Annotated in this window: 70 protein-coding genes; 10 read left to right on the top strand and 60 right to left on the bottom strand. The window is 48.0% G+C overall.

Features of this window, described 5'->3' with window-relative positions:
- Nucleotides 1-245 precede the first annotated feature (245 nt).
- Complete coding sequence (locus A372_RS0107475; RefSeq protein ID WP_019420212.1) at nucleotides 246-500, bottom strand: YolD-like family protein; 255 nt, start codon at nucleotides 498-500, stop codon at nucleotides 246-248.
- Nucleotides 501-776: 276 nt separating this feature from the next.
- Nucleotides 777-1109, bottom strand: a complete 333-nt coding sequence (locus tag A372_RS0107465; RefSeq protein ID WP_019420210.1) for a YolD-like family protein — start codon at nucleotides 1107-1109, stop codon at nucleotides 777-779.
- 474 nt (nucleotides 1110-1583) lie between these two features.
- Here A372_RS0107465 and A372_RS0107455 point away from each other — a divergent pair, with 474 nt between their 5' ends.
- From A372_RS0107455 to A372_RS0107445, 3 genes are all read left to right on the top strand, one after another.
- Complete coding sequence (locus tag A372_RS0107455) at nucleotides 1584-2447, top strand: discoidin domain-containing protein (RefSeq protein ID WP_019420208.1); 864 nt, start codon at nucleotides 1584-1586, stop codon at nucleotides 2445-2447.
- 158 nt (nucleotides 2448-2605) lie between these two features.
- Entirely contained in the window at nucleotides 2606-2713 is a 108-nt protein-coding gene (locus tag A372_RS36250) for a putative holin-like toxin (protein WP_019420207.1), read from the top strand.
- 319 nt (nucleotides 2714-3032) lie between these two features.
- Entirely contained in the window at nucleotides 3033-3398 is a 366-nt protein-coding gene (locus A372_RS0107445; protein ID WP_019420206.1) for a hypothetical protein, read from the top strand.
- Between the two features lie 80 nt (nucleotides 3399-3478).
- Here A372_RS0107445 and A372_RS0107440 read toward each other — a convergent pair whose 3' ends face one another.
- The 28 genes from A372_RS0107440 to terS form a co-directional block, all read right to left on the bottom strand.
- Entirely contained in the window at nucleotides 3479-4141 is a 663-nt protein-coding gene (locus A372_RS0107440) for an N-acetylmuramoyl-L-alanine amidase (protein ID WP_026010947.1), read from the bottom strand.
- A complete protein-coding gene (locus A372_RS0107435; RefSeq protein WP_019420204.1) occupies nucleotides 4125-4538 on the bottom strand; it encodes a phage holin family protein in 414 nt (137 codons plus the stop codon). Before A372_RS0107435 ends, A372_RS0107440 begins: the two co-directional genes overlap by 17 nt.
- Before the next feature lie 80 nt (nucleotides 4539-4618).
- Entirely contained in the window at nucleotides 4619-4765 is a 147-nt protein-coding gene (locus A372_RS36245; protein ID WP_019420203.1) for an XkdX family protein, read from the bottom strand.
- Nucleotides 4758-5357 carry a hypothetical protein gene (locus A372_RS0107425; RefSeq protein WP_019420202.1) on the bottom strand — a complete coding sequence of 200 codons (600 nt, stop codon included), beginning with the start codon at nucleotides 5355-5357 and terminating at the stop codon, nucleotides 4758-4760. Before A372_RS0107425 ends, A372_RS36245 begins: the two co-directional genes overlap by 8 nt.
- Nucleotides 5354-8113 (bottom strand): hypothetical protein, encoded by a 2760-nt coding sequence (locus A372_RS0107420; RefSeq protein WP_019420201.1) that lies wholly within the window; start codon nucleotides 8111-8113, stop codon nucleotides 5354-5356. The genes A372_RS0107425 and A372_RS0107420 overlap by 4 nt, the downstream gene beginning before the upstream one ends.
- Before the next feature lie 2 nt (nucleotides 8114-8115).
- Nucleotides 8116-8691 carry a YmfQ family protein gene (locus tag A372_RS0107415; RefSeq protein ID WP_019420200.1) on the bottom strand — a complete coding sequence of 192 codons (576 nt, stop codon included), beginning with the start codon at nucleotides 8689-8691 and terminating at the stop codon, nucleotides 8116-8118.
- Nucleotides 8684-9802: a baseplate J/gp47 family protein gene (locus A372_RS0107410; protein WP_019420199.1), complete on the bottom strand. Its 1119-nt coding sequence runs from the start codon at nucleotides 9800-9802 to the stop codon at nucleotides 8684-8686. Before A372_RS0107410 ends, A372_RS0107415 begins: the two co-directional genes overlap by 8 nt.
- Nucleotides 9802-10257, bottom strand: a complete 456-nt coding sequence (locus tag A372_RS0107405) for a DUF2634 domain-containing protein (RefSeq protein WP_019420198.1) — start codon at nucleotides 10255-10257, stop codon at nucleotides 9802-9804. Before A372_RS0107405 ends, A372_RS0107410 begins: the two co-directional genes overlap by 1 nt.
- Nucleotides 10250-10666, bottom strand: coding sequence for a hypothetical protein (locus A372_RS0107400; protein WP_019420197.1), 417 nt, complete (start codon nucleotides 10664-10666; stop codon nucleotides 10250-10252). Before A372_RS0107400 ends, A372_RS0107405 begins: the two co-directional genes overlap by 8 nt.
- On the bottom strand, nucleotides 10656-11774 hold the full coding sequence (locus A372_RS0107395; RefSeq protein WP_019420196.1) for an XkdQ/YqbQ family protein: 1119 nt from the start codon (nucleotides 11772-11774) through the stop codon (nucleotides 10656-10658). Before A372_RS0107395 ends, A372_RS0107400 begins: the two co-directional genes overlap by 11 nt.
- Entirely contained in the window at nucleotides 11771-12430 is a 660-nt protein-coding gene (locus A372_RS0107390; RefSeq protein WP_019420195.1) for a LysM peptidoglycan-binding domain-containing protein, read from the bottom strand. Before A372_RS0107390 ends, A372_RS0107395 begins: the two co-directional genes overlap by 4 nt.
- Nucleotides 12431-12440: 10 nt before the next feature.
- Nucleotides 12441-14969 (bottom strand): hypothetical protein, encoded by a 2529-nt coding sequence (locus tag A372_RS33510; protein WP_019420194.1) that lies wholly within the window; start codon nucleotides 14967-14969, stop codon nucleotides 12441-12443.
- A 165-nt stretch (nucleotides 14970-15134) separates the two neighbouring features.
- Entirely contained in the window at nucleotides 15135-15569 is a 435-nt protein-coding gene (locus tag A372_RS0107375; protein ID WP_019420192.1) for a phage tail assembly chaperone, read from the bottom strand.
- 16 nt (nucleotides 15570-15585) lie between these two features.
- A complete protein-coding gene (locus A372_RS0107370) occupies nucleotides 15586-15999 on the bottom strand; it encodes a phage tail tube protein (RefSeq protein WP_019420191.1) in 414 nt (137 codons plus the stop codon).
- A gap of 13 nt (nucleotides 16000-16012) precedes the next feature.
- The gene (locus A372_RS0107365; protein WP_019420190.1) at nucleotides 16013-17476 is read right to left on the bottom strand and encodes a phage tail sheath family protein; all 1464 of its coding nucleotides are present in this window, start codon (nucleotides 17474-17476) and stop codon (nucleotides 16013-16015) included.
- Nucleotides 17477-17668 (bottom strand): hypothetical protein, encoded by a 192-nt coding sequence (locus A372_RS0107360; protein ID WP_019420189.1) that lies wholly within the window; start codon nucleotides 17666-17668, stop codon nucleotides 17477-17479.
- 4 nt (nucleotides 17669-17672) lie between these two features.
- Nucleotides 17673-18332 (bottom strand): hypothetical protein, encoded by a 660-nt coding sequence (locus A372_RS0107355; protein ID WP_237728498.1) that lies wholly within the window; start codon nucleotides 18330-18332, stop codon nucleotides 17673-17675.
- A gap of 173 nt (nucleotides 18333-18505) precedes the next feature.
- Complete coding sequence (locus A372_RS33505; RefSeq protein ID WP_157259475.1) at nucleotides 18506-18895, bottom strand: hypothetical protein; 390 nt, start codon at nucleotides 18893-18895, stop codon at nucleotides 18506-18508.
- A gap of 34 nt (nucleotides 18896-18929) precedes the next feature.
- Nucleotides 18930-19310 (bottom strand): hypothetical protein, encoded by a 381-nt coding sequence (locus A372_RS0107340; protein WP_019420186.1) that lies wholly within the window; start codon nucleotides 19308-19310, stop codon nucleotides 18930-18932.
- Nucleotides 19310-19663 (bottom strand): hypothetical protein, encoded by a 354-nt coding sequence (locus tag A372_RS0107335; RefSeq protein ID WP_019420185.1) that lies wholly within the window; start codon nucleotides 19661-19663, stop codon nucleotides 19310-19312. The genes A372_RS0107340 and A372_RS0107335 overlap by 1 nt, the downstream gene beginning before the upstream one ends.
- Before the next feature lie 12 nt (nucleotides 19664-19675).
- Nucleotides 19676-20740, bottom strand: coding sequence for a hypothetical protein (locus A372_RS0107330; protein WP_019420184.1), 1065 nt, complete (start codon nucleotides 20738-20740; stop codon nucleotides 19676-19678).
- 15 nt (nucleotides 20741-20755) lie between these two features.
- Nucleotides 20756-21151 carry a DUF2190 family protein gene (locus tag A372_RS0107325; RefSeq protein WP_019420183.1) on the bottom strand — a complete coding sequence of 132 codons (396 nt, stop codon included), beginning with the start codon at nucleotides 21149-21151 and terminating at the stop codon, nucleotides 20756-20758.
- Nucleotides 21152-21166: 15 nt separating this feature from the next.
- Nucleotides 21167-22351: a hypothetical protein gene (locus A372_RS0107320; protein WP_019420182.1), complete on the bottom strand. Its 1185-nt coding sequence runs from the start codon at nucleotides 22349-22351 to the stop codon at nucleotides 21167-21169.
- A 230-nt stretch (nucleotides 22352-22581) separates the two neighbouring features.
- Complete coding sequence (locus A372_RS37250) at nucleotides 22582-22725, bottom strand: hypothetical protein (protein ID WP_019420180.1); 144 nt, start codon at nucleotides 22723-22725, stop codon at nucleotides 22582-22584.
- Nucleotides 22726-22782: 57 nt separating this feature from the next.
- Nucleotides 22783-23805 (bottom strand): hypothetical protein, encoded by a 1023-nt coding sequence (locus A372_RS0107305; RefSeq protein ID WP_019420179.1) that lies wholly within the window; start codon nucleotides 23803-23805, stop codon nucleotides 22783-22785.
- A 3-nt stretch (nucleotides 23806-23808) separates the two neighbouring features.
- The gene (locus A372_RS33500) at nucleotides 23809-25284 is read right to left on the bottom strand and encodes a phage portal protein (protein WP_019420178.1); all 1476 of its coding nucleotides are present in this window, start codon (nucleotides 25282-25284) and stop codon (nucleotides 23809-23811) included.
- Nucleotides 25277-26707, bottom strand: a complete 1431-nt coding sequence (locus A372_RS0107295) for a DEAD/DEAH box helicase family protein (protein ID WP_019420177.1) — start codon at nucleotides 26705-26707, stop codon at nucleotides 25277-25279. Before A372_RS0107295 ends, A372_RS33500 begins: the two co-directional genes overlap by 8 nt.
- Nucleotides 26700-27584, bottom strand: coding sequence for a phage terminase small subunit (terS, locus tag A372_RS0107290; RefSeq protein WP_026010944.1), 885 nt, complete (start codon nucleotides 27582-27584; stop codon nucleotides 26700-26702). Before terS ends, A372_RS0107295 begins: the two co-directional genes overlap by 8 nt.
- A gap of 94 nt (nucleotides 27585-27678) precedes the next feature.
- Between terS and A372_RS0107285 the strand changes: the two genes are divergently transcribed.
- Nucleotides 27679-28320, top strand: a complete 642-nt coding sequence (locus A372_RS0107285) for a DUF4145 domain-containing protein (RefSeq protein WP_019420175.1) — start codon at nucleotides 27679-27681, stop codon at nucleotides 28318-28320.
- On the opposite strand, the gene A372_RS0107280 is transcribed toward A372_RS0107285, so the two are convergent.
- The 6 genes from A372_RS0107280 to A372_RS0107250 form a co-directional block, all read right to left on the bottom strand.
- Nucleotides 28321-28536, bottom strand: a complete 216-nt coding sequence (locus tag A372_RS0107280) for a hypothetical protein (RefSeq protein WP_019420174.1) — start codon at nucleotides 28534-28536, stop codon at nucleotides 28321-28323. It abuts the gene before it with no gap.
- Nucleotides 28537-28664: 128 nt separating this feature from the next.
- Nucleotides 28665-28817, bottom strand: a complete 153-nt coding sequence (locus tag A372_RS37245) for a hypothetical protein (RefSeq protein ID WP_019420173.1) — start codon at nucleotides 28815-28817, stop codon at nucleotides 28665-28667.
- 66 nt (nucleotides 28818-28883) lie between these two features.
- The gene (locus tag A372_RS0107270) at nucleotides 28884-30164 is read right to left on the bottom strand and encodes a site-specific DNA-methyltransferase (RefSeq protein WP_019420172.1); all 1281 of its coding nucleotides are present in this window, start codon (nucleotides 30162-30164) and stop codon (nucleotides 28884-28886) included.
- 652 nt (nucleotides 30165-30816) lie between these two features.
- Nucleotides 30817-31356, bottom strand: coding sequence for a hypothetical protein (locus A372_RS0107265; protein WP_019420171.1), 540 nt, complete (start codon nucleotides 31354-31356; stop codon nucleotides 30817-30819).
- A 41-nt stretch (nucleotides 31357-31397) separates the two neighbouring features.
- Entirely contained in the window at nucleotides 31398-31649 is a 252-nt protein-coding gene (locus A372_RS0107260) for a hypothetical protein (RefSeq protein WP_019420170.1), read from the bottom strand.
- Nucleotides 31650-32173: 524 nt separating this feature from the next.
- Entirely contained in the window at nucleotides 32174-32998 is an 825-nt protein-coding gene (locus A372_RS0107250) for a hypothetical protein (protein WP_019420168.1), read from the bottom strand.
- A 431-nt stretch (nucleotides 32999-33429) separates the two neighbouring features.
- Between A372_RS0107250 and A372_RS0107245 the strand changes: the two genes are divergently transcribed.
- Nucleotides 33430-34086: a CatB-related O-acetyltransferase gene (locus A372_RS0107245; RefSeq protein WP_019420167.1), complete on the top strand. Its 657-nt coding sequence runs from the start codon at nucleotides 33430-33432 to the stop codon at nucleotides 34084-34086.
- Between the two features lie 150 nt (nucleotides 34087-34236).
- Here the strand turns inward: A372_RS0107245 and A372_RS0107240 are convergent, their stop codons facing one another.
- The 24 genes from A372_RS0107240 to A372_RS33475 all read right to left on the bottom strand — a co-directional run bounded on the left by A372_RS0107240 (nucleotide 34237) and on the right by A372_RS33475 (nucleotide 48822).
- Entirely contained in the window at nucleotides 34237-34725 is a 489-nt protein-coding gene (locus A372_RS0107240) for a hypothetical protein (RefSeq protein ID WP_019420166.1), read from the bottom strand.
- Between the two features lie 100 nt (nucleotides 34726-34825).
- Nucleotides 34826-34987, bottom strand: coding sequence for a hypothetical protein (locus A372_RS37235; RefSeq protein WP_157259474.1), 162 nt, complete (start codon nucleotides 34985-34987; stop codon nucleotides 34826-34828).
- Between the two features lie 180 nt (nucleotides 34988-35167).
- Complete coding sequence (locus A372_RS0107235) at nucleotides 35168-35830, bottom strand: hypothetical protein (protein ID WP_019420165.1); 663 nt, start codon at nucleotides 35828-35830, stop codon at nucleotides 35168-35170.
- Nucleotides 35827-36180 carry a hypothetical protein gene (locus A372_RS0107230; RefSeq protein WP_019420164.1) on the bottom strand — a complete coding sequence of 118 codons (354 nt, stop codon included), beginning with the start codon at nucleotides 36178-36180 and terminating at the stop codon, nucleotides 35827-35829. The genes A372_RS0107235 and A372_RS0107230 overlap by 4 nt, the downstream gene beginning before the upstream one ends.
- 5 nt (nucleotides 36181-36185) lie before the next feature.
- Nucleotides 36186-36374, bottom strand: a complete 189-nt coding sequence (locus A372_RS0107225) for a hypothetical protein (protein WP_019420163.1) — start codon at nucleotides 36372-36374, stop codon at nucleotides 36186-36188.
- A gap of 37 nt (nucleotides 36375-36411) precedes the next feature.
- Nucleotides 36412-38226: a DNA cytosine methyltransferase gene (locus A372_RS0107220; protein ID WP_019420162.1), complete on the bottom strand. Its 1815-nt coding sequence runs from the start codon at nucleotides 38224-38226 to the stop codon at nucleotides 36412-36414.
- A gap of 93 nt (nucleotides 38227-38319) precedes the next feature.
- Nucleotides 38320-39156, bottom strand: a complete 837-nt coding sequence (locus tag A372_RS35370) for a hypothetical protein (protein ID WP_019420161.1) — start codon at nucleotides 39154-39156, stop codon at nucleotides 38320-38322.
- A 22-nt stretch (nucleotides 39157-39178) separates the two neighbouring features.
- Nucleotides 39179-39598 carry a RusA family crossover junction endodeoxyribonuclease gene (locus tag A372_RS0107210; protein ID WP_019420160.1) on the bottom strand — a complete coding sequence of 140 codons (420 nt, stop codon included), beginning with the start codon at nucleotides 39596-39598 and terminating at the stop codon, nucleotides 39179-39181.
- The gene (locus tag A372_RS37890; protein WP_192813594.1) at nucleotides 39513-39734 is read right to left on the bottom strand and encodes a hypothetical protein; all 222 of its coding nucleotides are present in this window, start codon (nucleotides 39732-39734) and stop codon (nucleotides 39513-39515) included. Before A372_RS37890 ends, A372_RS0107210 begins: the two co-directional genes overlap by 86 nt.
- A 108-nt stretch (nucleotides 39735-39842) precedes the next feature.
- Entirely contained in the window at nucleotides 39843-40043 is a 201-nt protein-coding gene (locus A372_RS33490; protein WP_019420159.1) for a hypothetical protein, read from the bottom strand.
- 9 nt (nucleotides 40044-40052) lie between these two features.
- The gene (locus tag A372_RS0107200) at nucleotides 40053-41339 is read right to left on the bottom strand and encodes a replicative DNA helicase (protein ID WP_019420158.1); all 1287 of its coding nucleotides are present in this window, start codon (nucleotides 41337-41339) and stop codon (nucleotides 40053-40055) included.
- A complete protein-coding gene (locus A372_RS0107195) occupies nucleotides 41305-42324 on the bottom strand; it encodes a replication protein (RefSeq protein ID WP_019420157.1) in 1020 nt (339 codons plus the stop codon). The genes A372_RS0107200 and A372_RS0107195 overlap by 35 nt, the downstream gene beginning before the upstream one ends.
- 48 nt (nucleotides 42325-42372) lie before the next feature.
- Nucleotides 42373-42567, bottom strand: coding sequence for a hypothetical protein (locus tag A372_RS0107190; protein ID WP_019420156.1), 195 nt, complete (start codon nucleotides 42565-42567; stop codon nucleotides 42373-42375).
- Complete coding sequence (locus A372_RS0107185; protein WP_019420155.1) at nucleotides 42564-42758, bottom strand: hypothetical protein; 195 nt, start codon at nucleotides 42756-42758, stop codon at nucleotides 42564-42566. The genes A372_RS0107190 and A372_RS0107185 overlap by 4 nt, the downstream gene beginning before the upstream one ends.
- A 9-nt stretch (nucleotides 42759-42767) precedes the next feature.
- Entirely contained in the window at nucleotides 42768-43475 is a 708-nt protein-coding gene (locus tag A372_RS0107180; RefSeq protein WP_019420154.1) for an MBL fold metallo-hydrolase, read from the bottom strand.
- Nucleotides 43475-44410: a recombinase RecT gene (locus A372_RS33485; protein WP_019420153.1), complete on the bottom strand. Its 936-nt coding sequence runs from the start codon at nucleotides 44408-44410 to the stop codon at nucleotides 43475-43477. The genes A372_RS0107180 and A372_RS33485 overlap by 1 nt, the downstream gene beginning before the upstream one ends.
- Complete coding sequence (locus A372_RS0107170) at nucleotides 44411-46489, bottom strand: AAA family ATPase (RefSeq protein ID WP_019420152.1); 2079 nt, start codon at nucleotides 46487-46489, stop codon at nucleotides 44411-44413.
- A complete protein-coding gene (locus tag A372_RS0107165; protein ID WP_019420151.1) occupies nucleotides 46486-46746 on the bottom strand; it encodes a hypothetical protein in 261 nt (86 codons plus the stop codon). Before A372_RS0107165 ends, A372_RS0107170 begins: the two co-directional genes overlap by 4 nt.
- Before the next feature lie 366 nt (nucleotides 46747-47112).
- Nucleotides 47113-47376: a hypothetical protein gene (locus A372_RS0107160; protein ID WP_019420150.1), complete on the bottom strand. Its 264-nt coding sequence runs from the start codon at nucleotides 47374-47376 to the stop codon at nucleotides 47113-47115.
- Entirely contained in the window at nucleotides 47373-47642 is a 270-nt protein-coding gene (locus A372_RS0107155) for a hypothetical protein (protein WP_019420149.1), read from the bottom strand. Before A372_RS0107155 ends, A372_RS0107160 begins: the two co-directional genes overlap by 4 nt.
- A gap of 2 nt (nucleotides 47643-47644) precedes the next feature.
- Complete coding sequence (locus A372_RS0107150) at nucleotides 47645-47893, bottom strand: helix-turn-helix domain-containing protein (protein ID WP_019420148.1); 249 nt, start codon at nucleotides 47891-47893, stop codon at nucleotides 47645-47647.
- Nucleotides 47894-47973: 80 nt separating this feature from the next.
- Nucleotides 47974-48219 (bottom strand): hypothetical protein, encoded by a 246-nt coding sequence (locus tag A372_RS37230; protein ID WP_157259473.1) that lies wholly within the window; start codon nucleotides 48217-48219, stop codon nucleotides 47974-47976.
- Nucleotide 48220: 1 nt separating this feature from the next.
- Entirely contained in the window at nucleotides 48221-48523 is a 303-nt protein-coding gene (locus A372_RS33480; RefSeq protein ID WP_019420147.1) for a hypothetical protein, read from the bottom strand.
- Complete coding sequence (locus tag A372_RS33475; RefSeq protein WP_019420146.1) at nucleotides 48520-48822, bottom strand: helix-turn-helix transcriptional regulator; 303 nt, start codon at nucleotides 48820-48822, stop codon at nucleotides 48520-48522. The genes A372_RS33480 and A372_RS33475 overlap by 4 nt, the downstream gene beginning before the upstream one ends.
- Nucleotides 48823-48982: 160 nt before the next feature.
- On the opposite strand from A372_RS33475, the gene A372_RS36235 reads away from it, so the two are divergent.
- The 5 genes from A372_RS36235 (at nucleotide 48983) to A372_RS33465 (ending at nucleotide 52771) form a co-directional block, all read left to right on the top strand.
- On the top strand, nucleotides 48983-49375 hold the full coding sequence (locus tag A372_RS36235; RefSeq protein WP_019420145.1) for a helix-turn-helix domain-containing protein: 393 nt from the start codon (nucleotides 48983-48985) through the stop codon (nucleotides 49373-49375).
- Nucleotides 49376-49390: 15 nt separating this feature from the next.
- Nucleotides 49391-50590, top strand: a complete 1200-nt coding sequence (locus A372_RS0107130; protein ID WP_019420144.1) for a hypothetical protein — start codon at nucleotides 49391-49393, stop codon at nucleotides 50588-50590.
- A gap of 68 nt (nucleotides 50591-50658) precedes the next feature.
- Nucleotides 50659-51294 (top strand): ImmA/IrrE family metallo-endopeptidase, encoded by a 636-nt coding sequence (locus A372_RS33470; protein WP_337483549.1) that lies wholly within the window; start codon nucleotides 50659-50661, stop codon nucleotides 51292-51294.
- The gene (locus A372_RS0107120; RefSeq protein WP_019420142.1) at nucleotides 51234-51563 is read left to right on the top strand and encodes a hypothetical protein; all 330 of its coding nucleotides are present in this window, start codon (nucleotides 51234-51236) and stop codon (nucleotides 51561-51563) included. Before A372_RS33470 ends, A372_RS0107120 begins: the two co-directional genes overlap by 61 nt.
- Nucleotides 51564-51583: 20 nt before the next feature.
- Complete coding sequence (locus tag A372_RS33465) at nucleotides 51584-52771, top strand: site-specific integrase (protein ID WP_019420141.1); 1188 nt, start codon at nucleotides 51584-51586, stop codon at nucleotides 52769-52771.
- The last annotated feature ends 74 nt before the right edge of the window (nucleotides 52772-52845 follow it).

The raw sequence follows: 52845 nt of genomic DNA, 5'->3' as shown, positions 1-52845 counted from the left end.
ATTACGAGTGCGTTACTAAATGGTTTTGTTTGGTTTTATATGGTTCTGTATGTTTTGGTACACCGTACATATAAGGGTTTTGGTTCTGTACGGTTTTCGTGGGTATCCTATGTCGGTAGATGATTGGGTAGATGATTGGGTAGATGTACATTTACTAATTATTATGGGAAATCATTAAATAAAAAGCCTCGGATTACTCCGGGGCTTTACCTATTGATGCATCATATTTCGATTTACTTCGGTTATTAGAACCGATCAACACTTTCGACTTTCATGACATCAAGAAAAGGTATTTTCGTTACCTCTCCTCCACCCATGACGTGCACCAACCTTGTCCTTGAGTCCAATTCAGTAACCCTACCGCATACGCGTTCATCCCATCCCCACACGGTCAAGGCTACCTCTGTGTTCTCCTGTTTCGCTTCTACTAATTGGTTACCCAGTTCCTCAAGTTCGAACTCATCTCTGGTTGGTCTTTTTGGTACAGCTTTCTTCGCCATGTCTGTCCCCCCAGTAACCACAATATTACTTCCATTGTATCCAAATATATGTTCTCATACAAGAATAGAAGCCTCGGAGCAATCCGGGGCTTTAACTGAATGCATCATATACCCTTTTCGTGCATCTTACACATATATACACGCCATCAATCCACTTACCTTTCATAGCGGCCATGCAACTGCAGAGATTAGGGGGATTAGGGTTAGCTGGTATACGGAATTCTTTTCGCTCATACTTCGTCGGTTTATCCTGCTGTAAATCTTCTCTCCAGTCATTCATAGGGTTACCACCTTAATTATGTCCTCGACCTTAAACCACATTGAAACCTCATCCCGCAGCAGCTTGACTCGTTTTCGAATCATGTCTATGTCCACTACAACGCCGATCTCCTCGCACCGTTCGAACGGGTCAAACAACTCCAAAGCAACCGGTTCACGGTCCTCCATGGAGCGCTGAAGAAGGTGACCTATCTGTTCCCACTCTTGTTCATCGAGTGCAGGACGTAGCTGGCGCGTACGCTGCCGTTGCTGCTCCACTAAGGCTGTTTTATGTTCTGGCATAATAAACCCATACCATAGACCATCACCGTGTAACTTCGAGTTTGTCATGCTGTTCTCCCCTTCCCTACAGGTTGCCATGAAAGGATTCGCTCCAGACGGAAAGGACGCCATGCTCCTGTCTTCAAACACGTAGCGTATACAATTCCATCCTTTACCTTACGGACGACAATACGGCGCTGTGTGAGCGTCCCGTGTCTATCCTCATATATGATCTCAACCGTTCGCCCGATGTAATGTTCCAGCATTATCCTCACCTCGAACATTTGTTTGGTTATATTATATGCGAATATTTGTTCGGTATACAATGGAAAAAATAACTGAATTATTCTACATACTAGTTCAAAACGGATAAACTTCTGAAAATTTAAAGACATCAGTCCAGCAACTTTTTCATTGCGCAGGAAGGAACTTAGATGCCCTACAAACCAAACGGATTTATTTGATCATGTTCATTTCTATAAAAGTCACTCAATAAATCCGATATAAAGAGTTGTCCAAAATATAAAGGAAAGGGTGTTTTACATGAGAAGATATAAATATTTGTTTTTAATCTTTTTATTTACTGTTGTAAGCTTTTCAGTATCAAATGAAACAAATGCAACTCCGGAGTCAATTAGTCTTATACCTAAGATGGAGTCGGCTAATTCACCATCAGGTAAAGCTACAGCTAGTGAAGAGTTTAAAGGCCTCCCAGCTTATAAGGCTTTTGACGGTATTCCTCACTATAGTGTTGATGGAATATTTACTTCATGGGGAACTAGCTCACAGACAGGTTGGTTAAAATATGAGTTTGATACTGAAAAAGTTGCAACTAAGTATGTTTTATACAAGGGAGGATATGGAACTAACAACGCGTTCCCAGACGTAGTGCAGCCGGCTAGTTGGACTTTTGAAGGGTCAAATGATGGGGATACTTGGATAATTCTTGATGATATAAAAGAATACACTAGTTGGATAGAAGGTCCAAATGAATTTAGCATTTCAAACGATAAAGCATTCAAACACTATAGACTCAATGTATCGAAAAACACTGGGGGTGCTAATTATCAAGTAAACTTATCTATACATGAGATGGAAATATGGGGGTACAGTCCTGAACAAGTCCCTGATCCTAAACCTGACCCAGAAGAACCAGAACAGCCTAAAGGTGACAGAGCAATTCTTGTTGTTACAATGATAACAGGCTTAGAAAAAGAATTCGATCTTAGCATGGAAGAAGTTAATGCCTTCATTACCTGGTACGAAAGTAAACAAGCCGGCTCAGGAACAGCATCCTATGCCATTAACAAACACAACAATAACAAAGGGCCGTTCAGCAGCCGTAAAGACTATGTGATTTTCGATAAGATTTTAACGTTTGAAGTAAACGAGTATTCGATAAAGTAGTGCAAAAAAAGCCGTGGGAACTATCCTGCGGCTTTTCTCATAAGTCTTTTTTAAAGAAATGTTAATCTCCTTGTTAAGGGAAAAATATGGTATGATAGATAGGCAATAGAATGGCTTTATGGGCGGTCGGCTAGTCTCCCGGAAGGGAGGTGAAGCCTGTGAGCGTATACGAAGCACTATCCGTTATGTTTCAATTCGGACTATGGATATTCGCGTTACTGACGTTCGTCATAACGCTGCTGATATACCTGCACAAAAAGAAATAGACCGCCCCATCGGAAGGAAACGGTCTATTCTGACTTAAACCTTTAAAGCCTGCCGCCCTTAAAAGCGGCTATTGCGTGGGAGTCGTGTTGACGCACGGCTCCTTTTCTATTTATATCTTATCATGATGGAAAATATACGTCTACTTTATTTGGCATGTGTAACAAACCCTTCTTGGCTACGTTCTCCGAACAATCGTTTAAATTATCTTTACAACAATCTGAGCCCAAGTGTTTACTTAGTACTATAATTTATGGTAATATATCCATAGAACCCCAACCACTACTACAGTCACCTATTTTATTTTAGGAGGTTGTTTAAATGAAAAAGAGTTTTTTTGCCCTATCCTTGTCTCTGTTTTTTGCCATTGCTGTAATTATATTTCCTTTTTCCAGCGTAAATGTAGAAGCTAAAGGTGTAAGTGGCACAGTCACAATCAATAATGTAAAATACAAGTATATCGAAGAATCTTTTGGAAAAAACCGAGGCATTACATTTAATCCAGGCGAACATACGTATAAAATAACTCCCAATCCCCATGACAACCCTAAGTATAATAAAAAGCAAACTCAGTTTTATACCGAGATTGCAGAAGGCGTTAAAGATCAAGTAGAAAGATCCGGGTGGGAAAATACCTTCACTGGCATAAAAGCATTAGGTTTAACCTATACGTTAAGCCCACGTTAAACAAAGCGGCCTTAGCTGTCGAGAAATTTCTCGACAGCTATTTTTATATCCTACATTTCAAACGACAACTCCCCCAGCCGTTATTTTTGCATTTGCTTCAAGATGCGATCCGCTACCGCTGCCATCTCAGCTCGCGTAATCGGCTCATTCGGTGCAAATCCATTCCCCCGACCTGACATAATTCCTGCGTCCATCACTCGCCGAATAGATGCTTCTGCCCAGTGGCCCACATAATCCGGCTGCTTTGGTTTTTCCATTGCCTTCATCTCCTTCTGTACCATCTCAACAAACTCCGACCATCGCGGCAATATGCGGCTCGGGCAGTTTTTGCCCGTCCAATGCTTATGAGGCACAATCTTTGTCAGCGGAATGCTATGCCGCTTCGCCAGCTGCACAATAAGCCAGGCGGCGTTGGTCCAGGCCTGCTCTTGGTCCATGTCCCGATACATACAGATTTCAACCCCGATGCTCGTCCGGTTCCCCGGCCCGCTGCCATCGCCTGCGTGCCAGCCCTGTTCGTTGTCGCGTAAGTGCTGATACACTTCCCGATCATCAACAGTGAAATGCCAGCTTTTCTGCGCTCCGCCGCTGCCATTTAGCACAAATCTGGAATGCGCCTCCGCCGTCGCGCCTGCGGATGTATTGTCCGTGTTGTGGATCGTGATGTAAGCCGGCTTCATTGGACGACTTGGCTTGTTTGGCTTGCCATCAGGCAGGAGTCGTTGTTTAATTTCCATGCTTATCCCCGCCTTTCGCCTTTAAAACTTCGACCGCTTCCCGGATAACTGGTGGCAGCTGCACGCCCATCCGCCCTCCGTTTTCAATAATCGATAGCAGCTCGTTGGCAATATAGAAAAAGATAGTCGCATCTCGAAGCAAATGCTGATCGCCAAGCACGCTATCGATCTGATGTGCCACAGCCACAATCAAGAAAATAAACACCTTGCGCGCAATACCGATAAGGCCAACGCTGCTGCGCAGCTTCCCCTCCGTTCCCGCGGCCATCACGCCAGTGGCGAAGTCGACAATCACAATAATAAGCAGCACCTGGATCAGCACCGGCCAACCGCCGAATAAAAATGCTGCCAATCCACCACCGGCTGCAGCTCCTGATTTCAACACCGTTTCAAGTCTTTCCATGTAGGTAATCCCCCTTTAAATTAAATAGCCCCCGGTATCGTCCGAGGGCATAATAAAAGCACCGTGCTATGAGCAGGCGCTTACTTAGCTTGATATTTTTGTCCCGTGATGAGTTTGTATTGCTCTGGAGTAATCACCTTGAACCCGACGTACTGCTGTAATTGAGTGACCGAACACCAACCCTTATCACAGAAATACTTCAAGCGTTCATAATCGTTTTCAAACATCCTGCTTCACTCCTTCCAGTGTCAATAATCGCAGATCCATTCCGACTAAATTAGAACCTAGTGTTTCATTCTGCGTTTGCAAATCGAGAATTTCAAGTTCTTTTTGGACAATCTGCTCCCCGAGAATGCCGTTTTGCTGCCTGAGTTCCAGCGCTTCTAACTCGCGAGCGACCATTTGTTGCCCGAGAAATTCGAGCTCGGACGGTACAGGCTTCGGCTGCAAGGCTTCGATCTCTTCTTGCGTCAGGCCATTCCGCCAAAACAAAGGGCCGTCTACCAGCAGCGGCGGCTTCGGTTGCGGCTCCTCTTCTTCTGGGTCATGCTCGGCCACGGCCGCGATATATTCGGCATATGCTGCTTCGTAGTCCGTCATGGCTTGTCTGTAGCCTTCGACATCAAATATAGGCTCATAGAGCCCAGCAGGCAGTGGCACGGCGACCATATACCCGACAAGGATGGTCTCCGGTTCATTCGGCTGCTCGTCGTCCGATTGGACAGGCTCGCGGCGATCAAAAACGCCTGTCACGGAGTCCGCAACGAGCGTTGGTTCAATGTATCGACCGTTAAGGTCGGTTATATACGCGTATTTCATGATTTTTTCACCTCCAGTCCTTCAATTAGTAACCCTACTCCGTCAAAAGATATATACGTATCTGCTGTTCCGGCATTAATCCTCATTATGCCACTAGTAGTTATAGAGCATTGCAAGGGCTGTACTGTATTCGCTCCAGTCCACGTTATACAGTTCAACCAGCAACCATAAGCTGTTTTAAGAGTGATTGGCAAATTAAAAAGCTGCGTAGTGGTGGCAGTTGTGCCACCCTGCAAAATGCCTTCAATGTATAGTAGGTTGCCTTTTACTCTAAATCGCAGTGGTTTTGCTGCGTAATGTATCCACCCATTTAAAGGCGGAACCTTTATCCAACCTGTATCCTCTACCGCATCTGCCTTCTGCATCTCCACCACGGATAGCCGCCGCTCCATGTCCCCCGTATGCTGTACCAAGTCCGATACAGTACCGCGTAGGTTGGCCGCTACTGTGCCCAATATAGGAGCCGCGAGCGTTGGGTCTAACATCGTGTATGTGACGTGGTAGACTGCCGATGGGTCAAAGCCAACTCCACTATACCAGATTGCTCGCTCTTTTCCATATGCCATATCGGTGAGTTGTCTTGTCCACGTCCAGTCTGTGGCACTGTCACGGTGAATGCTGTATATCTGTTTCACTCTATGCTTTAACTTAGACGAATCTTCTCCCGGAAAACTCGAATTAATTAACATATCTTTAGCGTTTGTGAGTACCGGATTAGCCTTCTCTCGCAGCACAATACCGCTTCCAACCTCAACCATATTAGCCCCTGCACACAGTGTCGCGCCAGTTTCGTAGTTTTTCACGGGTTCGATTGTTGGCTTGGTCTTCAGGTATTGCAGACGGTATGGTTGCCAAGTCCGACTTTTACTGTAATACGTCGTATTAGCTGTGCTTGGGATTGTGTTCGGCGTACCAGAACCTTTATAACCGCCTTTATAAATGTTACCGTCGTAACTTTGCAAAGGTGTCCACCCTTTATGCAATCCGTCTGTGCGGTTATAAGTCCCTATAGCTGTAGGATCAGCGCCCGAAGTGTCGTACATTTTCCACCCCAAGAAATACGCCTTAATCTCGTCAGCATCCGGTGTATGCTTGTCTCCCCATCCGCTGTCGGCGTTGGAGATAGATATATAAAAGCTTCCGTTTACAGACACTGCTTGTAAGTCTGGCGCATCCCCTGTCGCACCCGTAGGAATATATTTGCCATCGTACTTAGATGCGTGTCCACTTGCTGGTACTGAACCAACAGCTAATCCTGCAACTTTAACTTGCTTTGCACCTTTCGGTGTTGTATCACCAATCGACCAATTCAGAGATCCATCCAGCGTAACCTTCTTCCACTTCTCCAGCACATACGGCAGCCCATCGTCTCCCATAAATAGCGTATCGGGATTGCTACCATCTACCGGATTAGCGGCTAGGTTGCATTCTGCTGCCCATATGCTGCGTTGTTGCGGCTGGAAAGGCTGCGGTTCGGGGCCGACAGTAAGTATAGGACGCCTGATAGTCCCCGCTGTAGCGTGCACATATACACGCACTTCGTTAAACACCCCGGTTTCAAAAGTGCTTCCGCTCACCCCATCCCAAAGTGTTATAGCCTCATCTGAGGATTTGATCCTCATTCGTATACCGTTGGTACCATCAAAGGAGATGCGGTGCGTTGTCATCGCCTTGAGAGGCAGTTTCACCTGCGTCCAAGTCCCGTCGTCTTCAGTTTGCGTGTATTCGTACGGACCATTTACAACGGCTTTAGTATTCACATATTCCCACTTCGTAAACGGCGGTAGCTGATTCGCCCCTGTAATCGCCACATATGGATTGTGGACGTTTGTCATAGCGTCTACGTAAGGATAGAGTTTATTAGCTTCGTCTCGATCCATATTGTTTATATGGCCGATGAGTGCATCGTCTATCATATCGGCTATTCGGTACACCCGAATACCGTCCACATAGGCTGTATCACCGTTCTGACCTGTGACGCGGATCTGCATGTCGAACGTATTAGGTTCATTTTTCGATCGGGAGAAGGCTTTTCGTACCGTCGTAAACTTAGTGCTGTCCGTAACCGGGAGATCGCCCATAAAGATGCCCGATAAAATCTCTACGTTCGCCCTTTTCGCCGTTCCATTCCGTACCCGAGCGACCAAAAGGAATGTAGCCCCTTCGTCCCCAATAGAACCAAAATCGAACCTTTCTTTTAGGCTCCACGATGCCGTATACTCTCCTGGTGCCGAGGCCTTGACCGTTGCCTTTAGGCTCGCTGATCCTTGGTCGGTTACATCCGTGACCAGTTCCAAGGCCGCACCGGTTGTATGGACCTTCCACCGTTCAAGGTTTCTCAAACCCGTTGACAGGTTTATAAGCGTCCGCCCCTTGATTTCGCCAAAATTAAACGGCGTGTCATTCTCTACCTCAACCACCTGGACGCCGGGGGATAGCATCAACTCTTTTGTATGTGGGTCGGACACTTCCTCGGCTGCGCCGTCCCACTTAGGGCGATCTGTATCGGATACGTGTTTTTGAGTGTCGTTCACGTGAGCATTGATTTCTTCCTGTGCCTCTACGGCCGCTTGATGTATCTCTTTGATTGCCCCCGCTGCCGTCTTTTGCTTAGTAGGGACAGTGTCCATATCACCAACAGCCTCGTCGATTCTGTTCCAGTTCTCGTTGAGCATGATGTCTATATTGAATGTTTTCTCACCGTCTGCAACTGGGTCAGCTTTGTATAGGCCGAGGTGCTCTGTCTCATTCGCCATCGTCATATCCCTCCTCTACTATTAAAGGCAAAATTAGATAACGGGGTTTGTTGCAACTGTTTGATTGTCATGTTGTGTACATCCCGTATAAGTAAATAACTGAACTCGTACTTCACCGCCAAGTGTGCCGGCTTTATTTCCTCGATGATGCTTTTTAAATCGTCGAGGTTTGGAGGCACGCCAAGGGTGTCGATAAACTTAACAGTGAAGCTCCACACGCTCGGCTGAAAAGCAATATCCACGGTCCCACCGTCGTAAGCCTCGGCTACGTTCTTCACCAGTCGCCCCGAGAATTTCCCGGCACCTCGCAGCTTCGATTCTACGACCGCCCGTCTCTGTTTTATTGGCTTTGTTAGCTCTGTCGGTATACCCAGTTCCATTTCCCAGCGATCGAGACCCCATGTCGCGCTCCGGACGAAGAACTGCTCCAACGTCTCGGACAAGGTGCGGACAAGTAGGTCCATTTCTGCCCCTTTTGCGTTCATGTCGGCTCGCAAAACACGAGATGTCTCGTAATAGACGGGCAAATATGAGAACATCTCCTGTCCCCTCGGGCTAGAAATAGGGAAATCATTCATACACATCCACCGCCCCTAATACTGCTACCTGACCAGGCCCAATTTCGATATTCATATCGCTGCTACCGTTTATGGTCAACTCTGAGAAATCAATAATCGGAGGAATATCCAGGAGCACGGCAGCAATGCGTGTATATCGGACGAGTGGATCAGCGAAAGCAAGCTGCTTTAAGTAAGAACGCACTCCACTCTCTATCAATGCTTTGACTTCGGACAGAGATGCTCCACTGGCCAGCGTCAGTTTTACGCTGACATTAATCGACACTTCCTCCGCAGCCATGACAGTTACAATCGGTCCTGCAGGTGCCATCCCCTCGCCCTGTCCGTCCTGCGTTGGATCGATATAGGATTGTGCTGCAACGACGATTTCATGGCTTGCTGCTCTCTTTTCAACATCAAGCAGATAGATGCCCACGGTACCTGGTCCGTCCCAAAGTGGCTGTACCTGGACACCGCCGACACCCGGTACTTCTCCGGCCCACTGGATGTACTGCGCCTTGTTTCCGCTGGTGCCCTGATTCCGGACCCGGGCATAAAAGCGTTCCAGAAGCGATTCGTCAGATTCGGTATCCGCCCCGCCCTTTGTCTCTTTCGGGTTTGTTACAGCGGTCACTCCTGCTATAGGGGTGGACATGACCTCGACGACACCTGCAGGTACATTTCCATTCCGGCCAGGAATGAGGGCACGTATTGGTGCGGTCGCCTCGCCTTTTTCGTCCATTGTGACGGCCACAGTGGTTTCGTACTCAGTTGATGCCTCGCCAGATATTTCGTCCGCTGGCGTTGCGACAATAATACCAGCAGGAACACCTTTTCCAACCGTCCCCGTAAACTTTACTTGCCCCGTAGCTGACACTGCCGCTCGTCGGACCACGCCGTGCTCAGCCGTTCGAAGGTCCAAGTATTCGCCGAATGTTGTGCTCGCAAAGCCACGCTCCAGCACCTGCTGCGCCCACACTGCGGCTTCCGACAACATGAAGGCGACCGGCGCCTGCGCATCCCAAATAAAAGAGCCCTCAGAAGAATCGATATCCGGGGGCACTCGGTCCAGCATACGCTGCATAATTTCATCCTCGGTTTGGTCCTGCAAATAAAGTGGAGAATTCGCCATTAGGTCTCCACCCTCCCTTCGATCGTCTCGGTCTCTTCTCGGACGTTTTGGATGCGGCATGTAAAATAACAGCCGTCACCGGACCAAGCGAACGTAAACCCGTCTACGCTGGCCGTTCGAGGGTCAACGGTCAACGTCTCGGTCACGATGCGCTGGATCTCGCTCTCAATGACCGCCCGACTGTATCCTTTGCCAATCAACTCATCAAATTCATGGCCATGTTCTCGGGAATATATCAGGTGCCGATACCGTGGGGTGCGAATTGCTTTTTCGCACCACATCACCCATGCTGCAGTGTCGTCGGCAACAGCTACTTTCCGAGTCGGCGTCATCACGAAGTCGCCCTTTTCGAAATCAAAGCGCCAGCTTCGGCCGAAATCTGTCTCCTGTTCTTCCGGTTCTTCCGTTTCCTGTTCCCAATCGTCTTCGATATCGGACGGAAATAAATTAGGCATTGTTATTCACCACCCGACACATCACCACAAAATCAGCTCCACCATTCGTCGGCATCACTAGCACACGTTCGCCCGGCAGCAGCCCCGCAGCCAAATTGACGCGCACTTCTTCGATCATGGTCGGCTCAAATTCAAACAGTGTGCGCTGCGATTTCGGGCCAGTGGCATTCCCCTCTTCATCCACTGGCGAGGCCGTGTTTCCAATCAGCGAAAAGGCTGGGAGGTGCAGCGTGACGAGAAAGTCTGCCACAAGGTAGTCCTGAATCTCATGCTTGAAGTTGTCGAGCTTGAGGCCAGTCTCCGTGATCGTTCCCAGCTCGGCCGGAACACCGGAAAGCATCTCACTTGTGTATTTTTGCATCTCTGTTCTTATCGATTGAGCTATGGCGCCAAACGGATCAGTATTCAAGAAAATACCTCCTTTTCACGTAATCTGTTGAACCAAGTTCAAGCATCATATGCCCCGGTTCCCCTAACTCATGGACTACGGACGTGACAATAAGATTCATCCCATTCAGCTTAACGGCGTCACCAGCACGAATTGTGTTCAGGTCAAGTGTTGTGACGGAAAAAGTCTGCTGAATCCCTGTAAGCATCGATTCCGCCAGTTTCTTAGCCGCTGCAGGCGTTTTGACGTCCTCGTCCTGTACCATGCGCTGCAGCGTTCCCAGCTTTGTAGTCTGCCCCGTCGCGATGGCGAGAATCTTGGATGGCAGCTCAACCTTTGACGCCTTGACCTTGGGCTTCTTCCCTTTTCCGCCCTTTTTAACCTTGGCTCCGTATATGCGCCCGTACTCTTCCAGCGTCATACCTTCTGGTATCTCTGGCGTGGCTGCCTTCCCGGCCGACTTTGACTTCGCTTTTTCCTTCCGGTCTTCTGTGCCGATAACCTTTACTTTTGTTATTGCACCTTCCAATGTCCTCGTTTGGGTGAGCTCCTCGATCGACTGGAGTTCCCACACAATCTTGTTGCTGCCAACCTTAAACAGTTCCAAGCCGGAAGTGGTCATCCGGGGAGTGTACATATCCCCTCCAGATTTCACCGTCTCCTGCAAGTCGGCTGTGAGCATTTTGTATATTGGGCGCGGGCGGTATACGGCTTTCTTGAGTTTGGTCTTAGTATCAGGAACCGAAGCTAGCTTGATGCCCCAATCCGCCGCATACTTACGCAGCCGCTGGCTGGCGGTCTGCCCTGCAGGAAAAAGATATTCATCCTCCGACCTGGCTAGGTAAATTGTTCGGTCGTATATGAGGACGTCCATATGCTTCCTATCTTTGCTCTTGCTGGTGCACTCCCATACGACTCCGGGGTTGAGCAAGTAGACCATCTTGCTGCTGCCATACGGCACCCCGCTCACCCGAATCTCCTGTCCTGGCTCGATGCTCAGACCCGTGGCCGGAATCTTGAGTTTAACTTCGGCCTGATACGATATTTGATCGAGAGAATCCTTGAGCGTGATACTCTCGATCAACTCCCGCAAATAATATTTGTTCTGCAGCACAACCTCGTAGCTCATTTTGGCATCACCAACTTCATTCCTGATTTAATAATGTTCGGGTCATTGCCGATCGCTTTCTTGTTGAGATTGTATATGCTCCGCCATTTGCTGCTGCTGCCGAGCTCCCGCTTCGCTATTTTCGACAGGGTGTCCCCTTTCTTTACCACATAGGTTTTAGGCGTCGGCTTCGTATCCGGTCGGCTCGTTTTCCCATTCTTCGCAGCGGCCTTCTTTGCTGCTGGCTTCTTCGCCGCCACCTTTGTATGTACCTTTGCCTCGCGCCACGTCCGCAGCGTCAGGTCGAAGTATATATCACCTGGCTCCCCGCCCTTTAACGTGGTCGTATGCCCTGACACCAGGACAAGGACGTTCACCGGGGTCCCCGTAATAATAAAGCGAACCGGCTTCTTGTCTTGGATCATCTTGTTGATCCGGTTCATGGCTGTATGTGGTTCCGGAATATTCTCGTAATTGCAGTACCCTGAGTCGTATACGGATGGAAAAAAAGAAGAGAAGGCGATTTCTTTCACCTTCTCTCCGCTCGGGAAATCGAATTCTCCATATGATAATATGCTGACTGTTTCGATACCTTTCTCCCGTCGAATCGTAACTTCTTCAGGATTAACGGGGAAGTACAGGTTTTTCCCCGCCGAATCGATGAGATGAAATTCCATACTCCCCGCCTCATTTCCTATTCATCATTTGCATTTGTACTGCACTAGCTACTCGCCAACCAACATCATTCGAAATCTGCTTATAGTCGATTTCTTGTGTTGGCATATTTATCTGGACCGCTCCTGGTGGAATCGTCACCCTAATATCGTTGGTCACTTCCTTTTTGAAGTCTTGCAGGTATGCCATCATTTGACTGACTTGGTCCTCGGATATTTTCACAGTATCCGACGGAACGCCGTTAACGAACTCCTCTTTGCTTATCGGCGCTTTGGGTGAACTCTGTGCAAAACTCATGTATCGTTCGCTCGTTGGAAGGGCCCCCCACTCGAGCATCCGGGGGTTATCTTTATAACGCTCCATAAACTCTTGCCTTATTTTTTCAGATGAATTGGAGAATTTAGGTGCTGTAAATTTTCCAATCCATTCTGCCATAGCTTCAGAGTTTTCGACTACCACTCCGCCAAGTTTGCTTCCTCCAAATGCTCCAAGCCCCATCCCTAATAATCCACCTATAAGGTTTCCATAACCGGGGACAATAGACCCTGCAGCTGCACCAGCTTTGAATCCCGCAAATGCTCCTATCCAACCTCCCGCATTCGAACCAACTGCTTTTGCACGTTCTTCCCCTGGTTCTGCAGTGGCAATATCGTAAACACTTAGTCCTGCTGCGATATAAGGAGCCCATTTTGCCATCATTTTTGCAAAGTTTGGGATATTCCCCGGTTTGTATGGAGAACTCACCTTTTTGGGTGGGTGCGTCTCGGTCGTTCTAGGTGGCTGCCATCCCTTCTCATACGGGCCCGGCGACTTTTGTAATGGTTTACTTGGATTACTTGGGTTCGAAGGAGTTGGCGGTTTTCCAAGTGACGTCCCGCCTGTAGGCGGTGAAGGTGGTCCTCCTTTTCCTCCACCAAACCATCCTTTTGCCCAGTCCCAAATTTTTTTTCCCCCTGTTGCAGGACCTTTTAATATTTTATATGCCTTAGACAGTAGCCAGGCATCGAAACCGAGAGATAGAACATTGCCTAATATTCCGCTTGATTCTCCTCCTAGCCAAGGGGGCTGTATGTTTTTAAACGCTTCCCATGTCTTTTCAGCAATTGCTCCGGCATCGAACGCATCGATGAAGGACCGGAAGAAGGCCTCTCCGGCGGTCACCCCTGCAGCAGTGAATGTACCGTCATCGCTCAATTTATCGCTTGACGTGAACAAACCAAGCGCACCCATGATAAATCCTTTTAGGCCTCCGCCTAGTGTTTTCCCCATCTTTGCCGACATATCGATGAACATAGTTTCTCCGCTACCTGCCCACCACTCAGTGAACGGCTTCGCGATGATTTCATCCCATGCGATTCTAATTTTTCCGAAAATATCAGCATTTTGAAACGCTGGGTCCTTTGAAAGCTCATTGAACTTTGCCGTAACCTTTTCAATTCCGCCGATTACAAACGTTCCGATTTTCTTACCAAACTCTTCGACGTTTTGACCAAGGATAGCAATTGTTTCTTTGTTCTCTGAGCGCCACTGACGAAACTTTTTTAGTGCTGGACTTAATACACCCTCTAATCCCATGCCCCAGCGTTTAAATACGTTTTGGGTAAAGAACGTTTTTGTTCCAAGCAGCAAGTTGTGTAGGTTCCCGGACATGTCCTCCATCATGCCGTCAAAACGTGAAAATTCTTTTACGACAAGCGGCCAAGTCTTCGATATGTGTAGACCTGATTCGGCTATTTTTTCGAGCCCAGCCCTGGCAGCCCCGGACATAGCCCCCATCTCTTGAAGACGTGAAGTCATTTCACCAACCGGTCGACCAGCTTCCAGAGCATCGTACAATCGCCCAATCCAGAGAGCAGTATTGGCAAAATCATTCTGCGTCCCTGCTGAGATATCACCAACCATTTTCAAGCCGTCTCCCGTTGATATTGCTCCCTTGGTGAATACCTCTAACACACGAGATGCCTCATAAATTTCATCACGTCTGTAAGGAGTTTGTCCGGCAAACGTGGTCAGTTCCTGTACACGTTTCTGTGCTTTTTCCGCACTACCAAGTAAGACTTTGAATGCTGAAGTAATTCCTTGTTCTTGCATGACCATATTCAGTCCGACCGTTGTCACGCCCGCTACTCCCCCACCAGCTCCAAGTAGAGCCAATGGGCTGGTGAGCGCCCCCATAATCTTTTTGATCGTTCCGGTCGCCATGTCTTTTGCAAATATCAGTACGTTATATGGCTTTCGGACCAGGCTAGTCAGCGTCGAAGAAACCTTGTTCGCGGCACCGGACACCTTGTCCACAAGTCGTGCCTCTGGCTTGGCTACAGTCTTGTCAATCTTTGATAGCGTCGCCGTGACCTTTTTGGCAGGTGAAGAAATCCTATCTTCGAGTCGAGCGGTGGGCGTGATTCTCGACTTTCCAAGCGCCGAAGCTCGCCGGGCCGTCTGCTCCAGCATCTTGTCGATGGCTTTGACCTGTTTCTCCGTATCCTCAACGCCATTGGTGCCAATTACAAGGTCAAGGCGGTAGAATTCCTTCTCAGCCACCAAAGCCACCTCGCTTCGGTGGCTTTGGTAGGGTCTCGATTTCTTTTAAGGTGAACGCCATCAGAAGTTTTCGTTCTCCCTTCGGAAGAGCCCAAAAGGCCCCGGGTGTAAGATCGTGCCGCACCCACATGTGGTACAGCATCGTCGTCATGCCCCCGGAGCCTATTAGTTTTTTACATCTTCGATATCGACGCCCCAACCAGAGAGCTCCAACACCTTATCTCCTACTGCGTCGAGTTCCCCCGCAAGCAGAAGACGGCGCACAGCTTGTTCACCACCGGAAAGTTTGAGCCGAGTTGTGATTCGTGGGTCGCCCCAGCCGTTCAGTTTCAAGCCTTTTACTTCGAGTGAAGATGAAGCTTCTAAAATCAGTCTTGCATTTAAGAGTTCAGAATCTACCTTCTCTACAGCCTGACCTTTCACTGTCTTGCGTGTGGTGCTCTGTTCACGAATGCTGTCCACCTTACTTGATGTCAGTCCGTGGAGGGTGACGCGCATATCAAGACGTTTCAGAAAAATGGTCTCTTCCGGTAAGTTGGCTGCCGTTTCAAAGAGACCGTCCAGAATTTGTTCCTCGGTTAAGTTTTCAACGTTTTTCATAGTGTAAATCCTCCTTTTATGGCCCTACAATTGGATCAAGTAATTCATAACTTTCAAAAGTGAAGGGCGTCTCTTCCGCCACTTCTTCCCCAGCTGTCCAATTCGCCAGTTGAACTTTGTCTGGCATACAACGAATGAGTCGGACGGTCTCGTGGCCGTACGCTTCCGGGTCATCCAATTTTGAGATGATGTCAAACTTAGCAAAGCCTCGCTTCATCATATCCGATGTAACCTTGAATCCAGACATTGTTCCGGTGCCCTTTTTGATACCGATTTTGTGCTGCACCCAATCGATGCCGCAAAGGTTAAGCTCCCGCTTCTCGACCTCGACGCTCGCCTCCAAGTGGTTAATATTTGATTGCCACTTACCGTCAATAAAGGCGGCCCCGTGGGTACCTAGAATGACGCGGCTCGGGTCTAAATGTTCCATGCTATTTCACCTCTTATTGCACATAAAATGTGCCGAATATTTGCTCCATGACGTCTGTTAGTCGGGCATTCCATTGCAAGAACACTTGGTCCGGTTCAGGCTTCCTGGAGGGAGCCGAGCCATAATATGCAGGGTCCAGTATCACATCGTAGCCCGCCCCCTCGATCACATTGCTTTGCGCCATTGTTCGCATATAATCTTTGCAGGCTCCGATGAGCGCAAGTCGACCTTCTGCGGTGTTGTTCACTTTCCCGATGTAATTGTCCTCTGCAGCCCGCTGCAGGTCAGCATTGATTTGGTCCATGACACGGATTGTCCGTATCTTCTTCCAAGCACTGTTCTGGCCTTCTTTCAGCGCGACGAGCGTATTGAGGCCCCGCAATACTTTGACTTGACGACCGTCATGGATGAGCAAGAAAACACCACTCCGAACCGCTTGCTCCTGCTCTGATCGCGTCCAGCGACGGGTAACGTCATCGAAAGGAGCTACCGCATATGTTGTGGACTCACTGATCGATTGACCAGCGATAAGCCCGGCAGCCCATGCTGCAATCTGCGCAGAACTATATTCCTTATCGCCCAGGACAGCTCCAGAGCCTACATTTACAATGCCTTCATCGTTGCAGGCGGCGCTACGGGCGTTCGCTTTTGCCACCGCGTCGCTTGCCTTGTCGTCCGTTGTCGGGCCCCCAAGAGTGGCAATGATACCTTTACCTTCACTTCGGACACGTTTAACCCATGCCGTAATGCTGGCGCGAAGCGCAGGGTCTGTTACCCCGTCCAATGTCAAAACGTGAAACTCTTGCCCTTCGAATGCTTCCGTCGCGGCGATGTAATCGGCATTTGTGATGCTGGAAATGCCGCTCTTCCCGCCACCAAGGGCAGCGCCGGATATGTCAGCCATTGTCCCGTCGGCCACCTTCTCGGCAACGATCCATTTGTTATCTCCGTCCTCATTGATGGCCGCGACTGCAGCCGCCGCTGTGCCGTCACCAATAGAAAACGTCCGCAAAAGTGTCGTGCTCTCGTACAATCTCAGCTCTTTTTTTGTGGCATCCACAAGGCTCGCCTGGACTGTCACGTTGAAGTCGTTTCCGCGTTCTCCCGGATACTTCGCCGTAAGGACTAGAGCGTCAGCAGGTGTTTCTGCAGTGTTTTTAAGCGTGACCTTTGCGGCGGCTGCCGATGAATCGGCCAGACGATAAGCGAGCAACTTTTTCGGCCCACCAAGCAACGCTAAAAACAGTGTTGTGTATGCCGTGGCTCCGCCTGTCTCGTCCAGCGAAAATTTTTCCTTGATGGATTTTTCGTCCGCAATTTCAACAAACTCCCCGACTGGCCCCCAGTGTGCCTTCACAGGAGCAACGACCACGCCCCGCGAGCCCGGCTGAATGGCGGCGCCTGCTGCAGCCACGAAATTCATGTATAAGCCAGGCAGCACCGGCATATCGGTAGGGCTCCAATTTCCTCCTGCCATCTATTTCACCTTCTCTCTCATAAATTTCCTAATAAGCGCCTTGGTTTCAGAGACCGACAATTCAGCCGTTTCCGATCCATTCAACGCCCCGGCCAGAACCTCCGGCTTCACGTCAAAAAGAGCCTGCGCATTTGCCGCAAGCTCTTCAGCGGGATACCGGGGGATGCTGGGCTGTTCTTTCTTCTCGGCCACAATATCACCTCATATTCGTTTTGAAATTAACCTGGTTAATTGTCGGGGTTTCCTCCGTAGGGCGTGCTGTACGACGACGAAGAGTAACGGTTATTTGTCCTTCGGCTAACGGGTCCGCGGCAATGTTTGCCTTTGGTTCCGAAACTGTCATGTACCGCCTATCCGCTTCGTTCAGCGGGATCTTGATTGCATTTCCGAGCTCTTCCACCAGCCGTAAAACGCCGCCGTGCTCTTGATTCGTGTCGGCGCCAATAATGTGAGCCGTAAATCGCTTTTTGACCTCATACACGGCCTTGCCAAGAGCCTGAACGTCAATGTTTGTTACACGCCACATAACTGCAGGACGTGTGTATCCGAGCGGCCAGAGCCCCATGTAAACTGCCCAATCGGGGCCCATGATTCCTTGTGTCCATTTCCCAAGTGCCGCGAGCCATAGGTCGTCGGTGATAGGCGCAGTCGTATTGACTGGCTGCAGGGCCATGACAGCAAACTGCATGCCTCGGGTAATCGCGTCCCAATCTTCGTCAACAACGTCCTGCCCGGAGGAGCCGAGATAGATACACGAAAATACTTCTCCGGCCTCGGTTGTCAGCAACTGCTTGTCCAGAGCACCGATGATCTTCTTTTCGAGAATATCCACCTTTTCAAAGGTCGACCGAGACACATACGGCCAGACCTCCACGAGCCTGCGGAAGCCGGCCCAGGGTGACTCGTCGCTATCCTGCCCCTGCATCACAATGGCATACGGCTTTTCGCTCTTTGCCTCGGCCGCGTGTGGTTCGTAGACATCTTTCAGTTCAGGAATTGCGGCAATGAGTCTTTCCCGGATAGCATTTCTCATTCAGCACCCCACACTTTCAAAACTGCATCTCTAAGACTGACTTTGTACTTTTTAGCAGTAGGTAGAACAATCGCTCTTGGCTTCGTTCCGGGGTGATTAACCTCTTTGGCTGTTACAAATCTTCCACCAACACGGAACTTCAAGAAAGGTTTGTTTTTTGCCTTTATCTTATGCGGAGGCGTCCCTTCTTCCAGATAATTACCGTATTTAACCCCATGTGCTAAATACATAACAACCTTATCACCCGAAATTTCGGCTCCAGCATGAAGGGCTCGGTGTGCTGTATGTGTTCTTGGTGTCCAAGGGAATTTTGTACGCATTTCACCTTCAGCCAGGCCTGCTTGCTGCTTGGCCGCCCACAACGTCGCTATTTTCATTCTCTTCATGTGTTCAATTGCTCCTTGGCCAAAGTCCCCCATATCACTTCACCCTTTCCAGATCGGCCTGGTACCCAACAGTCACGCCCTGAACTACCTGCGGCTGCACGGAGACAACCTCGAACGTCTCCCCCAGGGCTTCGAAACGATCGGTCACGTTTGGCCCTGCTTGGATATCCGCATGCTCATCGGCCAGTAGGCTGTATATCTTGTCAGTCTGCTTCGTTCCGGCCAGGACGGAAACGGTCTGCGGAATCTGCGAACGGGCTATGAAGATACGAACAGTGTTGGGCGGCAGCGTGAACTCTTTCTCCTCATGACCACCGCCCTTCTTCCGCTTTTCAGTCCGATGAATTGTAATGGATGTCGGATTCTGCGAGATGTTCCATGCGATATGCTGCCGGCGCAGTTGCGCGAAATCCATCACAACACCTCGGGCGGCCGAACTTGGAACATGAAGCTGCCTGTGCTTGTTCCGGATGCTTCTGCCATCTTTGCGTATTGCTGCGCCATGGACAGGGCGTGTTCTAGTCTGTCTTTCAAAGATGTTAGATCGTATTTTTCGGTCCCAGTACTGTAGCTTTCAATATCACCTTGCAGCAGTCCGGCCTTCTCCATCCATCCAGTCGAGGTGGCGGCATAGATACTATCCGCCTCCTGCAGCAGTAAGTCGATGTCTTCATCAAGAAAATTGGTGTCCGCTTCCGTGCCTCCTGCAGGTATAGTTTCGTTCAGGAGCTTCCGCAGACGGGTTCGCAAAGCCGGAGTTGGTTCCATACAATCACCGCCCTATGCCTTGCCCGGGAACGTGATTTCCTGGACGTTCTCATCGATCGCCGCGAACACACCGCGCCATACGTCACCAACCACCTGAGCTTCAACCAATCGCGTCAGGTCACCCATAGTGGCCTGAACTTGAAGGGCTTGCTTGATCAGTTCCTTAAAACCGCGCTTTGGACGGAGCAAGTACGCTTTCCCCGCCGGAACACCTGGATACGTATACGACTTCTTGGAAACCTCCGCCTCCCATCCGTCATAGTAAATGATATCCGTGATGCCGGACAACGCTCGATACGGCGTGGCTTGAATAGTAAAGCTCGACAACGCATCGTCGATATCTTCTTTGTCAGCAGGGTTAGCAAGTAAAATCGTACCTGGGCGTTTGGCCGTTCGCGCATCTCTCAATGCAGCCCGTAGTGTTTCCCGCATGCTCAGAATGAAGTGAGAGCCCGTTGCATTCGTGAGCGTTTTGCCCAACTCATCCACGTATACAGGTGCCGTCTTATTCCCCGCTTTGTAGTTATGTTTGATAATTGGTCCGAGGTGCAAATGATTCAGCAGCGCATTATGGGCCTCACCAAACGCTTTATTTAACAACTCAAAGTTGAACGTTTGGTTAAATAATTCCATTTCTTTTGTGTACTCAAATCCCGCTGTAAATCCCTCAATTCTAGCTGTTGGACCTTGCTCTGCTTGCAAACTACCAAACTTGACCTCTTCTCCCTCTAAGTGTTTGAAGAAAATAACGGTTCCGTATTGTGCCCATTTTGCATCGAACACCTCTGGAAAGTTTGGATCATTCATCGTGTCATATATTGGCCCATATAGCGTCGGAATTTCTTCTTTTCCAAGTTCCACATCCAATACGACCTTTTGGAGCAACTCCTTACGGCTGTTCTCGCTGGTAAGCATCTCACCGATCGGCTTGTCGAGCTCGTAAGTCTCCATTTCACCATTTACGATCTTCTTCGTTACTTCTTGCATTTTTCCGTTCAACAAAAAAGGAACCTTCGATTCAATGGTTCCTTGGCGGCGCTTTTCCTTCATTGTCTCAATGCTATGCACTCTTGCCATAGGTTATCAGCCTCCTTATAGTTGCGGCCCCAACAGGAACCAGATGACGTTCTTCGCATCTTTTGTATTAGTAATACGACCGACAAGACGGTTGTCCGTAGCAGTTTCAGTGAGTTTACTTTTGGCTGCATCCCAATACACCTGCGTTCCCGCTGCAAACGCCTGCGTTGTGTCGATTTGGTCAGTCTCGAATTCTGCTTGTTCGATATTTAGGATGACTTCATCAGTCTGGCCTGTGCCTGTCGTGACGGATTGCATTGCTGCTCCAAAAAAGCCGTCGAGCAGATAGAATTTTTGGGCTTCGACGGTTGTCTTCGCTGGTACCGTAACTCGAACGGACTTACCGTCACTGACTTTTGCACGGTACGATTGATACGTGGTGCTTGGCACCGGTTGGCCTTTGTATGGCATTGATATTCAGCCTCCTTAAATACTTGTTTTTTTGGTTTTCAGATTCTGTGGCGCACCTGCTTGGCCGCTGCCGGTTCCGACACCGCCTGTTCCTGCAGGGGAGTCGGTATGGTATCGATCGACGATGCCCTTCACGGCCGGGTCGCCAAGGAAAGAATCCATCTCGCCAGTGATCTGCTCTTTTGTCGCATTTGCTGCAATTCCGCGTAGATGATAGGACCACATTTTTCCGAGTGGCGTTTCTGGGTTCGTGATGTCCTTCCGAACGGCCGCAGAAGTGACCTTCGATTCCATCATCTCCCCGACAATCATGTCACGGCTTGCGGAAGCTTCCTTGTCGGCAGCCGCTTTCAACGATTTGAACAAGGATGCAACGTCCATCTCTCCGCTAACGCCTAGGATGGTTTGTGCCTTGTTCATGATGTCCAACGCTCGCTGTACCTCTTGGGCAAATTCCGGTGTCAGCTCCGCGACAACCTGCTCGTCGGTGAGTCCCATTTCTCCGGCCAGCGTGCCGATTGTGAATCCCTTCATACCGTATTTCTTCTTTAATTCTGCCAATACCTGAGCCCATTCCACTTGCTCATCATCTCCTTTCATTTCTCCGGGGCCTGCCCCGTCTAAATCCCACATTTCGCCGGACATGGCGACGATCCGTGTATTCATCCCTGCGCGGTCAAGCGGTGTCCAGTCGATGGAGAGCGGATTGTATCCGACAACGTCTGTTTCACCTTTTGCCCGCTGCAGCTTCGGCATGCCGTAAATGGATACCTGATTAATTCGGTTGGAGCGAATCCACCGTTTCAGATCCTTCGCCGCTGCATCGACCACGCCGCGGAAGTAAGCCGTCTCGCCAACCATCTTCGCGCCAACCCAGTGCGTTACCGGAGGCAAAAACTGATTGTTTACGTCCTCCGGCTTCTGGTGACCAAGGAAGCCGTTCAGCGTCCGCGTCATGACAGCATCGACGATATCCTTCAGCGACTGGCTTTTGTAGTTCCATCCGCGCTTGGACTTGCTCGCTGGAATCTCAACCACCACTTCCAGCGGATCGTTATCCCCTTTTTTCAGTTCTTCTATCTGCACGCTCGGAGACAGCGGCACGTCCTCCAGTTGCATTTCACCGGAAACACCACCGAAAAGCCTAAACGGCCGCGTTGTCTGCTCCGCCATCTCCCCGCAAATCATTGTTTTAAGCACTTTGTTCACCTCCCCTCAAGTTCTACACCCCTGTCATGAAAATAGCCCAGATAACAACAAACATTAGATAAAAAATTGCATCTAATTTTTCTCCACGATTCTTGCATTCAAATGCTTTTGCGGAGTAAATGAGGATAGAAATTCCTCCAATAATCACCGTTAGAAGTTTCAGAGTCAAATCGATACCCGCCTTTCACGGACAAAAGAAAAGGCCGCTCAATAGAGCGACCTCACCTGTCTTGCTTGTCTTCTATTTTCTGTTCCTTCTTCCCATCTATTACTTGCAACTTATCCCTCGTCTGTTCCTTCCGTAGCTGTCGCAGTTCTTCTTCGGTCGGAATCAGTGGGAATTCAAACTCAACCCCTCCTGACATGAGCATCCCTCCTAAAGCAATCTATGAGCCTATCATATCGTGCAGATGGTAGTGATGCTATGCCACGTTGGAATATACGTCCTGATACCATTTTTCGAGATCCGGCTGTGATGCCGGATTCTTCATCCAGGCGTTCAGGCGGTCGATGAAGGCGTCCGTGTCCTCATGAACAGATACAAGTGTACACATGCAGTTCGGATGTGCCGGCATTGGTGGCTCTCCTCCGGGCGGGTAGATGCCCTTGCCGAGGCCGTGGTCTGCCTCTGCGAATCCTTTGCAGATGTGGCATGGGTTCGAATAGTTAGACAGCACCCATTTCATCCCGATATACGAAGGAGTAACGCTAGCTGCAACAATAGTCCCCTCTCCGTAGGCTGCGGCTGTCTCCGTCCGGACGAGGCGCAACGCCTCGTAGCTGACATCCTGCGGTATCCGGCTGCCCATTCGCTCCATCATTTCGGGATACTCATAGGCGAGCGTCTTCTTGCCACGGCGGACATACTTTTCAAGGGCCCGGGCTGTCTCGACAGGGTCCTCGCCGGTTGCAACGGCATCCTGAATGATTTCGGTCATCGCAGTCCGGGCCTTTTCGCTGTGCCTCCACAGCCGATCAGATAGGTGCAATCCGCCCTGGGTACGTGCCCAGCAGGCTTCAACAGCCTGTGTATTTGCCCGAAAGAAGGCCCTCTGAATCGGTTCCTTCGCCAGCTTCGTCCTGCTGATCTGCGAGAGTGTCACCCCGTAGGAGTAGCTGGTGCCAGCTTCCACAGCCTTCTCGATGCTTCCGGACACGATTCCCTTCAAAGATTCTACAATGCTATTCTGTCGCAGCGAGAGCTCAAGAGCGGTCATATATCTGATGTTCATCCGGTTCCCGTATCCTTGACGTTTCAATCGGCGTATTTCCCTTGCTACCTTGTCCGCAGCACGGATATAAATGCGACGTACTTCTTGATCCTGACCAAGCCGAAGGTTGATGTATTTTTTCCGAGCAGCCAACGCCCACTTGGCATATGGTCCCGCCGTCTTCAGCAATTGCCGCAACATCTCTTGAGCAGATTTCATGACGAATTTGCTCACACGTTACACCGCCTTACGCTCAGCGTCTAGGTATGCAGCATCTTCAAGACGCCCACGGAAGATGGATGTTTGTAGTATTCGGTCTCTCTCACCAGGCACGTCTGGGTCGTCCGATTCAAAGTCACGCATCGTATCAACCCAGTATTTCAGGTATTGCACAGCGGCTTCCATGGACATCAACTGACCGGATACTGCCTTATCCAGCGCTTCGACAATGGACTTAAGTTCCTCTGCAGCGTCTTTGCTATCGCGTGGGTCGATATTCTCCCATACCAGCTCCGTCTCGTACGTGGAAAATGAAGTGTTCTCGGCGCTTGCAATCATAGCCAGCACCATACGGGCCAAAAGCTTCCACGAGTCTGTGAATGCCTGTCGCTTTCTTTCGACCTTTTGAATAAAGACCGGCATCTGTTCCTTGGTTGATGCAAGCGAAGATGGCATGTGTACACCAAAGACAAATTCAGGCGTTTCTGACGATGAAGTGATGCAATAGAAAATGAATTTTAGCAATGCGGTTGCATCACCGCTTGCGGACTTCGCTTCGATGAAATCTGCATCTTCTTCGCCCTGGAATATCAACATTTCATGTCCGCTCAGGTCAATTTCCCCGCCCTTCTTAGCAAATTCAGCCGGGTCATTGACGCCGAAGTTGTTACGCAGGAAGCCTGCCACGTCCTTGAGCTTTAACTTTAGGCGCGGCGTCGAGTGCATCTTCGAACCCTGTACCGCATGCAAAAATACGTCGTGGTACACCTTCAAAAACGGCTCCACCGACTCAAGGTCACTCTTACCGAACTCCGTGGTCACATCTGCCTCATTTCTAAAATGGACAATCGGAATGAAGCCCCAAGGGTTCGGAGTTTCCCCGGCCTCGATGTCTGGTGGATGGTCGCCCTCAATTTCTATTAGGCGCCATTCGGCGCTGATGCGCTGCTTGATCGTCGCCCGGCGGTTCGCCCCGGTTTCATCCATCCAGGTATGCGCCGACTCAAGAATATACTCCACCGCCTCGCCTGTGAGTGGATTGCGATTGATTTTCTTAACCTGTTCCGGCGGAATGATATTGTAAACGATGCGCTTCTGGACTTCCGGATAAAGCGGTGAATTGTTGGTCTCCCTAGTAAGCCAGATAAAGCAGTCGCCTTCTTTAATGGCACTAAGCTGCGTCTGCTGAAGCTTCGAATGGTTCTTCTTGAAAAACTCCTGTAGCCGTTCTTGGGCATCTTCATCAGCGCTTTTTATTTCGGGCACGCCCATAAATCCGACAGTCGCGTTGACTATCTTTTTCGCAAAGCCGGCGCCGAGCTTATAGTTCTCTTCTGTGTTGTTATACAACGCCCGCGCTTTTTCATAATCTACTCGAGTCGAATCAAGCTTGTACGCACCACCGATGCCGCTTGTCACAAGCCCCCAGAGGCCCGATATTCCCTGCCGCAGCTTCGACATTTCACCAACCGCTTTAGCCCACCATTTAGCCATATATTCTCCCTCCTCTCAGCAACGAAGCAGCAGCCGGGTCAATAACCGCTCCTGATTTTGCGAATGCCAAAACAAGCGCGTCCGCCCGGTCAGGTGATCGGAGGCCGCGCTTTTTCATGTCCTGCTTGCTTTCTAGGATGATTCTCCCCTTACTGGTTATCGAATATTTCCGGGTTGAAAGCTGCCCAATCAAGTCCTCATCGTTTGGTATCTGGATGTCACCCGCTTGCAGCAGGTCCCGAACGGTTGCCCATGCCTCTGTACCCCAGTTTTCGTAATGGTCATGGTCGTTCGCTTTCCCGCCGTTGTGGCAGTCAATCACGTCGATGTATAGGCCTTCCTCTCGAACGACTTCACGCACCCGGTCCGTGACACCACCGCCAACCCCGTCGTCATCGATTTTGACAGTGCAGCGTGGACGGCCATATGTACGCATTAGTTCTTTTGCCGTGGCAATTACCCATCCAGCCGTAAACATCGTGTCTTGCTTCGTGTATGAGCGAATGAACGGAACCAAGTTCCCAATACGAGGAACAATGTCGGTTTCATCGTCGCCGAAGCGTGCCACGTCAACGCCGATTTCAAGGGGCGCCGATTCCGGTACGAGCAGACTCCCGTCTTCCTGGTGATACACTTCTCGCATGGCGGCCGCCTCGGCCAACTCCAACGGAATGAAAGTATCCGGCTCCGCCCGAGGAAAGTCCCCATCAACCCGCACGCGAACCACGTCGCTATCCTTGCCATATTTCCGTTCCAGCATTTCGATATTCTTCTTGTTCGTCCGCCGGCTGTCCCGGCTGGATACCTTGTGCGCCCGATAGTCGCCCCGATCCTTATGGTGGGAATCGTAAAACGTCCCACTGGTTCGAGTCGGGTTCCCGCACATGACAAGCTTATTCTCGTCCCCTGACAGGGTCCCGAGGACTGCCTCCATGATGTCGTCTTTAACGCCGGATGCTTCATCAACGACGAATAGCATGTAGTCCTCGTGGAAGCCCTGCATATTCTCCGGCTTCGTCGCCGTTCTGGCCGTCGCGAACCATCGCTGCTCATGGCCGATCATGTAGACCTTCGTCTTCGTCCATTTGAGCAGGTTTTTAACCATGGAGCGTTCCAGCCACTTGGCAACCTCTGCCCAAAGTACGTCATGCAGTTGCTGTCGTGTCGGCGCCGTGCAAACAACCTTCGGATTAGGCCGGCAGCATAGGAACCATATGATTAGGGCCGACTCAAACGCCGTCTTACCTACGCCCTGGCCGGAACGAATGCTTACACGTGGATGCACGGCTACATCGGCCATCGCTGCCCGCTGCCAGTCGTCCGGGTCGAAGCCAAGCATGTCCTCCGCGAAGGCGACAGGATCATCCCAATAGAGGTCAATGAGGGAAACGAGGTCGGAAACGACGTTATACGGCTTACCCATCCGTCTTCACCTTCCGCCGCCTTTCTGCAATCTCCTGTAGCGCATCCGTCCAGCCCGCCGTCGCTCCTTCGGCACCTTGCAACTTCTGGAGTTCGATGCGAAGAATCTCTGTTCGGACTTGCTTCTCTTCGTCGTGTTGAATGAGGCGGTTCATCAGATCGATGGCCTTGAGCTTCTTGTCTTGGACTCGGGTCAGCGCCTCCTCAAGCTTGATGATGTCATCAATGGCTCTATACTCCGTTTCCTCAATCTCGGATTCGACCATCTCTGTCCGGGTAATGGGCACCGTCTTGGTTCCCCCCGTCTTCTCATCATGAACGGTCATGACATCCTTGATCGCCTTGAGTTCGTTAAGGACTCTCCGCTGTTTCTCAGTCAGGCCTTTCATAAGCTTCCCAATCCGCTGTAGCATACGGCGCTCCCGTATGGTCAGAAGCTTTATGGCCTCATCCGCCTGCTGAACCGGATCGGTGTCAACCTGCTCCACTAGCTCCTGTTCGTCCTCCTCCAGAGCGTCCATCCATATTGTCTCATATTCCCCTGTCGTGACAGCTTTCTTATTACCGATTGGCCCCCCGGGCCCGCCTTTATTGCCCTCTGCATTCTTGTTGCCGGGCGGCGCGCCCCCGCGATTACCCAGGGCGTTCTTGTTCCCTTTCGGCGCTCCGGGTTTCTTTCGATTGGTAACGTTACTATTGGACTCATTGGTAACGTTACCTTTCAAATCGTCGGCCCAGCGGTCGACGCTCTTCCACTTTCGGACCTGCGTCTCGCCGAGTCCGAGGGCGGCTGCAATGTCCTTCAGCTTCATTTTGCCGCTGCTTTCCAGCCACATCTTCTTTGCCTCATCACGTTGCGGGCTTCGCTCTCTCGCCACTACATATCACCCCACCCCCATGTAGAGATTAAAGGACTTCGAAAAATTTTAGCGAATATTTCCTTAATACTAACTTGCAAAGGAAGTTGATTCTATGGTGAGCACAGATTACTTTCCCCCAAAACATATGGCACCAGCTTTTCATTGCCCTCATTGTAATGTGTACTCCCAACAAGAGTGGTCAGGCCCAAAAATAATAGGTGTAACATATGCTTCGGAGAATGTAAATGAGCTCAAGAAATGTTGTTGTAAACACTGTCATAAGGTTTCTTATTGGTATGGTTCAAAGATGATTTATCCACTAGCAACAAACGCACCTATGCCTCATCCTGACATGCCCGAGTCATTAATTGATGATTTCAATGAAGCGAGAAACATTGTTAATCAGTCCCCAAGAGGAGCCGCCGCTTTACTCAGACTCTGCCTTCAGAAACTCATGGTTGAATTAGGCGAGTCAGGAAAAGACATAAATGGGGATATAGGTTCCCTTGTAAGAAAAGGGCTGCCGGAAGAAGTCCAGCAAGCCTTAGACATAGTACGTGTAATTGGAAATGAATCAGTTCATCCTGGTACACTAGACCTTCGAGACGATCAAGAAACAACAGTGCAGTTATTTGAATTAATTAACTTCATCATCGAAGAAAGAATATCCAGAAAGAAGAGAATAAGTGATCTGTTTCAAATACTACCTGAAGGTAAGAGGCAAGGTATTGAGGCAAGAGATAAGACGAGCTGATCAGAGCTCGTCTTTTTGCAACTCAATATCTATTTCAATTAGCTTTTTCAAGTCGTCCACGCTTTTGATTTCTATTCGGCCGTCCTGAAAGTCCTTGACCCAACGAGCAATGCCCGCTTTGATGATTTTTCGATACTGTGCCTTGGACTCAAGAATGCCCTCCATGACGGCAAGCTCATGCTGCAATTTCACGTCTTGTTCACAATTTGTTCCCATTGCCGTTCCCCTCGACTTCCTTTACAATTGGAGACGAGATAGTGGCTTGCGATTCCGTGGCCACGGGTTTCCACTATCTCAGCCGGGGGATACCTGGTTGGATGGGAGGACGTTAGCGCGTCCTCCTTTTAATTTGCCTCGAACTCGACGTCGTACTGCATTTCGATAACGGATATCACTTTGTCGATAGCCTCAATATACTCATTTGCATCAGCCCCAAGCGCCTTACCCAAATCACTCTCAAGCTCGGCTAAGAATTTCATAACATCCTGTGGATTCATATCAAACACGCTCCTTATTTGATGGTGTTCGTATGTTACCTTGGGATAAGCTAATTAGCAAGTCATTCATGCTATCTTTTCGGCTTTTTCTCCGGTGGCTTTTTCCCACCGCTTCACGATGACATCACAAAAGACCGGGTCAAGCTCCATGGTCCGGCACGCCCTGCCCATTTGTTCACATGTCATCAAGGTGGAGCCGCTACCGCCGAAGAAATCGACGACCAAGTCGCCGCGCTGGCTGCTGTTGCCGATTGGTATGGCCAGCAATTCGAGCGGCTTTTGTGTCGGATGGACGTATTTCGTGACGTCGCCGCGGGACACTTCCCATACCGTTGTTAGCACGGGCTCTTCTGCCGGCAACCCAGAACGCCACACTGTCGTTTGCCGGCGGTCACCATACCATGCAGGAGCCCGCCTACGCAAATGGCCGTAGAAGACCGGCTCATGCTGCCAGCGGTATTGCGACCAGCCAAATGAAGCTGCATTCTTTACCCAGACGCATTGGGTCCGCACTACGATCCCGGCGGCATTCATGGCGTCCTCAAACTCCCGTTGATAGGACGATGGATGAAAGACGTAGATCGCCGCCGTCCGCGCCATGGTGTCAGCATATCGCTCAAATACGGCATTCAAAAAGCCCGCAAATTCCTCTGCGGGCATGTCATCGTTCATTATGGTATCGCGGCCATCGGCAGCCAGTCGCTCAGAATCACTCTCAACGGCAACGTTATACGGCGGGTCCGTTACGATCAGCGCAGCCTGCTTGCCATCCATCAGCAGCGCTACATCGTCTGCATCCGTCGCATCCCCGCACACAAGTCTATGGCGCCCAAGCTGCCACACATCCCCCTTCCGTGTCTCCGGTTCCTGTATCTCATCAAGAGCGCGCTGCACGTCGAAATCATCCTCAACAACTGGCGTTTCAATCTCCGGCACGTCCGGCAGAATGCTGCTCAGGTCGTCTATCTCATCCTGGTCGAATCCGGTAAGGCCTAGGTCGGCAGCCTCTGCTTGTAGCTCATCGAGCAGGCGCGCTAACGCTTCGTCATCCCAGCGGCCAGAAACTTTATTCAAGGCGATGTTCAGCAACTTCTCCTCAGTTTCATCCAGGTCGACCACCGACACCTCTATCTCTGTACGTCCCTGCTCGTTGACAAGGATTTTGAAACGTTGATGCCCGCCGACCATGTTCCCGGTTCGCTCGTTCCAGACGATGGGCTCCACATATCCAAATTCCTCGATGCTGCGGCGTAGTTTCTCATAATCCGGGTCGTCCGGCTGCAGGTCAACGCGGGGGTTGTATGCTGCTGCATTTATTTGTTCGATAGGAATAAGTCTGATGTCCACGGCGAACACCTCCTATTTTTTTCTATTATGAAAGAAACCTTTAGCGACCAACCTCGTAAATATAGTTAACCTCGTCAGAGGGGAGAAAGGAGTGTGGTCTTTTGTCCACATTTTTGAGCTCCCCTTGTTCCGAAATCTAGAGTAATCTCTGGTTTGCCATGAGCTATGAGGGGTAAAGCTTCTAGCAGGATCACGTCTGCTTAAGTCATGGCCAGTCTCAAGAAGTTAGAAAGGCACTAATGCGCTGGATAACCTGCACTTGGTAGCAAGTAACTTGCGTGAAACGATGTAGCCGTCACGTTAACACAAACGCGCCACAGCTTCAGGCCCAGAGCTGCAAGACTGTTTCGGTAAAAAAGTGTGAAACAACCCCCGGGAGACTCGCCTAGTCCCTGGGGGTTGTTTTTGTTTAGTATTGAATTAAACATACTATTGTTAATATTTCATCAAAGCATCCATCCTTTTGTGTTGTGTTGGTTTTCCCCCGGGTTCCTGCGTATCACGCTTACAGAATGATTCTACGGCCCCGTCCTGCCGTTTTCTCTCCATGCTCTGGTATTCGGAAAAAACCAAACATATGTTCCTTAAATCGTCTTCTATTGCGCCGTTTTGATACAAAAGAAAAAGCACCACAAAGGGTGCTTTTAATAATTCATGTTGTTAACTCTTTATCTATTCGGTCAGATAGTTCGTCTTTTATATCAATTGTTGTAAGCATAAATCGAGAAATTTTTTTATTAATAACCTCAAAAGTAATCTCTTCAGGATCATAATTCTTAACCTGACAATTTGGGTCATAATATCGTTCGTATAGCATGTCGCTAATAGTAATGAATTCATCAATTAATGTATCAAGTTGATCCTTATGGTTTTTAATAACAAATTCATTCACCCTTATGCTTCTGATAAGATGCGAAAATTCCTCTTGAACATCATTTGAGGTTTTACAATAGATCTCCTGATTGATTTTTCCAAACTCAAAATTTTTAACGGCTACTGATAATATTCCCATTTGTCTTGCCATATCCAATAAAATTTTTTGTGTGTTCTGTATTTTTTCGACTTTAATTTTCATTCTTATCATCATTTTTTCTGATTTATGTCCTAATTTGTATGTCAGTATTCCACCAATCAGTACACCAATAACACCGACAATTCCTGAAACTAGAGCTCCTACTATTGCATCATTCAAAACGAGTCCTCCTACGACTATATCCTAAAAGCTATAAATTATTAATTCGCATTAAGTATCCTAATCGCAGAAGCCTTATTAGTATATATTTCTTGTATAAATACGTCAATTTCAATACCTTGAGTTAAATTAACCAAAGTTTCACTTCCAAGTGACTCCAGATTTCCTGATATTATATCTCCTAATTCAGGTAGTTCCATTTCTAGTACTTCAACTATAGAATATTCATTAGATGGTGTCCTCACTGCCAAAAAACCTTTTTTTGAGTTGATCATTGCGACTATACCTTTCACCTTGTTCCCTCCTTAGACATCACACTTCGACGTTTAGAAAGGATCCCCTGCTTCACACATCGCTGCTTGCTGCAAAACTGCTTCGTTCCCGTCCATTCGCCCCATATGCATCCTTTACAACGTGCCGGCTGCTTCGGCGGGTCTCTGAACCGCTTCTTTTTCTTCATAGTGCTTTCCTCCAATAAAAAAAGCCGGCCCAGGAAAACGGGACGACTTCGTATTATGTATTAAGTTATTTTGAGCAAAGATCATTGCGCCCGAAACGGTCGCCGCAAAAACGCTGCGCTCTTTGCTTTAAAATGCATACGTACTTTGTAACTATGAGTAAGAACAAGACCATTTTACTAAGGCTACCAAAACCGGGTCAAGAACAGGAAAACGGGTGAGTCTCGATAATACAGAACAAACCCGCCATTCCCTACTGATTCCTTGCTATTTCGCAATTCGATCATAACGTGCATTACCTCGACATGTTTACAATCATTTCGTTACTATCAACGGAAGGATATGGGTTTATCCCAAAGTTAGGCTCTCAGGGCTTTTATTAAAGATTTCTTCATGTTTCGAATAAACTCGGCGCGAGTTTCAGGAGAAAGTTCCAACAGAGACAGATAAGGATTTAAGTCCTCCAATTCAACTAACAGTAGTTCTCCTGATGGTGTGCGACACGCATCCACACGTTGAATACCACAGTCAATGTTATTCCAATCAATAAACTTCTGAGCAAAAGATAAATCTTGTTCAGTAGGTGTATATTCTTTCAATTCCCAACGCTTATCTTTATCAGGTGCATACAATGCGTACTGAAAATCCTTGTCAATGAAGTAAAAGGATACCTCGTATTCAAAGGGGATAAACGGCTGCACCAGGATACTATAGTTCTCATTATCAATCTCATATATTAGTTCTTCTTGAGAAATTCGCTTCATGCCAATGGAATCGGCGCCATCTTTTGGTTTAACAATGAAGTGTTCAACATTGGGTAGATATTTAACATTTTCAACGGAATCTATCGTGGGTATAACAGAGAAATTCACATTTGTTAATTCCAGCAAATACTCTTTTCCATTCATATCTGCTTTGCCATTAAATGAATTGTAAGTATTTAATTGCTTGTCCACTATTCTCTTACGAAAAGCTTGATACTTTTCTTTAAAATTGGCAACAGGGCCTGCATTTCGAAAGACGATTAAATCGACAACATCCTCGAAGCTCTCGATATCCTCCGGATGGCAAATAATCAAGTCAAAATCTTCTCTAAGTTGGGAAGTGAGGTACAGGTCTTCTTCATAATAATTTCTACCTTTAGCTGGATAGTAAAGGTCTGTTACAAATAACAATTTCTTCACGTAGGAGCACCTAACTTTCGTATTTTTTTCATTAACCCATTCTTAACATATTTTACGATGTTAATCTCCTATTCAAAGAAAATAAGAACAAGCGAGAAGAGTTACGCCCCGGTCATATGCCGCATTCATGCAGCCGTGCGTGTCATTCTCTCCTTTTTCTATGCTCCTATCGTAACATGGCAAAATCGTCAGGTGGTGTTCAACTTTGGGTCAGTTTACAGTCAGGTTGTGCTCATATAAGGGTCAAAAATTTCACTTTATATTCGGACAGTGAGTTTGACGAACTGATAATTCGTTTGTTACAATCTCACCAACAAATAGGAAAAGGATGAGGACGATGGTTCGTCGTTTGAAACGGTTTAAGAATGTTGCTACGGCATTAAGCTTCTAAGTAAAAAATGATTTATACTACTTAGAAGCGAGGGAAAAGAATGAAACAACATCGATTTGACCACTGGTCTGAAATTAAGTATCTAAAGGATATTGTCACGAACCCAATGATTAAAGTAGGGGATTACTCTTACTATTCTGGTTATTACGATAATCATGATTTTGAAGATGGGTGCGTTAGATACCTATGGGGGGATGAAAAATCAAGAAAGTTATTTAACCCCATCGAAGACTATGGTTGGCATATAGATAAGTTGATTATAGGTAATTACGTATGCATTGCGAGTGGTGTAATTATTTTAATGGGTGGAAATCACAATCATCATTCTGAATGGATTACCGTGTATCCATTTGTGGAGCAAATTGAAACTTCTTACAAAACAAAAGGAGATACAATCATCGAAAGTGATGCCTGGATTGGCATGAATGCAATGATTATGCCCGGTGTGACAATAGGTGAAGGTGCCATTATTGCGGCTGGATCGGTTGTTGCAAAAGATGTCCCACCATATACGATAGTAGGCGGTAACCCTGCTAAAGAGATAAAGAAACGCTTTACAGACAAAGAAATCGAAATGTTAAAGGAAATGCGTTGGTTCGATTGGGAACGCGAGAAAATTGAACGGGCCAATCATATCTTGTCAAGTTCCTCCATTAATCAATTATATGACTTTTATCAAAGGGAAATAAAACCATAAGGTTTAAATCTAGAGCACCTCATTGAATAAAAACGAATAAGATTAATAAGCCATAGTCCCTTCTTAATAGCTAAATTAAGAAGGGACTAATTTTTTTGAGATAGTTACAATTTAATGAAAACTCATCACTGCTCAGTTTGTCTCTACTGTTCAAAAATCCTCATCCTGTTCGAAGAACCCCATCAGTTTCAACGTGTTGGCCATGCTCTCGGCTCCCTCACCGATCTTCCGCCGGATCGTACTGTCTGATAAGCTGTGCCGGAAGAACAGTAGCGTCTCCTTATACGAATAGCCCTGAATGTATCTGTAATCGATCGCCTTCTTGGCATCCTCATCCTGGATAAGCCCCCATGCCCTTTGAAGCTGATGCGTATAAAACTGATACTGCTGATATACCCAGCGTTGCTTTTCGATCAGAATGGTGGCGTTCGCAGTCTTGTCCGCGTGCAGTTCATCTTGGTCGATCCGGCGAGCTGCTTCACCATCAATAGCTACCTGCTCCAAATCCCGCTCAAATTTTTCGAAATCGTTCATGAGCATGCACATATTTTTATATTTTTCGAGAAGGAACTTCGTGCGTTCGAATTCTTCTTTGGATGCTACTGCAAACAACTCACCCTGTGCCCACTCCATCGCCATTCCCCTCATTCCCCTTTGTATGGTATATTTGGAATGAAAGGTTTCTTACAAGACGCCCCCGCAGCCCTGCCACGGATTAGCGGGGGCCGTCTTTTATCTTTTAATCGGAAGGATTGACGAATGAACCATCCTTACTCCCCTCTTTCCCCCATACTTCCGTGTAGCAACAGCAGCAGACTGCCAGCTTATTTCCGTTCATTCTATTTTTCATACCGTACACGGCTGGTTTTTCTTTGCACAATTCGCATGTTGCTCTACTCATCCGTCAAGCCTCCATCCAGATATCCGTCTCCATTACATACTGGACACTCAGGATGGTTTTCCGATCCCGTATACCCTCGGCCATTACACGCCGAACACTTACTTTTGCCTAGCCCATATCGCGCCTGCGAAACAGCAAATGCATCGTGTGATATGTCCAAAATGTTTTGCAAGGCAGATTTCATGCGTTGATAATCAGCTTTAAGGCCCATTCCCCTGTACCTCCCTGCTGTAGGGTGAGTATGGCTGCTATGGCCCGCTTCCGGCGCGTGGCTTGGAATAATTCTGCGATGATGTCTTCCCCTACCCGGCTCATATCGCCATCATCCGTTTCATAATAGACTCTAAACAAGTTACGCACATACTCTTCTGGGTCGTGTTGAAGAGCGGCATCCCAAAGTATGGATGCATCCTGCCAATAGCTAAGAGGATCAAATATGTTCGATTCCGTCCACGCTAACACGCACGCCATCTTTCTAATCTCCTCGTCCCTCATCTGTTCAAGTTGTTCACGAGTATAGCTCATGATTCCTTCACCCCGGACTGTATGTGGTTCGTAGCTTTCTCTAAGTGGATTCTCGCAGTTTGCGGTTAGTGCGTCTTGGAGCTTTTCCCGTAACTCCTCGACTTCCGACCATGCCTTTACCGCCTGCCCTTGGTTGTATACCATCCTTTTTGTGAGACGTTCAACTTCTTTCCACGCCTCCTGAAGGTAATCATTCAGCTTGTCGGAAAACTCAACGGCCAGAGCAACTTCCACATCGTATTCACGTTCTTCACATACTCTGCGGAGCTCTTTCATTTTGTCGCGCGCCCAATCTACTCTTTTCTGGGTTAACTTCATCCCTTTGCCTCCTCTTGTATGCGCTGTATGGCTTCCAACGCCAGAAGAACAGCTTCTATATCTCCCCAAGATGGACAACTTTCAAACATACCTAACTCAGTAGCCTTACTTCTAATATCCATTAAGAAATCCGTAGATATCTCCCAGCCGTCCTTTTTGGCCGGCTGCCGAGGAAATAGGGATACTACTTCACGGGCAGCAGTTGCATCTTTTTGCCCTGCCCGCCACAGGTCCCACAGCAAGCCATGGATAACTTCATTCGTCTCTTTGTCTAAGCCCGCGATCCAGTCAAGATAACGTCGCTCAATATCGGTTAGTTCCCGACACAGTGCCTTTTCAATCTCTTTCATCCCGATCACTTTCCTTCCAGTTGTTCCAAGTGTTCTTGCAATTGATGAATAAGGTCAACAGTTTCGTCACGGGTCAAATGCAGATGTTCATCGTCCTCACCTTCTACCACCAGTACGAAGGTGTTCTCAGCTTTCATCATCCAATTTTCCCGTGTGGTTTCCGCATCGATATAGTTCCATGACACAGTTTTCATATCATTCGTTCTCCTCGTTGTTATAAAGTTGTTGTCATCAATGTATCACCGCCGGCACAAGCGTTTCTTCTGGAGAAACCCAAACCGCTTCCCAAGTCAACATGAAGGTATCTTGCGCTTCGGCCTGTGCAGCCGCCAGCAGAATAACATTCCCCATCGCCTCTGCAGCATCTGGAGGAACAGCGTTCCCGATGTACTCACGGGCTTTCGCATCGCTGCACCCTTCCAGTTGAAACGGCCTTCCGTCCGGAAGAAACTGCGGAAAGGTCTGAATCATGGCAAGCTCAAAAGTCGTGAGTGGGCGGTGCCACGTTCCGTCTTCGGCGATAATAATAAACACGCCCCGTTCTGTATCAGCTGGAAAGCGCGGATCGGCGACTGCCGTGGCGCCAGAATGAATATCGCCGCTGCCGGTCACTGTCTTTGCTGGCTCATCCCATTGTTGGACACCGTAGGAACCTGAGCGCGGTGAGCAGCCTAACCGAATGTCCGCGACCAGCTGGGCGCCGCTCTGTACGTCCGTTACCCCCGTCACCGTAGCCGCTGGACTGTCCCAGTCTTGCATCCGGTATTTGTCGGTATAGCGTTGCTGGAGATTGGACAGGCGTGGGTCGGAAACCGCCAGCGCCCCGCTTCCGAACCTTGTCCCCGTGATACATGGTGCTGTCTCGTCCATCCGGACTATCCGGTACACTCCCGGATGCCTTCCTTCCCGGTTTGTGAGCCGTGGGTCGGAAATACTGATAGCCCCGTTGTTTGGGCGGTGAGCACCGGTTACTGTTGGCCCGGGCTCATCAAAACGGCTCACCCGATATATGGCCGCATGCGTTCTGTCCTTAAATCCGAAACGTGGGTCAGATATCGCCGCCGCTCCATTACTGCGACCCGGCCCCGCTGTCCCTGTGACCGTACGACTTGGTTCGTTCCAGTCCTCAACCCCATATGCTCCGCCGCGGGCTTCATGTACAATGCGGTATTGTTCATACGGGATGTCCTGTAGGTCCCGCCAGTCGCCACCAGCGCGAATGAGTGCAAGCCTTGCCCACGTTTTCCATTGAAGCCGAGGAAGTCGGTTCATCGGGCCACCGGCTATTGTATCTCCGGGTAATGGCAATGGGCCGATAACATCGCCGAGCGTTTTAAGCTTCTTCTTCTCCGGATAAAAAATAAAATTAGGAATCTTCTTCTCATGTCTCGCCATAATCAGAAAGCGAACTCTGTTCTGCCCAAGACCGCCAACTTCTCCTAAATTGTGATCGGCCCGCATATCTACTGCGTAACCGTAACTCTGCAGCAATCTTTTGATTTGATTAAGAAGTTTCTTCCCACGAGACTGTATTCTCGGGACGTTCTCAAGCTGGATGATGGCGGGCACTCCATCGCCGTATTCAAGGCAAGCCCGCAGTGTAAGCTCGATGCCTCGTACCGTCAACTCATTAAGTGCTTGGTACTTTTCTGTTTTGGCCGACTTTTCCGGCAGCAGGCCCGATAGTCCTTTGCAGGGCGGCGACGTAAAGAGGAAGAACGGAACCTGCTTCCCGAACGCTACCCAAACATCCCACGGCGTTACCTCACGCCATTCGGGCGGGGGTTCTTCACCATTCCAAGCGATGTATTGCTTCCGAGTGAATAAATCCATTGTGACGCCCGTTTTCTCGCCAGCAATAAGGTCATGATTATGGTTTGCGACTGGGTCACAGTCGATCGAGCAAAGAATCTTGAACTTATACACCATGCCAGCGTACTCAACCTGTGATTGCATCAATCCCCGGGTTTTTCCGCCGATGCCACCGAAGAGAATGGCAGCCGTTTTATACTGAATATTGTCGTTAATGAGTGCTGCTTCCCCCATGTCCATCCCTCCAGAAGAAGATCATACGTTCGGTCCAGCGGCCGCAATCGTCCGCCGCGAGCCCCGCTGGACCGTGGGTGTACTGAAAGTTATTTACGCCGCCCCGCCGTCTTTCATCTTCTCTGCCGCACGCTTTTTGTAAGCAGACCACTTGCTGCTGAGTTGACCGCTCGTCATTCCCGCTTCATTGGCGATTTCACGCCAAGTCTTGTTCAGATTCAGACGTTTTTCGAGCAGAGCCGGGAAGTCGATAGGAATCTCGTCGAATACCGGACGTTGCTCGAGAATAAACTGCTCCAACGCCTCTTTATCAACCTCAGCAGAGGCGGTGTTAGCGGCGTCTTCCGTGCCCTGCTCCTCGGCATTCTCCGTTTCCTGCTGCTCGCTAACTTCCTCTGACGTGCCGGCTTCGTCCGTACCAGATTCTTCGGATTCGAAGTTGATTTCTCCGTTATCAGATTCACGCATCCACTCTGGCGTATCAGAATCCACAGATTCCTCGGTGCTATCTTCCTGTTCGCCTTCACCCGACTCTGGAGTGCCCCGAGTCTCGTCAGGAGTTGCTTCCCCCTCAACCTCTTCACCAGCGTCGGTCTCCGTCTCCTCACCATCAGCATTTTGTTCTAACAAGTCCCCTTGATTCTCGTCATCCTCGTCGTCATCCTTACGCTGAATGTTTGTGACAACTCCGGAACGGTCAGCCGTGAAATAGCGGCCACGGTAAGGATGCAGCATTTCTTCTTCATCGAATCGCATAGATGCCTGAGGATCGCCGAATATAACATTTATTTCGCTACCTTGTTTGCTGCTCAGAAACAAAAAGTTTTCTTGAACTGCCTTGAGCGGAACCAATAATTTGATTTCTACTTCTTTATCTCCTACAGTCATTTTTTTACCGAGTTCAGCTTTAAATCTCGCCATATCTTGCATTCAAATCACTATCCTCTCATTTTTATTTTTGGGATAAATCTTTTATTTTGACCTCAATACGGGGACGTGCACTATAGCGTTTTGTAACTAGTACTTCAACAACCTGGCTATCATCTCGCCAGATGACTCCTTTCAGGGCATCCTTCACCCCTTTCAGGTAGTTGTCAGCATCCGGCTTTGATGTGGGCCGAATTTCGCCCGCTTCGGCAGCCGAAGCCTTCTTCTTGCTAAAGCTTTTGGGAATCGTTCGATATACGTGTAGTACCATGCCAAGCGGTCCTTCGAGTAAAGCCTCTGGTGCATTTTCCCCAGCTGCGAGGCGAACATAATCCTTATAGTCACGTGATTTAGCTGGGTCATACATCCGTATGAATCCGCCCATCTGAGTTGCTCGGGGACGTCCCTGGGCTACCGGCTCGCCGTAAACCGTGAACTGTATCAATCCGTCTCCCCTCCTTTTTTGACTGCTTAGGCAGCAGCCCTCGTTCAAGCACGTAAACCTCTCCGATCGTGAAGCCGTCATCGCCAATCACCGTGTAAAACAAACTGCGCTGGAACATCGGGTCAATTGCTTTCATGAGCTGCAGCCCCCCTTGAAGGGCTTTATTTCTATCCCCAAGATTGTGTATTTCAGTCTTTCGACGATTTCTTTCGCCTCGTCCCAAGACAATTGAACACCAATGCATCTACCATTCACAGCGATTTGATACACCGTGATTACCTCCTATTCGAAGTTCAAATTCCCGAATGCCTTCGTTGAGCTCGTCGGACTCGATCGTAACGAATTCCGTTTCGAGTTCTTCCCGGGTTGGTACCTGATACGTTCGTTCGAAGCGGTACTTCATGTACTCGTATACATTCCACCTGCTCCAAGGTCTGCCGCCCATGGTCTCCTCCTATGCAATTTGCTGATAGTCTTTGTGGAACTGCATTTTCACAAGCCCGGTCGGGCCGTTTCTTTGCTTCGCTAGATTCACTTCCAAAACGCCTCTGTCTGACGTGTCCGGATTGTAGTATTCATCCCGATACAACAGGATGATATCGTCTGCTACTGCGCTTATTGCCGCGCTGCCAGACAAATCGGATATTAACGGACGCTTGTTTTGCCGTTCCTCTACGCTCTGTTTGACTTGGGACAGCCCGATAAGAGCACAGTCACAATCTTTCGCGGCTTTCCGTAACTTTTGGCATACACGGTGTAGCCCTGAACCACTGTTATCGTTCCGTTCAGCTGGTTCGACCACTTCTTGCAAGTAGTCCACAACGACAAGGTCTAGCCCATCCTGCCGTTTCAACCGTCTCATTTCGGAGCAGATATACTCGGCAGTTACGCCTCGGCTATCGTCGATATGAATTTTTCTCAGCAAGTCCATTTGTGACGATATTCGCTCGAGTTGTTGCGGAGTCAAATTCCCGGACCGTAACGCCTGCAGCGGTATGTTGCACATGTTGGCAATCATCCGGTTATAGATTTGCTCCTTAGACATCTCCAAGCTAAAATCCGCTACTTTGTGCCCTCGTCTAGTTGCTCGCATCTTGATTTCGTTGGCAACAGCTGATTTCCCCATGCTCGTCCGAGCCCCGACTATGATGAGATTTGTCCGCTGAAAGCCGAGAGTCATCCGGTCCAACGCTTCCCAGCCAGTCATAATACCAAGTGCTCGAGTCGGATCCTGCGCTTTAAGTACCAAGTCTTCATACCAACCGATGATGTCATCGACAGTCGTATCCGCCTTCAAAGCCTTTGGTCGAATATCAAGCGTACGCTGTTCGAACTCGTCCAGAATTTCCTCAAATCCGCCTGCAGCTGGGTCAGCAAACTTGGCATGGTATTCCTTAGTCAGCGCCATTGCTTTGCGCCGGGCATCCGATTCAATCAGTTGCCTAACGTTATCCTCAAGCTTCGCCGTGGTAGCCGTGGAGCTGATGAGGCGTGAAAGGTAGGAGACACCACCCACTTTTCCGATATGCTTCTCAAATACGGTTGCGAGTGTCGTTAAAGAGAGTTCCTGCTGCCGCTTATTCAATTCCTGAATCATTTTCAAGAGATTACGATGTTGCGGCTGAGCAAACACTTCCGGTTGAATGGTTACCGCGACTTCTCCAACGAGTGAAGGGTCTAAAAAGAATGCCCCAAGAATTTCTGCTTCAAGTAGCTCCGTATTCAGCAAGTCGCTTCTCATCTGCCTTTCTCATCAAAATCGTGATTGGGTCATCGTCTTGAACAATCGTTTCCGTCTGCTCTGAGTTTTGTATGTTCGCCTGCGGACCGCCTCTCTTTTGGTATCCCTTTAGAATGCCTCCAACATAAGCAAGCGTCTTTTTTTTGTGCCGCACTGCCTCTCGCATTGCGTTCAACAGCCACTCCCCGCCATAATCATCGAAAAGGAATCCAAGATCCTCAACTTCGAAGTCAGTAACTTGACCTTGTTCTGTGAAGTTTTTTTCATATGCCCGGAATATGTAACCGAACGAAAATTCAGGGTTGCTGCTGCTGTTGGATGACTCTGTATCTAATTCAGTTACAGTATCTTTATTACTACTACTTCTTTTAATAATTGCTTTAATAATTGCTTTCGACGCCCCGCGAGCCTTGATATGACAGGGATAATCGCGTTTTACGTTTCCCGATTTGGGAAGTGAAGAGTTCCCGATTTGGGAAATACCCGTTTCCCTTTTTGGGAAGTCATTTCCCGATTCGGGAATCGGGTTCCCTTTTTGGGAATCGTTTTTCGGTTCCTGATTCGGGAAGTCATTTCCCTTTTCGGGAACTTTTTTCGACAGGTTAGGAGACCGATTTTCGATATTTAACTTGATTAGTTCTTTCATTTTTTTTGGGTCAAAACTTCCAACTGCGTCGATCGTCCACTGGTCGTAGTGCTTGTTAATTTGGAAAGCATTCAAACTTCTCTCCCAAAAAATCACTTTATTTTCAACCAGCGTTTCAAGTGCGCCTCGAATATGATTACTCCCGACTCCACATAATCCAAAATCCTTCAATTGAGGAATGATCGCCGATGGCTTTCCGCACCCCCAGCTCAGCGTCAGTATGAAATTGATAATATCGTGCTGCCGCTGATTAAACTTCCGGCGGATCATTTCTCGGTGTATTACATGCGCAATTCGTATATGCGGGTCGTCTGGTTGGGGATTTACGCTGGAATCCACCGACTTTCACCCCCTCCTACGTGCCGTATTTAATCCCGCTAATAGTGTTCAAATAGCACGTTCCCTCTTCGTTTTTTCTTGCCACGCTTTGTCCAAGAAGCAGCGCTTGGCTGAAACCTCATAATGTCGCCGACCAAGCACGAATGAAACAAATCGCTCGGTGCTGCGCTCATAGTACATGCCATTTAGCACCGGCAACGGCTCACTTTCAGTAAACAGTTCTAACTGAACGTAACCACTCACTGAACCCTCTCCCTATCGTCTCGCAAGTATATGAACGGGTACTTCGCTCGAACGACCGTCCATCCCGGATAACCTCGTTCGAAGTACGCTCGAACCTCGCATTTGAAGGCTTCCGGGTCAGTGTCTTTCAACTGCCAAATGCGATCCCCAATCATGCTTTTTATATAAGGTTGATTGGCTAATTCGTTCACGTTAACCGCCTACCTTTCAGCCACCCGGACCATCTTCCCGGTCAGTGCCTGTACCTCACGCTTGAATAGTTCTTCGTCGCTGTTGTTGTCGGACAAATGGAGCAACCATATCTCCTGAACTCGCTGCAGGTCATTCGCCCGAAGAAAATCCAACACGTTCTCTAGGCTGAAATGTGAGCGTAGCAACCGATTTTTCATGGCTGCCGGCACACGTCCAGCAGCGATATTCTCACGCAAGATCGACATCGAGTAATTGCACTCGACCATAATGTGCGTCAGTCCACTGAACCTGTATCGAACGTAATACGTATCGGTAGCGAACAGCAGCTTGTCCCCTGCCTGGTTCGCCAGTAGGAAACCTAGTGGTTCTGCAGCGTCGTGTTCAACTTCGAACGGAAGAATGGTCCATGTGCCTATGGTAAACTGCTGTCGGGCCACCACAGGCCGCAGGCGATGCCCTAAGAGCCCCAGAGCGTCGGCAGTGCCCTGTCCGGTATAGATATTGATTCCTGCCTTCATGACGTCCTTGGCGGACTTGCTGTGGTCTCCATGGTCGTGAGTGATGAGGCAAGCATCGATATCCGACATACGAAATTCCAACGCCCGCTGAATGTCCTTGTACCGGAGCCCGGCTTCCAGCAGGAGGGCCGTCTGTCCATCGGTCACCCGATAGGCGTTACCCGCGCTGCTGGAACCGAGAGGTTGGATATCAATCATCAGAAATCAGGTCCTTCGTCGAGTGACTTCTCAAAATCTTCGAAGTCAATCTCATCCTGTTTCGGTTCAGCTTCTTGTTTCTTTCTTGTCGACCGTTGGGTCTCTTTGTTATTCTGTTCCAGTTCTGACGGTCTGACATTATCGTCGTTTGGAGTAATATCTATGATTTCGCCATTTGACCGCTCTGCGATTTCTTCCTCAACCTCGGCTTCTGCAATAGCTTCGTCACCACGATGAAAATGCTTCATGATGAGGCTGCCATCGTCAGATGTGTTCATGTATGCCTTACAGGTCCGGTTGATGACCGTTCGCTTTGCCATTTCACCGGGGAATTCGTTATGCGTGCTTCCCTCTTTATCAGGGTTTTGTTTCGACTTTTTCCAAGATTGCCGAATCTCTTTAATAGTCATAATTTCGGTGAATTCCTTGCCATTCGCCCAATATATCGTGCAATATGCACCGGCAATCTTGTTATCATCAATGTTGGCAAAACTCGGCTTGTGCTTCGTGATCTTCTTTCGTCCTCGAGCGATCTCGAACTCAAATTCGTCACCCTCATAAATCACTTGAGCGTCGATTTCCTCAGCATCGGTCACTCGCTTTGTGACCGCCATTGTGCCAAAATAACTGGGCTTAAATGTTAGATTCTTGCCATAAGCAATAAAGTAACCTTGTTTCTTAGCGGGGTTGAGTCCTTGAACAACCATGTCCAGCAGCGCATTAGCTATACTGTCACGTGTACAAGCCTCTAATACCGGCTTGTAATCCTTTGTCTGTACCGTTTGAAGCAAAAGCCAAGCAGACTTCATTGCGTTTTCCGGGCTATAGTTCGCGGGGAAGTGAATTTCCCCGCGTTCTTGAAACTGACGGACTCTATCGGCTACAACATCGACAGTGTCACGTTTAACCATTGCAAGTTGGTTTGCATTACTCAATTAAATCGCCTCCTGAAATTGTTGTTCTTTCGTTTCGACGCGAAGCTGCTCGTTTTTATTTTTCCAAACAGCACTTGCTTCTTCATAACTTCCATACAGTTTAATTAGCTCTTCCTTTGTCTCAGCCGGCAAACTATCAAATGTCGGAGGAACTATTAATCTAATCACTTGCGAATCCGTGTCAAACAGTTTGGTCACGGCCTCGGCGTTGTCAACGAATATCGGTGCTGAGAATCCGTAATGCTCAGATAGAGTATTAATGATGTCTATTCCAACGTTGATCCGCGCCGCATTATTCAGCCCACCGTCATAAGGCACGCCGCGGTACGTGGTTTCGCAAACTTCTTTGAGCCCGCCGTTAATCTGTTGCTCGAAGAGTTTGAACCGTGCATAGCGGAATTTTGAATTGATTTTCGTTTCAAGCATGGTAACCTTCGTCCGGATAAATTCTTCTGTAAGGAATAGCTCGTGTTCTAAATGTTCGAACTCGGAAGCCAACGCCTTCTCCTGCTTTTCCAACTCGACAATTCGTTGTTCTGTCGTCTTCACTTGGGCAAATTTAGCTTTGTCTCCCTCGAGTAGTTCTACTTCCGATCGGAGCCCTTGGATCTCTTCTCGGACCGTCGCCATTGCTACCGAAGCCGACGACCGAAGCTGTTCAATCTCTCGGCGGATGTTGTTAACTTCATCCTGCAGGCGTTGATATTCTGGGTTGGTAGTTGGAACTTGTACACTTGCACGAAGAGCGGCCAGTTCTGCTTCAGCAGCGGCAAACTCGCCTTGCTTCTTCTCCAGCGCCCGCTGATCCTCTTCCAGGGCAAAGGTGAGCCGCTCAATTTCTAGTTTTAGGCGCTTGGCGTCCGCCGTTGCTTCCTTCCCCTCGGCAGAGATTTGTTCCAAACGCTTCGCTTTCCCTGTATTGAAAGCAGCTAGCGCTTTGACGTGTGCTGCTTGTATTTGCTCTTCCGGCAGAGACTGACCGCAAGTAGGACAATTTTCGTCGTGGTGATGCTCTGGCATTTCTTGGCCGTTCACTTCTGACCATTTTTCACGAAGGCGCTGTGCTTCTGCTTCCCTACTATTCACATTCCGCTGGTTCAGCTCGATACGATGTTGAGCGTCATCAACTTGCCGGCGGAGGGCATCCTCCTCACGATGGATCGCGTCTACGGTTTCACGTTTGGCGGCCACTCGGCCCATCACATCTGACTGTAGACGTGTCTTGATTTCAAGCAACTGACTTTCAATTTCCCGCAACCGCTTCTCCTTGACAGCAATCTCCCCACCTGCTTGGATGCGAGTAAGCTCTTCTTCCTTGGCAACGATCCGGGAGCGAATGGTTAGGATATCCTCGTGCAGCAGTTCCTCGTCCAGTTCCGCAATGTCCGGAGCGCTTCGGCGAGCCTCATCGATGCGGATTGGAATCTTGTCCAGTTCCTTATTGATGTCAGCCCGACGAGCAGCGATAACCTTACGGTGGTCCTCGATGCTCCGGTCGCCTAGAATGGCCGGAAGCTTCTCTAACGCCTTGTTCCCATGGATAACTTCCGCATCCGTAACATCACCGCAAACTTCAAGCAGGATCTTACGCCGTTGCTCCCACTTCAACTGTTCGTTAAAAAAGGCCGGGTTGGTAAGGAGTTTGAAAATATCTTCTTTTATAACGGCGTCCACTTCGGCAGCATACTCACCCTGCTTCACCGGAACCCCGTCCACGAAGTTTGATGTCATGTGCCCAGTGAACTCTGCCAGAGCGGAGCCGCGCTTCTTGGTCCACTTCTCGGCGAATACGCGGCGGAATGTCTTCCTGCGGCCATCGATGCTCAGTACAACTTCGACCTCATGTTCAAGACCGTGCTGCAGGACGTTTCCTTCCCCATCAAGCTCTTTAATTTGGAAGTCTGTGCGGTTGCTGCTGTCCTTACCAAACAAGGCCCATAAGAAGCTATCGAAGATGGTTGTTTTCCCAGTCCCATTGTCACCGTATACGTCAACGTCCCCACCGTTTGCTACCAGTTCGAAATTCCTAAACCCTTTGAAGTTGCGCGCTGTCTGGCGCGCCAGAATGATTTGTTTCATGCGATATCCTCCTCTAAGGAATGATTGTGTTCAGCATTCAGAATCTGCTGCTGATCCGGTGTTTCTGGATATCGAAGCGATTCGAGATGTTGCCGCAAGGCGTATTCAATCTCTGCAAAATGCTCATCATCACCATGCAGCTCAACGGTCCCCGATTTTGACCGGATAGTGAGAATTGCCGGTGAATATTTCATTTTCGGACGCACAACAACTTCGATTTTCTCCGTTGAAACATTGAGTGACATTGCTGCTCCCATCGTCATCCTCCTTGTGTTTGAACGGCCACCCATGATAGAATGACCGTATCAATTGAATTTTCAATGTACCGAAATGACCCGCTGCTACGGGTCATTTTTCTTTTTTACGTTCAGTCTTTTGCTGAACCTTTCTAGGCACGGTCGGAATTAAATCGCCAGTTTGTGGTGGTTTCTCGCTATACCCCACTATGACACCCGCGTCATTACGACGTACCCAGATAAGTTCCTGCATCCAAGGTCTCGACACTGTCTATCACCTACCTCTGCTGTGTTATTGATGCGTCAGCCGCATCTCTCGACGCCGAACGGGAGAAAGGTTAGAATACCGTGCGACGCCGGGAGACAAAGCCGCAGCTTTGCCATTTCCTATTTTTCTGTGAGATGGGAATACTCTTTAAAAAACACCAATCGAATGTCGTTCGGAAGAGAGTCAATTACGGTATTAAACAGGCATAATTTTTCAAATGCTAGTGCGTACTGCTTATCAGCTGCTATAAATTCTCCAATTGTATTCCCGTGCACTACGCTAGTCTGGTAGTATGTCGCGCTAGCCTGGTCCCACTCATCGTTAAGTTGCTTATATCTCTCAGCCAGCGCCGCAGCGAATTGTTGCTTGTCCTCCTCAGTCACACCGTCCCCTCCTTGCGTTTCTCGTCAGAAGGAGATAAAATGATCGATACGAGATACTTAAGTCGAGTTCTCAACGACGTCCGGCCTGCCTGCCGGGCGTTTTTCATTTCTTCCTCTGCGAAGCTAATCATCTTGTTCAGATATGCCTCTGCATCAACTTGCCTACCTGGTAGAATCTTGTCCGGGTTTTCCCGAATCACATTCAAATTGTGTTCAGCGTGCTTGGAAGCTTGTAAGGCTTGTGCAACCAACTGTTTTCTATTCATGTTCATCCTCCTATAAAAGTCATGATATTTTGCATGATAGACAGACCGTCCATCCCACAAAAGAAAGCCACAAATACTTCCTTTGCACCTGTTACCTCAACCCAGCGCAACATAGTCGGCATATCGGGCACCTTGTGGTCGTTCTCGTACTTGCTGATGCAGCTTTGTGTTCGATGAAGCCGTTCCGCCATTTCTTCTTGGCTTAGTCCGGCTCGCTCTCTGCAAGCTTGCATAATTGCCCCAAACTTCAACAGATTCACCCCCTTTATTCCAACTTGGAATAGGCTGAAAGGGTGCCTTGATCTATGATGTATGTAAGAAGAGCACCCACTCATCGCTTCCCGCTGGCGCCCGTTCCGCACCGGCGGGTTTCTTCTATCCTTTTCAGCGCAGCGGCCACGTCCTTACTCAATGAGCGCAATTCCCTTTGTGAAATCATTTCTGGATTTCTGGCGTGGCCTTTTCCTAACGTGAGTGTCAATGCGGTCTCAATGTCCATTCCTTTGACTGCTACCCGAGTGGCCGTCATCGTTACACAAGCTGCTCGGGAGGATTTCCGGTACCAACGGAATCTCATATTATGACGCGCCTTTGCGCTGCTTGAACCATTCTAGGAATTCGCTCCAAATCACTCGCTTTTGTTTTGGACCACCTATTGAATGCACGGGGCAACCTGGTTCAGATATAAGATCGTAAATAGCTAGTTTTCCAATTTTCAGACGAGCCATGAGCTGCGGAATGGTCAAAACCTCGTCTGGTTGTTGTTCGCTTGAGATGCCTTCGTCTTGCAGGACTTGTTGTTTGGTAAGAGTTTCAACGATTCGGAGAGCCTGAGTCAGAGTCGCTTTCATGCTCTCTAAATCATGTGCTGGAATACTCATGGGGCTGTCCGTCTCCTTTCATATAAATTCTTATGTCCAGCTAAACGACTTTCTTTTGCCTGGGAATGAGTACTAATTACCATTTCGGTAACTTTTTCTTCAAAAAAAAGTTCGTCTATTGGTACTCCCAAAATATCAGCAACTTTTGCAAGTGCTTCGGCAGAAAATTTACCTCTTCCGATTTCTAAATAATAGTAACCATTTGCGCTTTCGTACCCAAGCAAGGTAGCCATATATTCAAGCGAAAAACCAGCATTCTTTCTGAGGTTTTTTATTTTATTCAGGTCTACTCGCTTCACAGCACCACCTCCATCCTATTACCGTATCGGTAAGTTATGATTTGATTATAAATTACCATTTCGGTAATGTCAATTGAATATTTACCTTTTTGGCAAAATTGTTTTTTTACCAATATGGCAATGGTAATATTGATTTATAAATGGTAAATGGGGAGTAACTATGAGTAATCTTGGCGATCGTATTAAAAACCTTCGAGAAAAGCAGAATATCACGCAAAAGGAGCTTGCAAAAAAGTCCCAATTAACAATTGTTCAATTATCTCGATACGAGACAAATGACAGAAAGCCCGACCCGGACTCTTTAAGAAAAATTGCAGATGCCCTTGATACTACAACTGATTATCTGCTTGGACGTACAGATAACCCATCGTCTCTCGGTAAAAATAATGAAGATGCTGAGCTTGATGCACTCCTGAAAAACCATGTTCATGGAGCCTTTTTTAAAGGGTATCTCGATGCTCCAGAACAGAAAAAAGCAGAGATGCGGCAATTCCTTAAATTTATTCTGAAGCAAGAGAAGGATCGGAAGCCTGGGCAAAGACAGGGGGAATAGGGGGGACTTGCTACTATGAATCAAATTAGTGGTGAAGACAATACCCAATCAACAAAAGAAGATGAGGAAGGTCTTGCTTCCTTTAAGTTCAGTAACGTCTTTAAAGGGATTTTTCTATTCCTTTTAGTAGTTATCGTTTTAGGTACAATAAGTTCTTTCATAACTAATAAGAATTCAGATGATTTCAGTAAATTTGAAAATGATTATTTCTCGTTTGAGTACCCTGCAAATTGGACTGAATATGATGAAGCACTAAATATCCCAACCATAAAAGCTGGTTTTGTCGATCAAAATAACGAAGTTTTATTTAAAGATAACGTTATTATTGAGGTGATTGATACTCCGCTATTAGCGCCAGATGCTCGATACATCGCAGACAAAACTGTTGAAACGATGAAACTGATAGAGAAAGAAAATGGCTTAAGTGATTTTAAAAAAAATAATTTTATTGAAAAAAATTATTCGAATTATAGAGCAGGAATATTGACAGCAGAATATAAAATATCCCAAACAGGTGCAACGGTCGTACTTACTCAATATATCATTCCAATTGGAAATAAATCTTATGTTTTGTCACTTTCAGTTTCTAAACAGAATTACGAAAAGGCAAATGAAACAATAATTCCGAAAGTGGTTGATTCGTTTCTCATAAAAAAACCATACGGAAACACGACTAGTCTTGAAGAGAAGGAAGCGCAAGAACAGAAACAACAGGAAGAGGCCCAAAAGGAAGAAATATCTGAAGACAATCAAAGCGTTCCATCCATTGAAGCCCAAAAAAAATATTATATTCAAACCACCAAACCAGAGGTTGATGCTGTATTGACGGAATATGATTTTGTCTGGGAAAGTCTCTGGTCAAAAACATTCTCTGGTCTTAGTGAAGGCTCAATCGGCTTTTCTGATGGGATTAAAAATTTAAAAGTAGCCCAGAAGAGATACGAGAAACTTTACATAAAAATTCAAGAACTCCCTGCCAACGAGCTAGATGATGAAACCAAGAAAAAAATAGGTTCGTTTGTTGTGGAAATACAAGATGCTTTGACCTTTCGCTTGGAAGCCATAAAACAAGCTAAGAAAATGCTGGAGAAGGAAGACCTTTCATCTTCAAAAATTGAGGGAATACAAACCATTGTTGGTGATTCAGACAATTATTTATATCAGGCTCTAGCATACTTAACACAAGTAGAACAGAAGTTTGATATTAAGAGATAAACTATTATCAATTTCCCAGCCCTAACGGGCTTTTCTTTTCACCAAAAATACGAACATACATTCTATATATGGAGGCATTAACCATGCTCAAATACTATCAACTGACTCGTATTGAGGAATTCCAAGAAGGGCTCTATCACAAAATTGGCGTTACGGAACCTTCACAGCTCACGATCGAGGATATTTCTGTTCGATTAAACGTTTGGATATATTATGGAAGTTTCGGGAGCGAAGCGTTGGAAGTGAAGCCAGGGATGTACTCGATGAACATTGATTCGCGTCTCGAACCAACTCAGCAATGGTTGGACTTCCTGCACGAGCTATGTCACTTATTGAGGCATGCTGGCGATCAGAGTACTATGCCCGAACAATTCACCCAGGCGCAGGAAGACGAGGCAGATGCATTCGCATTGTATGCCTCGATGCCGTTTGCTATGATATGTCGCCTCCCCATTCCGGAGCGCCGCTGTGAGGCAGCAGCATATATCGCAAACGAATTTCATGTTCCCTTCGAAATGGCAGAGAAGCGATTAGAGCAAATCCGCCGGCGGGTGTTTGCGGGGAGTTTTTTTTGCAGCCATCGCGGAACAGGAAAAAGCTCAAAGGATGGTCCCAAAACTAACTCTTCAAGGAGGAAGTTATTATGCGTATTGAAGCTTTTTACGATTTTTACACCGATCGTGTGCGACCGCTGCAGCTGCTGATTAAACCCGATCCGGGAGAACTCGACTGGTCAGAAACTTTATACATACAGGTGTCAGGCCCTTTTGCCCGAGCTGAAGCTGAAGACTTTGGTGACATGCTAGGCGTATCTGTTCTGATTGATGATATGACCCGAATACCAGGATCCGAGGAACACCTTGGCATCAATCTCCCTCAAATTGCTGCTCGCTACGGAAGGGAGGTGGAGCAATTAATTTTGAGGATGGATGATGTTGAAGAAGTATTGAAATTGGAAAGAGGATATTTTTAAATAACTACGGAGGTAGGACATTGAGAGGACATATAGCTTCAAAATGGGACAAGTACTACATTGTCGTGGACATAACAGATGAAAATGGAAAACGTAAAAAAAAGTGGTTTAGCGGGCCTAACAAAAGTGGTTTTATAAGAAAAAGAGATGCGGAAAAAGCTCTTCCTGAGATTCTCAATTCCTTAAACAAGGGCACATATGTTGAACCAAGCAAAGAAACATTTGGGACAATCATGGAAGAATGGCTTCGTGATAAGAAAACAGAGGTTAAACATGGGACATGGAAATCGTACCAATGGCTAGTGAAGACTCATATTGTTCCTAAATTGGGGAAGAATCAAATTATAAAATTAAGGCCCGAACACCTTCATGAGTTTTACCACAAAACATTACTAAAAAAATGTAATCTATCGGTAGGATCTATCAAGAAAGCTCATGTATTGATTCTGGATGCTCTCAATCGTGCTGTTCAGTGGGGAAAAATATCGCAAAATGTCGCCACAGTTGTCAAATTACCTCAGGGCAAGAAGGCCAAATTTCAGGTTTGGAATGAGCATCAACTCCGGATTTTCCTTGAGGCAGCCGCAGATGATCAGTATTTTATGGCTTTTGAGCTTGCAGCTTCGACAGGGATGAGAAAGTCTGAAATACTCGGATTAGCTCGCGAGGATGTTGACTTGAACACTAAAATCGCATCGGTTAGACAAGCATACACATTATCAGAAGGTGGGTATGATTTTGATGATACAAAAAACGATAGTAGCGTTCGATCAATCGCCCTTTTCCCTAACACCGTTGAATTATTGAAAATACATTTTGAAAAACAAAGGGCTGAGCAGAATGTCCTTAAGCAACTATATAATGACCACGGCCTTGTTATCCAGACAGCGAAAGGGACTCCTGTAAATCCAAGAAATCTGATGCGGAATTACTATCGAATCATAAAGAAAATCCAGGAGGAAAATCCTGGCTTACCTAAAATACGATTCCATGATCTTCGTCATACTCATGCAACGCTGTTGCTCAAGGCCGGAATCCACCCGAAGATAGTTCAAGAACGGCTCGGTCATTCATCAATAAATGTCACGCTCGATACTTACTCACATGTATTGCCTAACCTGCAGGAGGCTGTGCTGCGTAACGTCGGTGATTCGATAACCGGACACCAAATCGACAGAGAAAATCCGCTTTATCTGGATAAAGGGTAGATGAGCGGTAGATGAAGCCCCTAAAAAGGGAAAAAGCGCGGCCCCCGAAAGCCCCGGAAGCCGCGCCGTTATCG

It is taken from the genome of Paenibacillus sp. OSY-SE, assembly GCF_000283315.1.
Lineage (GTDB): Bacteria > Bacillota > Bacilli > Paenibacillales > Paenibacillaceae > Paenibacillus_B > Paenibacillus_B profundus.
Note: the sequence above shows the minus strand (reverse complement) of the source record. Positions and strands in the feature narration are given on the sequence as shown.

Coding starts and splice junctions, on each gene's coding strand:
- A372_RS0107395 (WP_019420196.1), bottom strand. CDS start 11,774: ATGAGCTACGAGGTTGTGCTGCAGAACAAATATTATTTGCGGGAGTTG.
- A372_RS0107375 (WP_019420192.1), bottom strand. CDS start 15,569: ATGAAAAACGTTGAAAACTTAACCGAGGAACAAATTCTGGACGGTCTC.
- A372_RS0107220 (WP_019420162.1), bottom strand. CDS start 38,226: ATGGGGGAAGCAGCACTCATTAACGACAATATTCAGTATAAAACGGCT.
- A372_RS0107325 (WP_019420183.1), bottom strand. CDS start 21,151: ATGCCATACAAAGGCCAACCGGTGCCAAGCACCACGTATCAATCGTAC.
- A372_RS33500 (WP_019420178.1), bottom strand. CDS start 25,284: ATGGCTAAATGGTGGGCTAAAGCGGTTGGTGAAATGTCGAAGCTGCGG.
- A372_RS0107405 (WP_019420198.1), bottom strand. CDS start 10,257: ATGCCTAATTTATTTCCGTCCGATATCGAAGACGATTGGGAACAGGAA.
- A372_RS0107420 (WP_019420201.1), bottom strand. CDS start 8,113: ATGGCGAATGAGACAGAGCACCTCGGCCTATACAAAGCTGACCCAGTT.
- A372_RS0107180 (WP_019420154.1), bottom strand. CDS start 43,475: ATGATTGATATCCAACCTCTCGGTTCCAGCAGCGCGGGTAACGCCTAT.
- A372_RS0107390 (WP_019420195.1), bottom strand. CDS start 12,430: ATGGAATTTCATCTCATCGATTCGGCGGGGAAAAACCTGTACTTCCCC.
- A372_RS0107465 (WP_019420210.1), bottom strand. CDS start 1,109: ATGACAAACTCGAAGTTACACGGTGATGGTCTATGGTATGGGTTTATT.
- A372_RS0107230 (WP_019420164.1), bottom strand. CDS start 36,180: ATGAAAGAGATTGAAAAGGCACTGTGTCGGGAACTAACCGATATTGAG.
- A372_RS33490 (WP_019420159.1), bottom strand. CDS start 40,043: ATGGGCGGCAGACCTTGGAGCAGGTGGAATGTATACGAGTACATGAAG.
- A372_RS0107155 (WP_019420149.1), bottom strand. CDS start 47,642: ATGAATAGAAAACAGTTGGTTGCACAAGCCTTACAAGCTTCCAAGCAC.
- A372_RS35370 (WP_019420161.1), bottom strand. CDS start 39,156: ATGCAAGATATGGCGAGATTTAAAGCTGAACTCGGTAAAAAAATGACT.
- A372_RS0107410 (WP_019420199.1), bottom strand. CDS start 9,802: ATGGCGAATTCTCCACTTTATTTGCAGGACCAAACCGAGGATGAAATT.
- A372_RS0107170 (WP_019420152.1), bottom strand. CDS start 46,489: ATGAAACAAATCATTCTGGCGCGCCAGACAGCGCGCAACTTCAAAGGG.
- A372_RS0107365 (WP_019420190.1), bottom strand. CDS start 17,476: ATGGCAGGAGGAAATTGGAGCCCTACCGATATGCCGGTGCTGCCTGGC.
- A372_RS0107235 (WP_019420165.1), bottom strand. CDS start 35,830: ATGAAGTTAACCCAGAAAAGAGTAGATTGGGCGCGCGACAAAATGAAA.
- A372_RS33505 (WP_157259475.1), bottom strand. CDS start 18,895: ATGAAGAGAATGAAAATAGCGACGTTGTGGGCGGCCAAGCAGCAAGCA.
- A372_RS0107455 (WP_019420208.1), top strand. CDS start 1,584: ATGAGAAGATATAAATATTTGTTTTTAATCTTTTTATTTACTGTTGTA.
- A372_RS0107130 (WP_019420144.1), top strand. CDS start 49,391: ATGAATCAAATTAGTGGTGAAGACAATACCCAATCAACAAAAGAAGAT.
- A372_RS36235 (WP_019420145.1), top strand. CDS start 48,983: ATGAGTAATCTTGGCGATCGTATTAAAAACCTTCGAGAAAAGCAGAAT.
- A372_RS0107370 (WP_019420191.1), bottom strand. CDS start 15,999: ATGGAACATTTAGACCCGAGCCGCGTCATTCTAGGTACCCACGGGGCC.
- A372_RS37245 (WP_019420173.1), bottom strand. CDS start 28,817: ATGAATCCACAGGATGTTATGAAATTCTTAGCCGAGCTTGAGAGTGAT.
- A372_RS37235 (WP_157259474.1), bottom strand. CDS start 34,987: ATGAGTAGAGCAACATGCGAATTGTGCAAAGAAAAACCAGCCGTGTAC.
- A372_RS0107340 (WP_019420186.1), bottom strand. CDS start 19,310: ATGGATTTCGCGCAACTGCGCCGGCAGCATATCGCATGGAACATCTCG.
- A372_RS0107435 (WP_019420204.1), bottom strand. CDS start 4,538: ATGGAAAGACTTGAAACGGTGTTGAAATCAGGAGCTGCAGCCGGTGGT.
- A372_RS0107335 (WP_019420185.1), bottom strand. CDS start 19,663: ATGGAACCAACTCCGGCTTTGCGAACCCGTCTGCGGAAGCTCCTGAAC.
- A372_RS0107330 (WP_019420184.1), bottom strand. CDS start 20,740: ATGGCAAGAGTGCATAGCATTGAGACAATGAAGGAAAAGCGCCGCCAA.
- A372_RS0107225 (WP_019420163.1), bottom strand. CDS start 36,374: ATGAAAACTGTGTCATGGAACTATATCGATGCGGAAACCACACGGGAA.
- A372_RS0107245 (WP_019420167.1), top strand. CDS start 33,430: ATGAAACAACATCGATTTGACCACTGGTCTGAAATTAAGTATCTAAAG.
- A372_RS0107425 (WP_019420202.1), bottom strand. CDS start 5,357: ATGAAATACGCGTATATAACCGACCTTAACGGTCGATACATTGAACCA.
- A372_RS0107240 (WP_019420166.1), bottom strand. CDS start 34,725: ATGGCGATGGAGTGGGCACAGGGTGAGTTGTTTGCAGTAGCATCCAAA.
- A372_RS0107165 (WP_019420151.1), bottom strand. CDS start 46,746: ATGGGAGCAGCAATGTCACTCAATGTTTCAACGGAGAAAATCGAAGTT.
- A372_RS0107285 (WP_019420175.1), top strand. CDS start 27,679: ATGGTGAGCACAGATTACTTTCCCCCAAAACATATGGCACCAGCTTTT.
- A372_RS0107445 (WP_019420206.1), top strand. CDS start 3,033: ATGAAAAAGAGTTTTTTTGCCCTATCCTTGTCTCTGTTTTTTGCCATT.
- A372_RS0107295 (WP_019420177.1), bottom strand. CDS start 26,707: ATGGGTAAGCCGTATAACGTCGTTTCCGACCTCGTTTCCCTCATTGAC.
- A372_RS0107280 (WP_019420174.1), bottom strand. CDS start 28,536: ATGGGAACAAATTGTGAACAAGACGTGAAATTGCAGCATGAGCTTGCC.
- A372_RS37250 (WP_019420180.1), bottom strand. CDS start 22,725: ATGTCAGGAGGGGTTGAGTTTGAATTCCCACTGATTCCGACCGAAGAA.
- A372_RS33470 (WP_337483549.1), top strand. CDS start 50,659: ATGGAGGCATTAACCATGCTCAAATACTATCAACTGACTCGTATTGAG.
- A372_RS0107415 (WP_019420200.1), bottom strand. CDS start 8,691: ATGAATGATTTCCCTATTTCTAGCCCGAGGGGACAGGAGATGTTCTCA.
- A372_RS33480 (WP_019420147.1), bottom strand. CDS start 48,523: ATGAGTATTCCAGCACATGATTTAGAGAGCATGAAAGCGACTCTGACT.
- A372_RS0107475 (WP_019420212.1), bottom strand. CDS start 500: ATGGCGAAGAAAGCTGTACCAAAAAGACCAACCAGAGATGAGTTCGAA.
- A372_RS0107120 (WP_019420142.1), top strand. CDS start 51,234: ATGCGTATTGAAGCTTTTTACGATTTTTACACCGATCGTGTGCGACCG.
- A372_RS36245 (WP_019420203.1), bottom strand. CDS start 4,765: ATGTTTGAAAACGATTATGAACGCTTGAAGTATTTCTGTGATAAGGGT.
- A372_RS37230 (WP_157259473.1), bottom strand. CDS start 48,219: ATGAGATTCCGTTGGTACCGGAAATCCTCCCGAGCAGCTTGTGTAACG.
- A372_RS0107200 (WP_019420158.1), bottom strand. CDS start 41,339: ATGAGAAGCGACTTGCTGAATACGGAGCTACTTGAAGCAGAAATTCTT.
- A372_RS37890 (WP_192813594.1), bottom strand. CDS start 39,734: ATGAAAGCAATTGACCCGATGTTCCAGCGCAGTTTGTTTTACACGGTG.